Annotated in this window: 52 protein-coding genes and 1 tRNA gene (2 of these 53 only partly in view); 37 read left to right on the top strand and 16 right to left on the bottom strand. The window is 58.2% G+C overall.

The features are described from left to right. A protein-coding gene (locus tag ACR0AH_RS10410; RefSeq protein ID WP_170420808.1) for a pyruvate carboxylase crosses the window boundary here: on the bottom strand, positions 1–790 show its beginning. The gene continues 2,648 nt to the left of window position 1, outside the view; 790 of the gene's 3,438 nt are visible here — the first part of the coding sequence; its start codon is at positions 788–790; the stop codon falls past the left edge of the window. Between the two features lie 293 nt (positions 791–1,083). Here ACR0AH_RS10410 and ACR0AH_RS10405 point away from each other — a divergent pair, with 293 nt between their 5' ends. After that, entirely contained in the window at positions 1,084–3,480 is a 2,397-nt protein-coding gene (locus tag ACR0AH_RS10405) for an ATP-dependent helicase (protein WP_480591859.1), read from the top strand. 3 nt (positions 3,481–3,483) lie between these two features. On the opposite strand, the gene ACR0AH_RS10400 is transcribed toward ACR0AH_RS10405, so the two are convergent. Further along, entirely contained in the window at positions 3,484–3,774 is a 291-nt protein-coding gene (locus tag ACR0AH_RS10400; RefSeq protein ID WP_480591857.1) for a DUF1330 domain-containing protein, read from the bottom strand. A 374-nt stretch (positions 3,775–4,148) separates the two neighbouring features. Then, positions 4,149–4,373 carry a DUF1127 domain-containing protein gene (locus ACR0AH_RS10395; RefSeq protein ID WP_170392061.1) on the bottom strand — a complete coding sequence of 75 codons (225 nt, stop codon included), beginning with the start codon at positions 4,371–4,373 and terminating at the stop codon, positions 4,149–4,151. A gap of 936 nt (positions 4,374–5,309) precedes the next feature. On the opposite strand from ACR0AH_RS10395, the gene mraZ reads away from it, so the two are divergent. The 10 genes from mraZ to ACR0AH_RS10345 all read left to right on the top strand — a co-directional run bounded on the left by mraZ (position 5,310) and on the right by ACR0AH_RS10345 (position 15,346). Beyond that, positions 5,310–5,777, top strand: a complete 468-nt coding sequence (mraZ, locus tag ACR0AH_RS10390) for a division/cell wall cluster transcriptional repressor MraZ (protein WP_480439182.1) — start codon at positions 5,310–5,312, stop codon at positions 5,775–5,777. Positions 5,778–5,781: 4 nt separating this feature from the next. Next, positions 5,782–6,774 carry a 16S rRNA (cytosine(1402)-N(4))-methyltransferase RsmH gene (rsmH, locus tag ACR0AH_RS10385; RefSeq protein WP_480592039.1) on the top strand — a complete coding sequence of 331 codons (993 nt, stop codon included), beginning with the start codon at positions 5,782–5,784 and terminating at the stop codon, positions 6,772–6,774. Continuing rightward, positions 6,771–7,139 (top strand): cell division protein FtsL, encoded by a 369-nt coding sequence (ftsL, locus tag ACR0AH_RS10380; protein WP_480591854.1) that lies wholly within the window; start codon positions 6,771–6,773, stop codon positions 7,137–7,139. Before rsmH ends, ftsL begins: the two co-directional genes overlap by 4 nt. After that, positions 7,136–8,923 (top strand): peptidoglycan D,D-transpeptidase FtsI family protein, encoded by a 1,788-nt coding sequence (locus tag ACR0AH_RS10375; protein ID WP_170392055.1) that lies wholly within the window; start codon positions 7,136–7,138, stop codon positions 8,921–8,923. The genes ftsL and ACR0AH_RS10375 overlap by 4 nt, the downstream gene beginning before the upstream one ends. A gap of 22 nt (positions 8,924–8,945) precedes the next feature. Next, positions 8,946–10,427, top strand: coding sequence for a UDP-N-acetylmuramoyl-L-alanyl-D-glutamate--2,6-diaminopimelate ligase (locus tag ACR0AH_RS10370; RefSeq protein WP_480591851.1), 1,482 nt, complete (start codon positions 8,946–8,948; stop codon positions 10,425–10,427). Beyond that, positions 10,424–11,842, top strand: coding sequence for a UDP-N-acetylmuramoyl-tripeptide--D-alanyl-D-alanine ligase (locus ACR0AH_RS10365; RefSeq protein WP_480591848.1), 1,419 nt, complete (start codon positions 10,424–10,426; stop codon positions 11,840–11,842). Before ACR0AH_RS10370 ends, ACR0AH_RS10365 begins: the two co-directional genes overlap by 4 nt. Continuing rightward, positions 11,842–12,924: a phospho-N-acetylmuramoyl-pentapeptide-transferase gene (gene mraY, locus ACR0AH_RS10360; protein WP_170392049.1), complete on the top strand. Its 1,083-nt coding sequence runs from the start codon at positions 11,842–11,844 to the stop codon at positions 12,922–12,924. Before ACR0AH_RS10365 ends, mraY begins: the two co-directional genes overlap by 1 nt. Next, a complete protein-coding gene (locus tag ACR0AH_RS10355; protein ID WP_480591845.1) occupies positions 12,921–13,451 on the top strand; it encodes an AAA family ATPase in 531 nt (176 codons plus the stop codon). The genes mraY and ACR0AH_RS10355 overlap by 4 nt, the downstream gene beginning before the upstream one ends. A gap of 13 nt (positions 13,452–13,464) precedes the next feature. Then, positions 13,465–14,859: a UDP-N-acetylmuramoyl-L-alanine--D-glutamate ligase gene (gene murD / locus ACR0AH_RS10350; RefSeq protein ID WP_480592037.1), complete on the top strand. Its 1,395-nt coding sequence runs from the start codon at positions 13,465–13,467 to the stop codon at positions 14,857–14,859. A gap of 112 nt (positions 14,860–14,971) precedes the next feature. Next, on the top strand, positions 14,972–15,346 hold the full coding sequence (locus ACR0AH_RS10345) for a glycine zipper family protein (protein ID WP_255611713.1): 375 nt from the start codon (positions 14,972–14,974) through the stop codon (positions 15,344–15,346). Here ACR0AH_RS10345 and ACR0AH_RS10340 read toward each other — a convergent pair. Further along, positions 15,343–16,521 (bottom strand): BaiN/RdsA family NAD(P)/FAD-dependent oxidoreductase, encoded by a 1,179-nt coding sequence (locus ACR0AH_RS10340; RefSeq protein ID WP_170661987.1) that lies wholly within the window; start codon positions 16,519–16,521, stop codon positions 15,343–15,345. The two genes, ACR0AH_RS10345 and ACR0AH_RS10340, sit on opposite strands and share 4 nt — an antisense overlap. A 194-nt stretch (positions 16,522–16,715) precedes the next feature. Between ACR0AH_RS10340 and ACR0AH_RS10335 the strand changes: the two genes are divergently transcribed. From ACR0AH_RS10335 to ACR0AH_RS10255, 17 genes are all read left to right on the top strand, one after another. Beyond that, complete coding sequence (locus tag ACR0AH_RS10335; protein ID WP_170392042.1) at positions 16,716–17,051, top strand: cupin domain-containing protein; 336 nt, start codon at positions 16,716–16,718, stop codon at positions 17,049–17,051. 252 nt (positions 17,052–17,303) lie between these two features. Beyond that, the gene (ftsW, locus tag ACR0AH_RS10330) at positions 17,304–18,467 is read left to right on the top strand and encodes a putative lipid II flippase FtsW (protein ID WP_170392040.1); all 1,164 of its coding nucleotides are present in this window, start codon (positions 17,304–17,306) and stop codon (positions 18,465–18,467) included. Then, positions 18,467–19,564 (top strand): UDP-N-acetylglucosamine--N-acetylmuramyl-(pentapeptide) pyrophosphoryl-undecaprenol N-acetylglucosamine transferase, encoded by a 1,098-nt coding sequence (locus tag ACR0AH_RS10325; RefSeq protein ID WP_170420828.1) that lies wholly within the window; start codon positions 18,467–18,469, stop codon positions 19,562–19,564. Before ftsW ends, ACR0AH_RS10325 begins: the two co-directional genes overlap by 1 nt. After that, positions 19,561–20,967 (top strand): UDP-N-acetylmuramate--L-alanine ligase, encoded by a 1,407-nt coding sequence (gene murC, locus ACR0AH_RS10320; protein WP_170401377.1) that lies wholly within the window; start codon positions 19,561–19,563, stop codon positions 20,965–20,967. The genes ACR0AH_RS10325 and murC overlap by 4 nt, the downstream gene beginning before the upstream one ends. Positions 20,968–20,971: 4 nt before the next feature. Next, a complete protein-coding gene (locus tag ACR0AH_RS10315) occupies positions 20,972–21,220 on the top strand; it encodes a DUF2484 family protein (protein ID WP_170401374.1) in 249 nt (82 codons plus the stop codon). After that, on the top strand, positions 21,217–21,483 hold the full coding sequence (locus tag ACR0AH_RS10310; protein WP_170392032.1) for a DUF2484 family protein: 267 nt from the start codon (positions 21,217–21,219) through the stop codon (positions 21,481–21,483). The genes ACR0AH_RS10315 and ACR0AH_RS10310 overlap by 4 nt, the downstream gene beginning before the upstream one ends. 23 nt (positions 21,484–21,506) lie before the next feature. Further along, positions 21,507–21,800 carry a hypothetical protein gene (locus ACR0AH_RS10305; RefSeq protein ID WP_170401372.1) on the top strand — a complete coding sequence of 98 codons (294 nt, stop codon included), beginning with the start codon at positions 21,507–21,509 and terminating at the stop codon, positions 21,798–21,800. Next, positions 21,797–22,723 (top strand): UDP-N-acetylmuramate dehydrogenase, encoded by a 927-nt coding sequence (gene murB / locus ACR0AH_RS10300; protein WP_170512294.1) that lies wholly within the window; start codon positions 21,797–21,799, stop codon positions 22,721–22,723. The genes ACR0AH_RS10305 and murB overlap by 4 nt, the downstream gene beginning before the upstream one ends. Before the next feature lie 108 nt (positions 22,724–22,831). Beyond that, positions 22,832–23,749, top strand: coding sequence for a D-alanine--D-alanine ligase (locus ACR0AH_RS10295; RefSeq protein WP_480591841.1), 918 nt, complete (start codon positions 22,832–22,834; stop codon positions 23,747–23,749). Continuing rightward, positions 23,737–24,741, top strand: coding sequence for a cell division protein FtsQ/DivIB (locus ACR0AH_RS10290; RefSeq protein ID WP_480591838.1), 1,005 nt, complete (start codon positions 23,737–23,739; stop codon positions 24,739–24,741). The genes ACR0AH_RS10295 and ACR0AH_RS10290 overlap by 13 nt, the downstream gene beginning before the upstream one ends. Before the next feature lie 8 nt (positions 24,742–24,749). After that, positions 24,750–26,084, top strand: coding sequence for a cell division protein FtsA (gene ftsA, locus ACR0AH_RS10285; RefSeq protein ID WP_170392023.1), 1,335 nt, complete (start codon positions 24,750–24,752; stop codon positions 26,082–26,084). Further along, positions 26,071–26,490, top strand: a complete 420-nt coding sequence (locus tag ACR0AH_RS10280) for a hypothetical protein (RefSeq protein WP_480591835.1) — start codon at positions 26,071–26,073, stop codon at positions 26,488–26,490. Before ftsA ends, ACR0AH_RS10280 begins: the two co-directional genes overlap by 14 nt. A 348-nt stretch (positions 26,491–26,838) precedes the next feature. Beyond that, entirely contained in the window at positions 26,839–28,440 is a 1,602-nt protein-coding gene (gene ftsZ, locus ACR0AH_RS10275) for a cell division protein FtsZ (protein WP_170732910.1), read from the top strand. Between the two features lie 215 nt (positions 28,441–28,655). Further along, positions 28,656–29,576, top strand: a complete 921-nt coding sequence (gene lpxC, locus ACR0AH_RS10270; RefSeq protein ID WP_170401357.1) for a UDP-3-O-acyl-N-acetylglucosamine deacetylase — start codon at positions 28,656–28,658, stop codon at positions 29,574–29,576. Between the two features lie 126 nt (positions 29,577–29,702). Beyond that, positions 29,703–30,566 carry an outer membrane protein assembly factor BamD gene (locus tag ACR0AH_RS10265; RefSeq protein WP_170392015.1) on the top strand — a complete coding sequence of 288 codons (864 nt, stop codon included), beginning with the start codon at positions 29,703–29,705 and terminating at the stop codon, positions 30,564–30,566. 36 nt (positions 30,567–30,602) lie between these two features. After that, positions 30,603–32,252: a DNA repair protein RecN gene (recN, locus tag ACR0AH_RS10260; RefSeq protein ID WP_480591831.1), complete on the top strand. Its 1,650-nt coding sequence runs from the start codon at positions 30,603–30,605 to the stop codon at positions 32,250–32,252. A 92-nt stretch (positions 32,253–32,344) separates the two neighbouring features. Next, complete coding sequence (locus ACR0AH_RS10255) at positions 32,345–34,030, top strand: chloride channel protein (protein ID WP_480591828.1); 1,686 nt, start codon at positions 32,345–32,347, stop codon at positions 34,028–34,030. Here the strand turns inward: ACR0AH_RS10255 and ACR0AH_RS10250 are convergent, their stop codons facing one another. After that, positions 34,031–35,401 carry a DUF3179 domain-containing protein gene (locus tag ACR0AH_RS10250; RefSeq protein WP_480591825.1) on the bottom strand — a complete coding sequence of 457 codons (1,371 nt, stop codon included), beginning with the start codon at positions 35,399–35,401 and terminating at the stop codon, positions 34,031–34,033. Positions 35,402–35,591: 190 nt separating this feature from the next. Between ACR0AH_RS10250 and speB the strand changes: the two genes are divergently transcribed. After that, positions 35,592–36,563: an agmatinase gene (speB, locus tag ACR0AH_RS10245; RefSeq protein ID WP_170401351.1), complete on the top strand. Its 972-nt coding sequence runs from the start codon at positions 35,592–35,594 to the stop codon at positions 36,561–36,563. Between the two features lie 30 nt (positions 36,564–36,593). Here speB and ACR0AH_RS10240 read toward each other — a convergent pair whose 3' ends face one another. The 8 genes from ACR0AH_RS10240 to ACR0AH_RS10205 form a co-directional block, all read right to left on the bottom strand. Next, positions 36,594–37,814 (bottom strand): aminopeptidase P family protein, encoded by a 1,221-nt coding sequence (locus tag ACR0AH_RS10240; protein WP_223116772.1) that lies wholly within the window; start codon positions 37,812–37,814, stop codon positions 36,594–36,596. 160 nt (positions 37,815–37,974) lie between these two features. Continuing rightward, positions 37,975–39,186 (bottom strand): ABC transporter permease, encoded by a 1,212-nt coding sequence (locus ACR0AH_RS10235; RefSeq protein ID WP_170392003.1) that lies wholly within the window; start codon positions 39,184–39,186, stop codon positions 37,975–37,977. Positions 39,187–39,191: 5 nt separating this feature from the next. Then, positions 39,192–40,466, bottom strand: a complete 1,275-nt coding sequence (locus ACR0AH_RS10230; RefSeq protein ID WP_170392001.1) for an ABC transporter permease — start codon at positions 40,464–40,466, stop codon at positions 39,192–39,194. A gap of 69 nt (positions 40,467–40,535) precedes the next feature. Further along, on the bottom strand, positions 40,536–41,627 hold the full coding sequence (locus ACR0AH_RS10225) for an extracellular solute-binding protein (protein ID WP_170391999.1): 1,092 nt from the start codon (positions 41,625–41,627) through the stop codon (positions 40,536–40,538). Positions 41,628–41,728: 101 nt separating this feature from the next. After that, positions 41,729–42,829 (bottom strand): ABC transporter ATP-binding protein, encoded by a 1,101-nt coding sequence (locus ACR0AH_RS10220; RefSeq protein ID WP_480591822.1) that lies wholly within the window; start codon positions 42,827–42,829, stop codon positions 41,729–41,731. A 132-nt stretch (positions 42,830–42,961) separates the two neighbouring features. Further along, the gene (locus ACR0AH_RS10215; protein ID WP_170391994.1) at positions 42,962–43,675 is read right to left on the bottom strand and encodes an aspartate racemase/maleate isomerase family protein; all 714 of its coding nucleotides are present in this window, start codon (positions 43,673–43,675) and stop codon (positions 42,962–42,964) included. After that, complete coding sequence (locus tag ACR0AH_RS10210) at positions 43,672–44,817, bottom strand: M24 family metallopeptidase (protein ID WP_480591819.1); 1,146 nt, start codon at positions 44,815–44,817, stop codon at positions 43,672–43,674. The genes ACR0AH_RS10215 and ACR0AH_RS10210 overlap by 4 nt, the downstream gene beginning before the upstream one ends. Continuing rightward, positions 44,814–45,857, bottom strand: a complete 1,044-nt coding sequence (locus ACR0AH_RS10205) for a pyridoxal-phosphate dependent enzyme (RefSeq protein ID WP_170512273.1) — start codon at positions 45,855–45,857, stop codon at positions 44,814–44,816. The genes ACR0AH_RS10210 and ACR0AH_RS10205 overlap by 4 nt, the downstream gene beginning before the upstream one ends. Positions 45,858–46,060: 203 nt before the next feature. Between ACR0AH_RS10205 and ACR0AH_RS10200 the strand changes: the two genes are divergently transcribed. Continuing rightward, positions 46,061–46,146: transfer RNA gene (locus tag ACR0AH_RS10200), tRNA-Leu, on the top strand. Positions 46,147–46,154: 8 nt separating this feature from the next. Here ACR0AH_RS10200 and ACR0AH_RS10195 read toward each other — a convergent pair. Together ACR0AH_RS10195 and ACR0AH_RS10190 are read right to left on the bottom strand one after the other, a co-directional pair. Next, positions 46,155–46,652 carry a hypothetical protein gene (locus ACR0AH_RS10195; protein WP_170732903.1) on the bottom strand — a complete coding sequence of 166 codons (498 nt, stop codon included), beginning with the start codon at positions 46,650–46,652 and terminating at the stop codon, positions 46,155–46,157. Then, positions 46,645–47,406 (bottom strand): helix-turn-helix transcriptional regulator, encoded by a 762-nt coding sequence (locus ACR0AH_RS10190; RefSeq protein WP_170401338.1) that lies wholly within the window; start codon positions 47,404–47,406, stop codon positions 46,645–46,647. Before ACR0AH_RS10190 ends, ACR0AH_RS10195 begins: the two co-directional genes overlap by 8 nt. Positions 47,407–48,018: 612 nt before the next feature. Here ACR0AH_RS10190 and ACR0AH_RS10185 point away from each other — a divergent pair. The 6 genes from ACR0AH_RS10185 (at position 48,019) to ACR0AH_RS10160 (ending at position 56,725) form a co-directional block, all read left to right on the top strand. Then, positions 48,019–50,226, top strand: coding sequence for an MSCRAMM family adhesin (locus ACR0AH_RS10185; RefSeq protein WP_170401336.1), 2,208 nt, complete (start codon positions 48,019–48,021; stop codon positions 50,224–50,226). A gap of 128 nt (positions 50,227–50,354) precedes the next feature. Further along, complete coding sequence (locus ACR0AH_RS10180) at positions 50,355–52,301, top strand: type I secretion protein (RefSeq protein ID WP_480591816.1); 1,947 nt, start codon at positions 50,355–50,357, stop codon at positions 52,299–52,301. Positions 52,302–52,337: 36 nt separating this feature from the next. Continuing rightward, on the top strand, positions 52,338–54,647 hold the full coding sequence (locus ACR0AH_RS10175) for a type I secretion system permease/ATPase (RefSeq protein WP_480591813.1): 2,310 nt from the start codon (positions 52,338–52,340) through the stop codon (positions 54,645–54,647). Positions 54,648–54,650: 3 nt separating this feature from the next. Continuing rightward, the gene (locus ACR0AH_RS10170) at positions 54,651–55,991 is read left to right on the top strand and encodes an HlyD family type I secretion periplasmic adaptor subunit (RefSeq protein WP_170391969.1); all 1,341 of its coding nucleotides are present in this window, start codon (positions 54,651–54,653) and stop codon (positions 55,989–55,991) included. Between the two features lie 72 nt (positions 55,992–56,063). Next, on the top strand, positions 56,064–56,456 hold the full coding sequence (locus ACR0AH_RS10165) for a rhodanese-like domain-containing protein (protein ID WP_170391967.1): 393 nt from the start codon (positions 56,064–56,066) through the stop codon (positions 56,454–56,456). 83 nt (positions 56,457–56,539) lie between these two features. Then, entirely contained in the window at positions 56,540–56,725 is a 186-nt protein-coding gene (locus ACR0AH_RS10160; protein ID WP_480591810.1) for a hypothetical protein, read from the top strand. Here ACR0AH_RS10160 and ACR0AH_RS10155 read toward each other — a convergent pair whose 3' ends face one another. After that, positions 56,726–57,484 (bottom strand): alpha/beta fold hydrolase, encoded by a 759-nt coding sequence (locus ACR0AH_RS10155; protein ID WP_480591807.1) that lies wholly within the window; start codon positions 57,482–57,484, stop codon positions 56,726–56,728. It abuts the gene before it with no gap. A gap of 89 nt (positions 57,485–57,573) precedes the next feature. On the opposite strand from ACR0AH_RS10155, the gene ACR0AH_RS10150 reads away from it, so the two are divergent. Next, positions 57,574–57,671 carry the 5' portion of a hypothetical protein gene (locus ACR0AH_RS10150; protein WP_170391953.1) on the top strand. The gene runs 277 nt beyond the window's last position, so only the first 98 of its 375 coding nucleotides appear in the window; the start codon lies at positions 57,574–57,576; the stop codon falls past the right edge of the window.

Genomic DNA, 57,671 nt, shown 5'->3' with positions numbered 1-57,671 from the left:
GACGGCCCAGCTCGCAGATTTCGGCGCGCTGTTCTTCGGTCAGGTACGGGGCAGGCGCGCGTTCCACGACCTTCTGGTTGCGGCGCTGGACCGAACAATCGCGCTCATAGAGGTGGTAGATCTCACCGTGCTTATCGCCGAGAATCTGTACCTCAACATGGCGGGCACGGGTGATCATCTTTTCCAGATAGCCCTCACCGTTGCCAAAGGCGGCCTCGGCTTCGCGGCGGCCTTCCAGCACTTTCTCTTCCAGCTCATCCTCGGACAGGATCGGGCGCATCCCGCGTCCGCCACCGCCCCAAGACGCTTTCAGCATCAGCGGATAGCCGATCTCGGCTGCCTCGGCCTTGATGGCTGCCATGTCGTCGCCCAACACCTCGGTCGCCGGGATAACCGGAACGTCGGCGGCAATCGCCACTTTCCGAGCGCTGGCCTTGTCGCCAAGCGCGCGCATGGTCTCGGCCTTGGGTCCGATGAAGGTGATGCCGTTCTGAACGCAGGCATCCACGAAATCCGGGTTTTCGGACAGCAAACCGTAACCAGGGTGGATCGCATCTGCGCCGCTTTCTTTGGCCACCCGGATGATCTCGTCAATCGACAGATACGCCGCAACCGGTCCCAGATCTGCGCCAATGCGATAGGCCTCATCCGCCTTGAACCGGTGCAGGCCCAACTTGTCCTCCTCGGCGAAGACCGCGACGGTGCGCTTGCCCATCTCGTTGGCTGCCCGCATCACACGGATGGCAATCTCGCCGCGATTGGCAATCAGGATTTTCTTGAAGTCTGTCATTTCAGGTCCCGGTCTTAATGGCTGTGGCCTTGTGCATAGGCGGACAATACGGCCACGTACATATGTAGTTCTGGGTAGAACCGGCATGTTAACGCTCGCAAACGCCGCCCTTTTGCGCAAACTTATTGCACATGCTGCATTGCGGCATCAATCCCCCGTGGGAAAGAGCAAATAATGCCCGTTTCTCCGAATATCCTCGCTGCGCCCTTTGGAGGGATGATTCTATTTGATTTGAGCGAACAAGCCGTGAACAAACCCTTTCCCTCCGCGCTCATCCGACGTAGTTTATTGGCATGAGCAGTTTTGACGAAATGGACGCCTTCGAAGGCGCATCGCTGTCGGCGCGGGCGATGCCCGCCCGTTCCTCATCGCATCTTGAGTGGTTGAACGATGAGCAGCTTAAGGCGGTTAAGGCTTTGGATGGCCCGGTACTCGTTCTTGCTGGCGCAGGAACTGGCAAAACTAGAGCGCTTATCTCGAGAATTGCAGAACTTCTGCATACTAGGCGTGTGCGATCTAACGAAATACTAGCGGTAACCTTCACAAACAAAGCTGCGAAAGAAATGAAGGATCGGGTGCAGCAGTACCCAGTTGACGTAAAAAGCGGATTGCAATGGATGGGTACATTCCATGCGATCTGCGTCAAACTGTTGCGCCGCCACGCAGAACTGGTCGATCTGAAGTCGAACTTCACCATCTTGGACACCGACGATCAACTTCGACTGCTCAAGCAGTTGCTGAAGGTCAACAACATTGACGACAAGCGCTGGCCCGCTCGGATGCTGGCCGGGATCATCGATGACTGGAAAAACCGAGCCCTGACGCCCGATAAGGTGCCTGTCGCAGATGCCGGGGCCTATAATCACAAGGGTGTTGAGCTCTATGCCCAATACCAGACTCGCCTACGCGAGCTGAACGCGGTGGATTTCGGCGACCTGTTGCTGCACATGGTCACGATTTTCCAAACCCACCCGGACGTGCTGGAGCAATACCAGCGCTGGTTCCGTTACATCCTTGTGGACGAGTATCAGGATACCAACGTAGCCCAATATCTCTGGCTTCGTCTGCTTGCAGGGGGCCACAAGAACATCTGTTGCGTCGGCGATGACGATCAGTCGATCTATGGCTGGCGCGGGGCCGAGGTGGGCAACATTCTGCGGTTCGAAAAGGACTTCCCTGGCGCCTTCGTGGTCCGGCTGGAACAGAACTACCGCTCGACCCCGCATATTCTGGCCGCTGCGTCCAACGTCATTCGTGGCAATGAAAGCCGCTTGGGCAAAGAGCTTTGGACCGACCGCGAAGAGGGTGAAAAGGTCCGTCTGATCGGCCATTGGGATGGCGAGGAAGAAGCGCGTTGGATCGGGGAAGAGATCGACGCGATGCAAGGTGGCACGCGCGGTGTGCGGCCGATGAACCTTAATGAGATCGCGATCCTCGTACGCGCTTCGCACCAGATGCGGGCGTTTGAGGATCGGTTTTTGACCATTGGTCTGCCTTACAAGGTGATTGGCGGCCCTCGATTCTATGAGCGGATGGAGATTCGCGATGCCATGGCCTATTTCCGGCTGGTGGTCAGCCCCGAGGATGATCTGGCCTTCGAGCGGATCGTAAACACGCCCAAACGCGGCCTCGGCGACAAGGCGCAGCAGACGATTCAGATGACGGCGCGCGAGAATGGCGTGTCTTTGGTCGAGGGCGCGCGGATTGCAGTCGAGAACGGACTGATCAAGGGTAAGGGTGGCAAGGCGCTGCGCGAACTGATCGACGGATTGGCGCGATGGAATGCAATGACGCGTGGGCCTCGGATCGAGGTGGACGATGATACAGTGATTGATGACGGTGTTTCACCGATCCGATACGGCGCGCCCGAGCATACGCATATCGAGCTGGCGCAGATCGTCTTGGACGAATCCGGCTATACCGCGCATTGGCAGAACGAAAAGACGCCCGAGGCGCCTGGGCGATTGGAAAACCTCAAAGAACTGGTCAACCAACTGGACAATTTCGAGAACCTGCAGGGGTTTTTGGAACATGTCAGCCTGGTGATGGACAACGAGCAGGACAGCGACGGGGCCAAGGTCTCGATCATGACGCTGCACGCGGCCAAGGGGCTGGAGTTTCCCGCGGTTTTCCTTCCGGGGTGGGAGGATGGATTGTTCCCCTCTCAGCGTTCGATGGACGAATCCGGTCTCAAAGGCCTCGAAGAAGAACGAAGGCTGGCCTATGTCGGTATTACCCGCGCAGAAGAAGTCTGTACGATTTCCTTTGCAGCCAACCGACGGGTGTTCGGACAATGGCAGAATTCGATGCCGTCCCGGTTCATTGATGAGTTGCCCGAAGATCATGTGGAAGTGCTGACACCTCCGGGGCTCTATGGTGGTGGTCAGCAGGCAGCCGGGATCGAAACCCGCGCAGCCGAGGCGAATGTCTATAACTCTCCGGGCTGGAAGCGGATGCAGGCGCGGCAGGGGCAATATGGCATGTCTCAGCCAAAAGAAAGCCGGAATACTGTGATTGATGCGACAGCCGTGGCCAGCTTTACGCTGGGCGAGCGAGTGTTTCACCAGAAATTCGGCTATGGCGCAGTGATCGGCATCGAAGGTGATAAAGTCGAGGTCGATTTCGACAAGGCAGGGGTGAAGAAAGTGGTCTCGCGCTTTCTGACCAACAAGGATGACTTGCCGTTCTGAAGCTTACAACCCTTCGACCAGCACAAGATTCGCCGTCGCCGTTTTTTGCCTGATCTTGGCCAATTCGACATAGTCCGGATCGTCCTTCCACGCGTTTGCGGCAGCCATATTCGGAAACTCCATCAGGACGATCCCATCTTCTTCCCAACTGCCTTCGATCACTTCAACGGGTTTTGAGGATACGGTTAGAAGCCTTCCGCCATGCCGGTCAAAGATCGGCATGAATCCTTCGAGGTATTTCTGGTACCCATCCGGGTCATGAATGGAAATCTGGGCGATGAAATAAGCGGCCATGGGAGACTCCTGACAAAGCGTTCACGACCCCAGCCTACATCTTGTGCGCAAAAAACGAAAAACGGCGGTTCCCAGGGAGGAGGAGGGGAACCGCCGTTCTTTTCTACATCAGGGCAGGGAGGAGGAAGCCCCGATGTATCCGAACCCGGGTTTGATCCCGGTATGAGGAAGACGCGGCGACGTCAGGGAGGAGGAAGACGTCGCCGCGCGCTTTCAACATCGAGGCAGGGAGGAGGAGAGCCCCGATGTATCAGGTTCCGGCGGTCAGGGCCGGTATTAGGTGCGGCAACGTCAGGGAGGAGGAGAGACGCTGCCGCTGAAATACAGGTCCGAAAGGGAGGAAGACGGACCTGATCTCGGTGTTCTTGTTGCGCTTACCGCGCGATCTGCTCTTCGGTGGCCTGTTGGGCCAGCCGGCGGATCATCGAGCGGTGCAAGCCCAGATCAGCCAATTCCCGATCTGACAGTCCCGACAATTCGTTGACTGTCTGACGGTACAGGCGATAACGAGCAACCCGGGTTTTCACGGTCTCAACCAGCGTTGAGATTCCATTTGCCGGTGTGCCTTTCAGAGCTGTTTGTGTGCTTGCGACTGCCATCTTCATGATCCGTTCATTCTTACTGTTGCCGGTATCGTCCGGCGTTTGCTTGAGACTGAAGATAGGCAAATGCTGCGATTGCACAATGGTTCGCGTCGTCAATGCTGCTATGCAGCAAATGCATGGATTGGCAGGATAATCCGGTACGCCCCAATAATTGCCTTTAAAATACTGGTTTTCACGTGTGCTTGGCGTTTCGTGTGTCCAGACCCTGTGATGGTGACCGCTTATCTATTGAGCGGAATTGGCGTTTGTTTGGGCATGTTGTGTCAACTCAAGAGGGGCAATTCTTCTCACCGCAGGTCCGGCGCCTGGGGTGATGGTGCTATGGGAAAGCATGGGTCGACTATGGGAATGGCCTGTAAAGGGACCGCGATTCGTCCTCTTCGGCTGTCATTCATGGGTGTCTGCGCCAAATAATATGTAATTCTAAAAATTATTGGGAATTCATGGGAGGAATAATTTAGGCGTCAATTCTTACATATTTAGTGTCAGTAAGCATCAGGAGCACAATTTGTGGCATATTTGATCCGAGTTTCGATTGCGTTAGTCTTGATCTGAAGCCTGCATCAGGCCTCCATATGTAAATTTCCTATTGATTTCCATGAATTCCCATGGCATCCCTTGTGTACCCGATGAGGGCGAGGACAGTTGAGGGGCACCAAACGACCCCGAACCAAAAATACAAAAACAGGTTTCATACAGGCATCTCGCTTTCATCACTTAACAGATCCGGCGCGCGGGCGAGCAGACATCCCCCCCAGGTGGCGCGCGCAGCTGGACATCCCGCAAAGCGGGTCAATGCGGCGGGTTGATCAGTGGCAGCAGATCAACCCGCCGTTTTACTTCCGGGGGGAACGTGAATTTTGAGGTGGGGCGCAAGCGAAAGGGACAGTCGTCTTGGCGCGCAGGTTTAGAGGCGAAAGCCAGCATAAGGTGGATACGAAGGGCAGGGTCTCGATCCCGGCCTCGTTTCGTCGTGTGCTTGAGGCCTCGGACCCCAGCTGGCAACCCGGTGACAATCCTGAACTCGTGATTGTCTATGGCGACCACCGCCGCAAATACCTTGAATGTTACACCATGGAAGCGATCGACGAGGTGGATGCCAAGATCGATGCGCTGCCACGTGGCTCGATGCAGCGTCGGATGCTTCAGCGGATGTTCCATGGTCAGTCCTTCCCGACCAATGTGGACGAAACGGGTCGTTTGGTGCTGCCCGCAAAGCTGCGCAACAAGATCGACCTTGAGAACGAGGCGTTCTTTATCGCTGCCGGTGATACCTTCCAGATCTGGAAGCCCGAGACATACGAGGCCGAGGAACTGGCCACGACCGAGGAATGGCTTGACGATCTGCCGGATGATTTCGATCCGATGCAGTATCTCGATGGCATCGGGGATGGGTGACGGCATGGCCGGCGCTCAGACCTCATCGGACAAACCTCATATCCCCGTTCTTCTGCGCCCGTTGTTGGCCGCCGTGGCGCCGGTATCCGGTGCCTGGCTGGACGGCACATTCGGCGCAGGCGGCTATACTCGTGCGTTGCTGGAGGCCGGGGCCGAGAAAGTCATTGGCGTCGATCGCGACCCGCTGGCATTTGAAATGGCCGCTAACTGGGCTGGGGAATACGGTGACCGGCTGGTGATGCAGCAGGGCGTGTTCTCTCGCATGGATGAATATGCACAGGATCTGGACGGCGTGGTGCTGGATCTTGGTGTCTCATCCATGCAGTTGGATCAGGCTGAACGCGGTTTTTCCTTCATGAAAGACGGTCCGTTGGACATGCGGATGAGCCAAGATGGTGAAAGCGCAGCTGATCTGGTGAATACGGCAGCCGAGACGCAATTGGCCGACATCCTGTTCCATTTCGGTGAGGAACGCGCCAGTCGTCGTATAGCAAAGGCCATCGTCAAGGCGCGGGCCGAAGAACCGATCAGAACAACTCTGCGGCTGGTCGAGATTATCGAATCCTGCCTGCCGCGCCCCAAACCGGGCCAATCGCACCCGGCGACGCGCAGTTTTCAGGGGCTACGGATCGCGGTGAACGCAGAATACGAAGAACTGTTTCAGGGGCTTATGGCCGCCGAGCGCGCTTTGAAGCCGGGGGGGCAACTGGCCGTTGTGACTTTCCATTCCATAGAAGACCGGATGGTGAAGCGGTTCTTCCAATCGCGCGCGGGCAAAACCGGACGCGCCAACCGTTATGCGCCTGAGATGGAGCAGGAGAAGCCGCAATTCACACTCAAGACCCGCAAGGCCGTTGGGCCGGATGAGCAGGAACTTGAAGAAAACCCACGTGCACGCTCTGCAAAATTGCGTGTCGCGATAAGAACGGATGCCCCGGCAGGGGAAATTGAGGCCCGGGCCATCGGCATGCCGCAATTGGGGGGAAGGGCAAGATGAAGAGTATTCTGTATATGTTGACTGCACTATCCGTGTTCGGGCTGGCGCTTTGGGCTTATCAAGAGAACTACCGCACGCAGCAGGTGCTGAAGGAAACGCAGTCGCTGCAAGGCCAGATCGGTATGGCGCAGGCGCGACTCGCCGTGCTGAATGCTGAATGGGCCTATCTAAACCGGCCTGATCGTTTGCGTGAGCTGGCGGACTTGAATTTCGAACGTCTCAGCTTGCTGCCTCTGCGGGCTGAGCAGTTTGGTCGCGCCGATCAGATTTCCTATGGCGAGGACCCGGATCTGCCCATCGTCGACCCGCTTGAAATACAGGACGTCACTGACATTCAGGCACTGATCGAGGTGCAGGTTCCATGACCCGCACACCACTTCGCCCTCTGGCCCGTATCCTCGACGCCCGTGCAAAGGGTGAAAACCCCAAGGCGATTGAGCGAGAGAACATCCGCAAACGCCACGAAGACATGAAAGACCGCGCCCGCGCGCGCGCCGAGGGCCGCCTGTTGGTGTTGGGTCTTTTCTTCTTTTGCGCCTTTTCGGTCGTAGGCTTTCGTATGGGCGTTCTGGCGACATCCGAGGCGCAAGAACCATTGGCAAGTGCGCCGGGGGCCTCCATCGCCATGCAACGCGCCAATATCGTGGATCGCGAAGGCCGTATTCTGGCGACCAATCTGGACACCTATTCTGTCTATGCGCAGCCACCGCTGATGATTGACCCGATCGCCGCAGCCGAGCAACTGGTCGCTATTTTCCCTGATCTGGAAAAAGAGCGTTTGGTCAAAGACTTCACCGGTAAGCGAAAATTCCTGTGGATCAAGAAGCGCATCTCGCCCGAGCAGAAGCAGGCGGTGCATGACATCGGTGATCCCGGCATCCTGTTCGGCCCGCGCGAAATGCGGCTATATCCCAATGGCAGACTCGCGGCGCATATTCTGGGCGGCTCGGGCTTTGGCCGCGAAGGTGTCAGCGCAGCCGAGGTGATCGGCGTAGCTGGCGTCGAAAAACAGTTCGACGGCTATCTGCGCGACCCGGCCAACGGCAACAAGCCGCTGCAACTGTCGCTGGATCTGACCGTTCAAGCGGCGGTGGAACAGGTGCTTTATGGCGGCATGAAGATCATGAACGCCAAAGGAGCCTCGGCGGTTCTGATGAACGCCCATACGGGCGAGGTCGTCTCGGCCGCGTCGTTGCCGTCTTTTGACCCCAATGACCGTCCGCGCCCACCGACCTCGGGCTTCGATCCCTCGGACAGCCCGCTGTTCAATCGCTATGTACAGGGTGTCTATGAGCTGGGTTCGGTGTTCAAAATCTTCACCGCCGCGCAGGCGGTGCAGCTAGGTCTGGTGAACTCCAACACCATCATTGACACTTCCGGCCCAATGAAAATCGGGCGCTTCCCGATTGGCGAGTTTAACGGCAAGAATTATGGTGAGATCAGTGTCTCGGATGTAATCAAGTACAGCTCGAACCGAGGCACCGGGCGGCTGGCCTTGCAAATCGGGGCCGACCGGCAACAGGATTTTCTGAACGCGCTGGGCATGTTCGACCCAACCCCATTCGAGATTGTCGAGGCCAAGGGCGGGCAACCGCTCAAGCCCAAGAAATGGGGTGAGTTGAGCACCGTGACGATTTCTTATGGCCACGGCCTTTCGACCAGCCCCATGCATCTGGCCGCTGGTTACGCAGCGATTGCCAATGGCGGGTACTATGTCAGCCCCACGATCCTGCGCCGCAATGGCCCGCAATACGGCCCTCGCGTGATGTCCGAAAACACCGCCAAGCAGGCGCAAAATATGCTACGCAAAGTGGTCACGGATGGCACCGCCAGCTTTGGTGATGTCAAAGGGTACGACGTGGCGGGAAAAACCGGTACTGCCGATAAACCCAAGCCGCGTGGCGGGTACTATGAGGACAAGGTGATTGCCACCTTCGCCACCATCTTCCCGGCTTATGATCCGAAATATGTGCTAATCGTCACGCTGGATGAACCGTCCATCGTGGCCTATGGCGAAAAGCGCCGCACGGCGGGTTGGACTGCCGTTCCCGTTGCTGCCGAACTGATTGGACGGGTGGCGCCGCTATTGGGTCTCAGACCCCGGCTTGAGCCTGAGGCGCGCGCTGCTATAACGCTGACCTCAAATTAGGCTGTCCAGCGAAAGGTGGGTCATGGGCAATCGGTCAAAGAAACTCAGCGAACTGGCCCTGACCGCACGGGGAGGGGCCAATCCCGAAATCACCGGTCTGGCTGTTGACAGCCGCGAGGTCAAAGACGGTTTCCTCTTTGCAGCCCTTCCCGGCACCCGAGTCCATGGTGGAGACTTCATCCAATACGCCTTGCGCATGGGGGCCGCCGCGATCCTGACGGACGCGAAAGGGGCCGAGATCGCCACCGACGAACTGGCCGCATCCGATGCTGCGCTGATCGTCACGGAAGACCCCCGTCAGGCACTGGCAGGGGCCGCCGCCCTTTGGTTTGGCGCGCAACCGCAGACTATCGTGGCGGTCACCGGCACCAATGGAAAAACCTCGGTCGCCAGTTTCGTCCGCCAGATCTGGACCGAGCTTGGACTTGCCGCCGTCAACCTGGGCACCACCGGGGTCGAGGGCGCATGGACTGCGCCGCTGGCCCATACAACACCCGAGCCGGTCACTCTGCACCGCTGTCTCGCCGAAGCTGCCGAAAATGGCGTGACCCATGCGGCGATGGAGGCCTCCTCGCACGGGCTTGAACAGCGTCGCTTGGACGGGGTGCATCTGACCGCTGCCGGGTTCTCGAATTTCACGCAGGATCATCTGGACTATCACGACACGTTCGAGGCTTATTTCGCAGCCAAGGCGGGTCTGTTTGATCGTGTGCTGCCCGAAGACGGGGTCGCTGTGGTCAACCTTGGTGATCCCAAGGGTGCCGAGATGCGCAAGATCGCCGAGGCACGCGGCCAGAATATCATCACCGTAGGCCCTGAGGGTTCTGATCTTTGTCTTCTGAATCAACGCTTTGACGCGACCGGGCAGGATTTGCGCTTTTCATGGAAAGGCAAGGCCTATCAAACCCGCCTGAATCTGATCGGCGGCTTTCAGGCCGAGAACGTTTTGCTGGCTTGCGGATTGGTCATCGCGGCGGGCGAGGACCCCGACCGCGTGTTCGAAACCTTGCCGCACCTGATCACCGTGCGCGGACGGATGCAGCTGGCTGCCACCCGCGACAACGGCGCGGCGGTGTTTGTCGATTACGCGCATACGCCGGATGCCGTGGCCACTGCACTGAAGGCGATGCGCCCGCATGTCATGGGACGTCTGATCGCCATTGTTGGTGCAGGCGGTGACCGAGACGCCACTAAACGCCCATTGATGGGGCGGGCCGCTGCTGAAAACGCCGATCTGGTCTTTGTTACCGATGACAACCCACGCAGCGAAGACCCGGCCACCATCCGCGGTGCTGTCATGTTGGGCGCACCCGAAGCCACGGAAGTCGGCGACCGGGCCGAGGCCATCCTGCGCGGCATCGACGCGCTGCAACCGGGCGACGCTCTGCTGATTGCGGGCAAGGGACACGAAACCGGCCAGATCGTCGGAGATCAGGTCCTGCCCTTTGACGATGTGGAACAGGCCAGTATCAGCGTTGCCGCGCTGGACGGGAGGGTCGCATGAGGCTCTGGACCGCAGCCGAGGCCGCAGAGGCCACCAACGGGCGCGCCACCACCGATTGGCAGGTGAACGGCGTCTCCATCGACACGCGCACCCTGCAGCCGGGTGACCTGTTCGTTGCGTTGAAGGCTGCCCGCGACGGCCATGATTTCGTCGCCCAAGCGCTTGAAAAAGGCGCAGGCGCAGTGCTTGTGTCGCATATTCCCGAAGGCGTGCCCGAAGATGCACCGCTGTTGATCGTCGACGATGTGCAGACGGGTCTAGAGGCGTTGGGGCAGGCGGCTCGCGCCCGGACAGGTGCACGCGTGGTGGGGGTGACTGGCAGCGTGGGTAAAACCTCGACCAAGGAAATGCTGGCCAGCATTCTGGAGACGCAAGGCAAAACTCATGCCAGCGTCGCCAGCTACAATAACCATTGGGGCGTGCCTTTGACGCTGGCGCGAATGCCGCGCGACACCGAGTTCGCGGTGATCGAGATCGGCATGAATCATCCGGGCGAAATCGCTCCGCTGGCGCGTCAGGCGCAACCGCATGTGGGGCTGGTGACCACAGTAGCCGCCGTCCACCTCGAAGCCTTCGACTCCGTTGCGGGTATTGCTTTTGAAAAGGCTGCGATCTTCGACGGGCTGGCCGAGGGCGGCACCGCTATCGTCAACGCCGATATCGAACACGCGGGCATCTTGCGCGACTGCGCCGCTGCGCATGGTGCAAGGATCGTCGAATTTGGCCACAAGGCGCGGGACTATGCCCTGACCAACGTGCTCCAAGGCCCTGACTCGGTGCGGGGACACGGTATTGTCGGCGGCGCAGACATCACATTCGATGTCCAATCCGCGGGAACTCACTTTGCTATGAATGCGCTGGGCGCTCTGGCGGCCTGTGTCGCGTTGGGGGTCGATCTGGATCAGGCGATTGCCGGTCTGCGCGGCTGGTCTCCGGTCAAAGGGCGCGGTGTGCGCGAGGTGATCGCGCTGCCAGATGGCGGGCAGATTGAACTGCTCGATGACAGCTACAACGCCAATCCAACCTCGATGGAGGCCGCTCTCGACGTGCTGTCTACGTCGGCGGGCAAACGCAAGATCGCGTTTCTGGGCGACATGAAAGAGCTTGGTGCGCAAGAGCAGGCGATGCACGCCGCCATGGCCGAGGTGCCTGCGATGGCGCATGTCGATCATGTTCATTGCATCGGCCCTTTGATGCAAGCGCTGCATCAGGCTCTGCCCGAGGGCAAGCGCGGGTTGTGGACGGAAACCAGCGATGAGATGGCCGCCCATCTGCCGGAATTGATCCGTAGCGGCGATGTAGTGATGGCCAAGGGCTCTCTCAGCATGGCTCTGGCGCAGATCGTTGACGGTCTGCGGCAATTGGGGCATGGCAGCGCGCCAGAGAGCCGCCGTATTGTGAGAAAGGTTTTGTAATGCTCTATTGGTTAACCGCCCTGTCGGACGGAGGGGATTTCTGGAACCTCTTCCGCTATATCACCTTCCGGGCAGGGGGCGCCTTTCTGACTGCGCTAATCTTTGGGTTTCTGTTCGGAAAACCCTTGATCAACGTATTGCGCAAGCGGCAAGGCAAAGGTCAACCGATCCGCGATGACGGCCCCGAGGCGCATCTGTCCAAGGCTGGAACCCCTACCATGGGCGGGCTGCTGATCGTGGGCGCTCTGGTCACGTCGACCCTGATCTGGGCGCGCTGGGACAATCCATATGTCTGGATGGTACTGTTCGTGACGCTGGCCTATGCGGCCATCGGCTTTGCGGACGATTATGCCAAGGTCTCAAAGCAGAACACCAAGGGCGTTTCCGGTAAAATGCGGTTGGCGCTGGGGATCATCATCGCCGTGCTGGCGTCACTCTGGGCGACGCTGCACCATCCCAGCGATTTGCAAAACCAGCTGGCTCTGCCGGTGTTCAAGGATACGCTGATCAATCTTGGCCTTTTCTATATCCCTTTTGCGGTGATCGTCATTGTGGGTGCGGCCAACGCGGTGAACCTGACAGATGGTCTGGACGGGCTGGCGATCATGCCCGCGATGATCGCGGCCTCGACCCTTGGTGTGATTGCCTATGCGGTTGGGCGGGTCGACTTCACCGAGTATCTTGATGTTCACTATGTGCCTGGCACCGGTGAAATCTTCATCTTCACTTCAGCGCTGTTTGGTGCGGGGCTGGGATTCCTGTGGTACAACGCCCCTCCGGCGGCGGTTTTTATGGGTGATACCGGATCACTGGCTCTGGGCGGTGCGCTGGGCGCGATCGCCGTGGCTACCAAACACGAGTTGGTATTGGCAGTCGTGGGCGGGCTGTTCGTGGTTGAAGCTTTGAGTGTGATCATCCAGGTTCTTTATTTCAAACGGACCGGAAAGCGCGTGTTCCTGATGGCACCGATCCATCACCATTATGAGAAAAAGGGCTGGGCTGAACCCACCATCGTGATCCGGTTCTGGATCATTTCACTGATCTTAGCGATGATCGGGCTGGCGACGCTGAAAGTCAGATGAGCCCGCGTTGCGTCGTGCTTTCTGGATGCTCCGGTGGTGGTAAATCAACACTGCTGGAGGAGATGGCCCGTCGCGGATATTCAACAGTTTCCGAGCCGGGTCGTCGTGTCATTGCCGAGGAAAGACAAGGTGGTGGTCGCGCTCTGCCTTGGGTCAACTCCGAGGTATTCTGCCGCAGGATCATTGAACTTGCGATATCTGACTTCAGCAATGCCAAAGATGACCTTGTGCTATTTGATCGTTCGGCATTGGACGCGCTGATTTGGTTTGATCGAACCGGTATACCGTTGGAGACCAAAGTGCGTGAACAGATACTGCACTTGGGCTACGACCCATGCGTGTTTCTCTTTCCTCCTTGGCCTGAGATATTCGAACAGGATGATGACCGGCGGCACAACTTGGCCGCAGCTATTGCGGAATACGATGCTTTGTGCGACCGGTTACCAGACTATGGGTTCGTAATAGAAAACGTTCCAAAAGGGCCGGTCTCTTGGCGGGCGGACTGGCTGGAAGAGCGGCTCGGATAGAAGGTGTATGGCAATGATCCCGGTCAAAGGGTTTTCAGGGCAGAAAGTAGCGATTCTGGGGCTAGGTCGGTCGGGTCTGACCACCGCACGAGCGCTGCGCGCTGGCAGGGCTGAGCCGATCTGCTGGGATGACAACCCCGCCGCGCGTGAAGCGGCAGAGGTCGAGGGATTCTCGTGTGTCGATCTGCGCCGCCACGGGGCGTTTGACGATATTGCCGCACTAATTGTCTCGCCCGGCATCCCTCATCTCTACCCCGCGCCGAACCCGGTTGTGGCCGCTGCGTTGGAAGCCGGAGTTCCGGTCGACAATGATATAGGTCTGTTCTTTCGCTCTTTCGCAGGCCCTGAATGGAACAACTACGACATCCCACCGCGCGTCATCGCGGTGACGGGATCGAATGGCAAATCAACCACCGCTGCGTTGATCCAACATATCCTGACCGAGGCCGGGCGCGACTCGCAACTGGCGGGTAACATTGGGCGCGGCGTGCTGGACATCGACCCAGGTGGCGATGGATCGGTCGTGGTACTGGAGCTATCGAGCTACCAGACCGAACTGGCCCGCGCACTGACGCCGGATGTGGCGGTTTTCACCAATCTTTCACCTGATCACTTGGATCGACATGGTGGAATGGGTGGTTACTTTGCCGCCAAACGTCGCCTGTTCGCCGAAGGAGGCCCAGACCGCGCCGTGATCGGGATAGATGAGGCCGAGGGCGCGTTTCTGGCCGGGCAACTGGCCGAGGGGCCGTCGGATGACCGGGTGATCCGCGTCTCGGTGGCGCGCAAGCTGACCGGGTCGGGTTGGCAGGTCTTTGCCCGCAAGGGTTTCCTGTCGGAATACCGCAAGGGCCGTCAGGCCGGATCGATCGACCTGCGTGAGATCAAGGGCCTGCCCGGTGCGCATAATCACCAGAACGCCTGCGCCGCCTATGCCGCCTGCCGTTCGCTGGGCCTTGCTCCGCGCGTGATCGAAGACGCGCTGCACAGCTTCCCGGGTCTGCCGCACCGCAGTCAGATCATCGCCGAGGCGGACGGCGTGACCTATGTGAATGACTCGAAAGCCACCAACGTAGATAGCGCCCTCAAAGCCTTGAGCGCGTTCAAGAAGATACGTTGGATCTGTGGCGGGCTTGAGAAAGAAGGCGGGCTTGAGGCGCTGAACGGGGCAGGGGACCACGTAATCAAGGCCTACGTCATCGGGCGTGAGGCGGCGAGCTTTGCAATGCAGTTGCAGGCCGATGCGCAAGTCTGCACCACTATGGAAGCGGCGGTTATGCAGGCCATGGCCGATGCGCAGCCCGGTGAAACCGTTCTATTGGCACCTGCTGCGGCCAGTTTCGACCAGTATGACAACTTCGAACAACGTGGCGATGACTTCGTGGTTCAGGTTAAAAAACGCCTCTGAAAGCAATGCGTTTGCAATAGATCGCCGGTTCGGCGAAGCTGTGGGCCTATCTGCTTGACGCACTGCCTGCATTGGTTTTTGCCTTCAGGAAATTCAACACGAGGTCATGAATATGCCAAACCGTAAACTTCTTCTGGTCGTTCCAGCGCTGCTGGCTGCTGCGGCTTGCACCAATACCGGGGCCAACTATCAGCCCGTGATCGATGGCCCGGTAGGCCCTAACTACAACTCGGACCTGTATCAGTGCCAGCAACTTGCAGCCTCGCAGGCCAGCGTTGACGGATCGACCGCAGGTAATGCCGCAATCGGCGCTGCAGGTGCTGCAGCCGTCACCGGCATCGTTCAGGACAGCAGCGACAACCTGGGTCGCGCCGCCGTTGCCGGTGCGTTGGTTGGTGCAGGCGCTGACGTGATCAACAAGAACCAGAACAAGGAAGTCATCGTGCGCAACTGTATGCGCGGACGGGGTTACAACGTCGTAGGCTAACGGCTTGCGATGGCACTTCCGGCGGCGTGGCCCGAGGACCACGCCCATTGGAAGTTGTAACCGCCAAGCCAGCCGGTGACATCCACCGCTTCACCAATGACATAGAGGCCGGGGACATCCCTGGCCTCCATGGTTTTGGACGACAGCCCGTCAGTGTCGATCCCGCCCAGAGTGACCTCGGCGGTGCGATAGCCCTCGGTGCCCGACGGCGTAAGCCGCCAGTTGGACAATGCGGCGATCAGTTCCGACAGCGCCGTGTCGGACTGATCCGCAAGATTGCCCTTCATCGGGATATGGTGTGCGAGGTATTCCACCAGACGCGTGGGCAGGTGGCGTGCCAATTCGGTGGTCAGCGCCTTGCGCCCAACAGCCTGCCGCTGATCGCGAAGCAGATCGTATAAAGGCAAATCGGGGATCAGGTTGACCCATATTGCCTCACCCTCGCGCCAGTACGAAGACAATTGCAGTACCGAAGGACCGCTCAACCCGCGATGGGTGAACAACAAAGCCTCGTCGAAACTGCTGCGCTCGTTTGATAGTCGAGCGGGCAGGGAGACGCCGGACAGATCCTTGAACCGACCGTCCGAGAAGGTGAACGGCACCAGCGCCGCCCGTGTCTCGGTTATCTGCAGCCCGAATTGCTGCGCGATGTCATAGGCCAACCCCGTTGCGCCCATTTTGGGGATCGATTTGCCACCCGTGGCCAGAACCAGATTGCGACAGGTCAGAAGGATGTGCTTGCCATCGCGTTCGACATCCAAAGCGAAACCGCTTTCGGTTTTGCGCAAGTTGCGCAGCGACGTCTGCACCCAGAGCTCGGCCTCGGCCTTGGCCATTTCATTCAGCAGCATCTGGACGATCTGTTTCGAAGACCCGTCGCAGAACAATTGCCCAAGCGTTTTTTCATGCCATGCAATGCCATGGCGATCGACCAGCTCGATGAAGTCCCACTGTGTATATCGCGCCAGCGCTGATTTGCTGAAATGCGGATTCTGAGACAGGAAATTGCCCGGTCCCGCATACATATTGGTGAAATTGCATCGTCCACCACCCGAGATGCGGATCTTTTCTCCGGGAGCTTTTGCATGGTCGATCACCAGCGCCTGGCCACCGCAATGGGCTGCGCACATCATGCCGGCCGCGCCAGCACCGAGGATGATCGTCTCGAAATCCATATGCTGCGCATGGCGTGGATTGTGAGCGATGGCAAGAGCGCAGACCAAAAACGGTGTGGGTTTGGCCCACGGAATTTCTCAGCAGCACATGGGTTTGTGCCATATGGTATGTGGATTTTTACTCGTAGTGCATTCTGACATGCTAGGCTCTGTGCTAATGCTTGCCGGTTAGATCCATTTAAAGGGATAAAAATATGCGCTTTCCAAACTTCATTACAGACTTTCCAAGACTAGACGTGCCATTTCCCGAAGACGTCGTGCAGACGGCAGTCATTCGATCTGATGCTGGTTTGGTCGCCTTTTTTACTTTTCTTAAAGAAATGGAACTCCCACTACATTCACATGGTGCCCAATGGGGTACGGTGGTGGAAGGAGAAATTGAACTCACCATTGGCGGAGAGACGAAAGTTTATCTGCCCGGCGACAGCTATTCTATCCCAGCCGGAGTGGAGCATGGCGGGCGCATCAAGGCGGGTTCCCGAGTGATCGATGTGTTTGAAGAGCCTGACAGATACCCCATCAAAGACTGACGATTTACTTTTTGAACAATGACGTTGGGCGCGGTTGATATTTGGATGAACTCAAACCGAGCCTCAACGGGCCGTCGATCAGAACAGGCAGCATGCGCTGCTTGAATGCATGCGCGTTTGTCAACGGCGGCTCATCGTTCCGGAATTCCAGTTCTGCCTGTCATTCTGCTAGCCCAAATGTAAAAATCCCTGTAGACTCTCAGCCAGATCCCGAAAACGGGACGTTAACGAGGCAGATAGTGGCGGTATCTCATGACTGAGATGGTGTATGGCGCGGTCCAGGACCAGCGCGGAGAACCGATTCTTCCGAAGTGGTGGCGAACGATTGATCGCTGGACGATGTCCTGCGTTCTGATCCTGTTTGTCATCGGGCTTTTGCTTGGGCTGGCCTCGTCGCCGCCACTGGCGGGGCGTAACGGGTTCGATCCTTTCCACTATGTAGAACGTCAGGCGATCTTTGGCGGGCTGGCGCTGGTTGCGATGCTGCTGACCTCAATGATGTCGCCGACACTTGTGCGGCGGCTGGCGATTCTGGGCTTTCTGGCCTCGTTCGTGGCGCTGGCCTTCCTGCCGGTCTTCGGTACAGACTTTGGCAAAGGCGCGGTGCGCTGGTATTCGCTGGGTTTTGCCTCGTTGCAGCCATCCGAGTTCCTCAAGCCCGGTTTTGTCGTGGTGGCCGCATGGCTGTTGGCCGCATCACAGGAAATCAACGGCCCGCCGGGGCGGTTGTGGTCCTTTGCACTGTGTATGTCCATCGTGGCAATGCTGGTGATGCAGCCCGATTTCGGGCAGGCCTGCCTTATCCTTTTTGGTTGGGGTGTGATGTATTTTGTTGCCGGAGCCCCGATGCTGCTGCTGGTCGGCATGGCCGGAGCCGTGGTTCTGGGCGGCATGTTTGCCTATTCCAATTCCGAGCACTTTGCCCGTCGTATCGATGGTTTCCTTAATCAGGAACTCGATCCGACCACCCAGCTTGGGTATGCCACCAATGCCATCCGCGAAGGCGGTCTATTCGGCGTCGGCGTGGGTGAGGGGCAGGTCAAGTGGTCTCTGCCTGATGCGCATACGGATTTCATCATCGCGGTCGCGGCCGAAGAATACGGGCTGATTCTGGTGCTGATTATCATCGCGCTGTACTCGCTGATCGTTGTGCGTTCGCTGCTGCGGCTGATGCGCGAACGCGACATGTTCATCCGTCTGGCTGGCACTGGTCTGGCCTGCATGTTCGGCGTGCAGGCTATGATCAACATGGGCGTCGCCGTGCGTCTTCTGCCCGCCAAGGGCATGACGCTGCCGTTTGTCAGTTATGGCGGATCGTCCCTGATTGCTGGCGGCATCGCGGTTGGCATGTTGCTGGCCTTCACCCGAACCCGCCCGCAGGGCGAGCTGGGCGACATTCTGCGCGGACGAGGCTGATGGGCAAACCTTATCTACTAATCGCAGCAGGTGGCACCGGCGGCCACATGTTCCCCGCGCAGGCGTTGGCCGAGGCGATGCTACAGAAAGGCTGGCGTGTGCGCCTGTCCACCGACCCGCGCGGAGCGCGCTATACCGGTGCGTTCCCCGCAGACGTCGAGATTGTCGAGGCATCCTCGGCCACCTTCGCCCGAGGCGGATTAGCGGCCAAGATGTTGGTTGGACCCAAGATTGCTGCTGGAGTCACTAGCATGGCTGCGCAGATGATGCGTGACAAGCCGGATGTGTTGGTGGGCTTTGGCGGCTATCCGTCGATACCGGCGCTGGGCGCGGCCATCCTGCTGAAGCTGCCGCGTATGATCCATGAACAAAATGGCGTTCTGGGCCGGGTAAACCAACTGTTTGCCACGCGTGTGGCTCAAGTGGCCTGTGGTGTCTGGCCCACCGATCTGCCTGAAGGGTCCAAGGGCATACACACTGGTAACCCGGTTCGCGCCTCCGTTCTTGAACGCGCTGCTGCCCCCTATATCCCGCCTGGGGAGTACCCGATGTCCGTCCTGGTGATGGGCGGCTCACAGGGCGCACGTATCCTCAGTGACGTGGTGCCGGGGGCCATCGCTGCGCTGCCTGAATATCTGCGCGGGTACATCCGCGTCTCGCATCAGGCCCGCGATGAGGATGGTGAACGGGTCAAGGCCTTTTACGCCGATCACGGCATACGCGCCGATGTACAGCCTTTCTTTGATGACGTACCTCGCCGCATGTCCGACGCGCAGCTGGTTGTCAGCCGGTCGGGTGCCTCCAGTATTGCCGACATTTCCGTGATTGGCCGTCCGTCGATTTTGATCCCGCTTGCCACGGCTGCCGGAGATCATCAAACAGCCAACGCGCGTGGGTTGGTTCAGGCAGGTGGGGCGATCATGATCCCCGAAAACGCCCTTGACGTTCCCGCGCTGACACAGCAAATGACCACGGTTCTCACCAACCCCGAAGCCGCACAGCAAATGGCCCATGCCGCGCTATCGGTCGGGGCACCGGACGCCACCGAGCGTCTGGTCGCCCTTGTCGAGCAACTGGCGCAGAAGGAGACCTCATGAATCCAGCAACCAAACTGCCGCAGGACGTTGGACCGATCCACTTCGTGGGCATCGGTGGGATCGGGATGTCGGGTATCGCAGAGGTGCTTTTGAATCTTGGCTACCGTGTACAAGGTTCGGACCTGAAAACCTCGAAGATTACTGACCGGCTGGCTGGGCTGGGTGCTGAGATTTTCGAAGGCCAGCGTTCCGAGAACTTGCAGAACGCCGCCGTGGTCGTGGTCTCAACTGCGATCAAACCGGGGAACCCGGAACTGGACGAGGCACGCGCGCAGGGCCTGCCCGTCGTCCGTCGCGCCGACATGCTGGCGGAACTCATGCGCCTGCGCTCGAACATTGCCATCGCCGGAACTCACGGTAAGACCACAACAACCACTATGATGGCGGAACTGATGGTCGCGGGCGATTTCGACCCCACAGTCATCAATGGCGGCATCATCCACGCCTATGGCAGCAACGCCCGCATGGGGCAGGGCGAATGGATGGTGGTTGAAGCGGATGAGAGCGACGGCTCATTCAATCGCCTGCCTGCAACCATCGCCATCGTCACCAATATCGACCCCGAGCATATGGAGCACTGGGGCGATTTCGACCAACTTCGCGACGGGTTTTACGAGTTCGTCTCGAACCTGCCGTTTTATGGCTTGGCCGTCTGCTGCACAGATCATGCCGAGGTGCAGGCGCTTGTTGGCCGCATCTCCGACCGCCGCGTGCGCACCTATGGTTTCAACGCACAGGCCGATGTGCGGGCCGAAAACCTGACCTATAAGGGCGGCGTTGCCCATTTCGACATCCATTTGCGCCACGAAGACAAGGTGATTGAGGGCTGTACCCTGCCGATGCCCGGCGATCACAACGTCTCGAATGCGCTTTCCGCTGTGGCCGTGGCCCGTCATCTGGGCATGAAAGCTTCGGAAATTCGCGACGCGCTGGCCAATTTCGGCGGCGTCAATCGCCGCTTCACGAAGGTTGGAGAAATTGACGGCGTCACCATCATCGACGATTACGGCCACCATCCGGTCGAAATCGCCGCCGTTCTCAAGGCCGCACGTCAGGCCACCGAGGGCCGCGTTATCGCCGTCCACCAGCCTCACCGCTATTCCCGCCTGTCCGACCTGTTCGACGATTTCTGCACCTGCTTCAACGACGCCGACGTGGTCGCTATTGCCGAGGTCTTTGCCGCAGGCGAAGATCCGATCGAAGGTGCCAGCCGTGACGATCTTGTGCAGGGCCTGATCCGCCACGGCCACCGCCACGCGCGCGCGATCTTGAACGAAGAAGACCTCGCCCGCCTTGTCCGTGAACAGGCCCGCCCGGGCGATATGGTTGTTTGCCTCGGCGCAGGTACGATCAGTACCTGGGCCAACGGTTTGCCTGACCGGTTAATCGCCAAAGCGAGCTAACCTCGTGGCGTTGTCGCTCATACTCGCCTGCGTCTGGGTCTTCGCTTCCACTATTGTGGCGATGCTGCCGATGCACCTGCAATTCCCACCGGGTGTTGTACTGTTTGCCAGCGCGCCTGCTCTGATTCTGTGGCTGAGTTTAGACTATGGCTGGTTCGTCGGAGTCCTGGCTGCTGGCGGTTTTGTTTCGATGTACCGCAACCCGATCCGCTACTACTGGCGCAAGTGGACGGGTAAAGAGGTGTCGGAATGAACTGGTCGATTGCGCTTGCCGGTCTGTGGGGTGTTGTCGCCAACGTGTTGGCGATGTTGCCCAGCAAGGACAACCATTGGCGGCGCGCCTATTTCCTGATCGCCGTTGGCGTCCCCATCCTAGGCTATGTCACCTATGAAAATGGTCCATGGATCGGGCTGCTGGTTCTTGCGGCAGGTATGTCAGTTCTGCGTTGGCCGGTGATTTACCTCACCCGTTGGACAAAGGCGAAAATGCAGGGCATGAAGGCGGCGAACAAGTAACTGGCCATTTTCAGGAGGCCCCCATGGTCGACATCGCCACTTTCGCCTATTTGCCGCTGATTACCCTGATCCTCGGGACGCTTGCGGGTTTTGTCGCCGCGCGCTGGATCGGCCTCAAGGCACTGCTGTGGCTGATCGGGCTGACCTCGGCACTTGGTCTGGTACTGATCATAGTGCTGGCCGGTGTCGGGACAGGAGAAGAAGAACAGGCGTTCGGACCCTTCGTCTGGCTGACCGGTGCGGTCCTGCCCTTCCTGTTTGCGGTGATCATGGGTGGAGTAGGCGGGCGCAGCCTTGCATCGCGGGAAGGCGCATGAGCGAACTGCCCGACGTCCGTGGCCGCTTGTCCGCGGCGCGTTCTCTTTCCGAACTCACCTGGCTGCGCGTCGGCGGACCAGCGGATTATCTGTTTCAACCCGCCGATACCGAAGACCTTCAGTCGTTTCTGCGTGATCTGCCTGCGGATGTTCCCATCTTTCCTATGGGTGTCGGATCCAATCTGATCGTCCGTGATGGTGGTCTGCGGGCGGTGGTCATCCGATTGGGGCGCGGGTTCAATGGTATCTCGGTCGAAGGCAATACCGTCAGCGCGGGTGCCGCCGCGCTGGATGCGCATGTGGCGCGTAAATCAGCGGATGGAGGTGTGGACCTGACTTTCCTGCGCACGATACCCGGGTCGATCGGCGGGGCCGTGCGTATGAACGCGGGCTGTTACGGCAGCTATACGGCGGATGTGTTGCAAAAGGCTACCGTCGTCACCCGCGCCGGAGAGATCGTGGACCTGACCCCGCAAGACCTCAGCTTCCGCTATCGCCAGTCCGACCTGCCCGAAGGCGCGGTGCTGATCTCGGCGACGTTTCAAGGCCCCTCGGGCGATCCAGCTGAGCTGCATGCTCGCATGGAGGCGCAGCTAAAAAAGCGCGACGAAACTCAACCCACCAAGGACCGCAGCGCCGGGTCGACCTTCCGTAATCCAGCCGGGTTCTCGTCGACTGGGCGCGCGGACGATGTGCATGACCTCAAGGCGTGGAAAGTGATCGATGACGCGGGTATGCGCGGGGCCACGAAAGGTGGCGCGCAGATGAGTCCCAAACACTCGAATTTCATGATCAATACAGGCGACGCCACCGCCGCAGATCTCGAAGGTCTGGGCGAAGAGGTGCGAAAAAAGGTTTACGAAACAAGCGGCATCACGCTAGAGTGGGAAATCATGCGGGTCGGTGATCCGCTGGAAGAATAAAGCCCCGACCGTCAGACCATAACAGGCAAATTAGGACGACGGATCAAAGGCATAAACGCAGTACGGACCACCACATAAGGTCCGGGGACATTGAGGCGCACATTGGGTATGTCGAGCAGGACAAACCCCAGAGTGGCGGTATTGATGGGCGGCCCCTCGGCGGAACGCGAGGTGTCTCTCAGCTCTGGGCGCGAATGCGCAGCCGCTCTTGTGGGTGAAGGCTTTGAAGTGGTCGAACTGGACGCAGGTCCGGACCTTGCTGCTCGCCTTACCGATATCCAACCCGATGTGGTGTTCAACGCCCTGCATGGACGCTGGGGCGAGGATGGCTGTGTGCAGGGGCTACTGGAATGGATGCGCATTCCTTACACGCATTCCGGTGTGCTGGCTTCGGCCCTTGCAATGGACAAGCAACGCAGCAAAGAGGTCTACGCCGCCGAAGGATTACCCATCGTACCCAGCCTGATCGTTCCCAAGGTCGAGGTGGTCGAGGTCCATGTGATGGAGCCGCCCTATGTGGCCAAGCCCAACAACGAAGGTTCCAGCGTCGGCATCTATATCGTGCATGAAAATGCCAACGGCCCGCCGCAACTGGACGAGGCGATGCCTGATCAGGTGATGGTCGAGAAATACGTCGCGGGCCGGGAACTGACCGTGACCGTGATGGGCGATCGCGCCCTGACGGTGACCGAGATCATGACCGATGGCGGTTGGTACGATTATGATGCCAAGTACAAGCCCGGCGGCTCGTGGCATGTGCTGCCCGCTGACATTCCGCAGGACATCTTTGACCGCTGCATGGACTATGCGGTGAAGGCGCATAACGCGCTGGGTTGTCGCGGTGTGTCCCGTACCGATTACCGCTGGGATGACGGCAGGGGTGCCGACGGGTTGTTTCTGCTGGAAACCAACACCCAGCCTGGCATGACGCCGACTTCGCTGGTACCCGAACAGGCCGAGCATCTTGGCATCAGTTTCGGCCAGCTCTGCGCCTGGATGGTGGAGGACGCCTCATGCGACCGCTGACCGCCACCCGCGCGCCGGTGATTCACCGGACCAAACCGTTGACGGGGCCGGATGCCGATTTCACCGCCGCGCCAAGGCCCGAGCCCAAAACCGAACCTAAGCTGCATTTGCGCGGGGCGCGTCTTTTTGGCCGCGCGCGCAACGTGGACCCCGCGCCCTCGCGCCTCAGCTACCGCTTTCAGCGCTGGATGCTCACCCCCGGCATCCGGCGCGGGCTAAAAATTGGCCTGCCGGTTCTGACCGTCGTTGGTTTGGTGGGTGGCTTCTTTGCCGCCGAAGAACGTCGTGAGGCGGTCAGCACCTATATCGCCGACATCAAGACCTCGATCCAGGAGCGCCCCGAATTCATGGTCAACCTGATGGCCATCGACGGGGCAGGAACCGCACTGTCTGAGGATATCCGCGAGATCGTGCCGCTCGATTTCCCGCTCAGCTCGTGGGATCTGGATGTGGAGTTGATCCGCGACACCATCACCGGGCTTGACCCGGTGAAATCGGCAACCGTACGCATTCGCCCTGGCGGGATTCTTCAGGTTGATGTGGTCGAACGCCAGCCGGTCATCGTCTGGCGCACCCGAGACGGGATCGAGCTATTGGATGAAACCGGAGCCCATGTTGACCGTGTTTCAGCACGCGCCGATCACGCAGCCCTGCCACTGATCGCAGGGAAGGGCGCGAACAAACATGTCCCCGAGGCGCTGCAAATCCTGACCACAGCCCGCAGCCTGGGCGAGCGGGTCCGAGGCCTCGTCCGCGTGGGCGAGCGGCGTTGGGATCTGGTGCTGGATCGCAACCAGCGCATCATGCTGCCGACCGAACGCCCGGCCCGCGCACTGGAACGCGTGTTGGCGGTGAACGAGGTGCAGGACCTTCTGGAACGTGACGTGGCCGTGGTCGACATGCGACTGGGGCAGCGACCGACCATCCGAATGAACAAAACGGCCAGCGAAGACTGGTGGAACACAAAAGTAGATGTGAGTAGCGGGCAGTAACGACCATGATGACCGATCTTTATCAGTCCCAAAGGGCTATGCGGCAGATGCGCCGGCAGGCGATGCAACGCGGCGTCGTCGCCATTCTGGATGTGGGCAGCTCCAAAATCGCTTGCCTTGTATTGCGCTTCGACGGGACGGGGCGGTTGTCCGAGGATAACTCGATCGGCTCGATGGCCGGTCAGACCGGGTTCCGCGTCATTGGCGCTGCGACCACCCGCTCGCGCGGGGTGCAGTTCGGCGAAGTCACTGCGATGCAAGAAACCGAACGCGCCATCCGCACCGCACTGCAGGCGGCGCAGAAGATGGCCGATATCCGCGTGGATCACGTGATTGCATCCTTCTCAGGGGCGAACCCGCGCTCGTACGGGCTGGATGCACAGGTCGATCTGGAAGGGCAACTAGTTACCGAAGCCGAGGTCGGTCGTGTCCTGAACGCCTGCGATGTGCCCGATTACGGCGAAGGGCGCGAGGTACTGCATGCGCAACCGGTGAATTTCGCGCTCGACAACCGCTCGGGACTAATCGATCCGCGCGGTCAGCTGGGGCAAAGCCTCGCTGTGGATATGCACATGCTCACCGTCGATGCGGTGGCGATCCAGAACATCGTCCGCTGCATCAAACGCTGCGATCTGGAGCTGGCAGGGATTGCGAACTCGGCCTATGTCTCGGGCATTTCCGCATTGGTCGAGGACGAACAGGAGTTGGGCGCGGCCTGTATCGATCTGGGCGGCGGAACCACCAGCATCTCGATCTTCATGAAGAAACACATGATCTATGCCGATTGCGTGCGCATGGGCGGGGATCACGTGACCAGCGACATTTCGATGGGCCTCGGCGTGCCCGCAGCGGTGGCCGAACGGATCAAGACCTTTAACGGTGGCGTTCACGCGACCGGAGCCGATGATCGCGACCTGATCGACATCGGTGGCGATACTGGCGATTGGGAGCATGACCGCCGTACCGTCAGCCGTGCCGAGTTGATCGGCATCATGCGCCCCCGCGTCGAGGAGATTCTCGAAGAGGTGCGTACTCGTCTGGACGCTGCCGGTTTCGATCACCTGCCAAGCCAGCAGATCGTTCTGACTGGTGGTGGCAGCCAGATCATGGGGCTAGACGGGCTTGCCAGCCGGATTCTGGGTCAGCGTGTTCGTTTGGGCCGCCCGCTGCGCGTTCATGGCCTGCCGCAATCCGCGACCGGGCCCGGTTTTTCTTCGGCAGTGGGGCTTAGCCTGTTTGCGGCGCATCCTCAGGACGAATGGTGGGATTTTGAGATCCCGGTCGACACCTATGCCGCGCGCCCGTTCAAGCGCGCCGTGCGCTGGTTCCGTGACAATTGGTAATGCCCTGCGTGGTGCAGCCGTTGGCGCGGCCCTTGGGCCCGCTGCGGCCCCGGCTCAAACCCTGATTGCGCCAGAGGCGTTTCTGAGCGCCGTCGTTGGCAAAACGATCACCTTCCATGAAATCCGAAGCGGTATGTTGGTCGGAACTGAGGAATTTCTCAGCCCGACGCTCTCGGTCTGGCGGATGGAGGGGCGGGGCTGTGTCTATGGCCAGATCACCACGCCAAATGGCCAGATCTGTTTTCTGTACGATGATGCGCCCGATGGCCTGCCAGTCTGCTGGTGGCCCTACCTGTACAATGACCGGCTGATGGTGCGGCTGGCGCGCTTCGTCGGCAGCGAAACGCAAGAGGTCCGTAGCATCTCTGAAGATGGCCTGAACTGCCCAAGTGCCCCGGTAGGTTAAAGAAATCAGTTGCGGCAACTGCCAAATTGCCGCAAAATAAGGCTCAAGGCCCGGCAGAGGCCCAGCGGCAGGACATTGAGCAGTTTTCCGCGACCAAACGAGTGACTAAAAGTTTTCTCATCCCCTCAATGCGGGTGGGGTCTTTCCGTGTGTAGTGGCGCATGAGCCTTTCGCCGCAACATTTCGCGGTAACAGCGAAATGCCGCTGTTTGCTGCCTTATTTCCTCCATATTTTGTGGATTCGTGCGATTTTTCTGGTGACGTTTCCGAAATGACACAGTAAAATCGACTGTGGATAGGTCAGAAAAACCGCATTTTGCGGCAACATAAAAAACAGGCGGACAGAGCATGACATTAAATCTTTCGATGCCCGGGCACGACGAACTCAAGCCTCGGATTACCGTATTTGGCGTTGGCGGCGCTGGGGGCAATGCTGTCGACAACATGATTGAAAAACAGTTGGACGGCGTAGAATTTGTCGTCGCCAACACAGACGCACAGGCGCTGCAGCAAAGCCGTTCGTCGGCGCGGGTGCAGCTGGGCGTCAAAGTCACCGAAGGGTTAGGTGCAGGTGCGCGTCCGACCGTGGGTGCTGCAGCAGCTGAAGAAAGCATCGAACAGATCGTCGATCACCTAGCGGGTGCGCATATGTGCTTTATCACCGCCGGCATGGGTGGCGGCACAGGCACCGGCGCAGCCCCGATCATCGCGCAAGCAGCGCGGGAGCTGGGTGTCCTGACCGTTGGGGTTGTCACCAAACCCTTCCAGTTCGAAGGCGCCAAGCGTATGCGTCAGGCCGAAGACGGCGTTGATGCGCTGCAGAAAGTCGTCGACACGCTGATCATCATTCCGAACCAGAACCTGTTCCGTCTGGCCAACGAAAAGACAACGTTTACCGAGGCGTTCTCGATGGCCGACGATGTCCTGTATCAGGGCGTCAAAGGCGTAACCGACCTGATGGTGCGTCCGGGTCTGATCAACCTCGACTTCGCCGACGTTCGAGCCGTGATGGACGAGATGGGCAAGGCGATGATGGGCACAGGCGAAGCGACCGGTGAAGATCGCGCCATTCAGGCAGCCGAGAAGGCCATTGCCAACCCGCTGTTGGACGAAATCAGCCTCAAGGGTGCCAAGGGTGTGCTAATCAACATCACCGGTGCGCACGATCTGACCTTGTTCGAACTGGACGAGGCCGCCAACCGCATCCGCGAGGAAGTGGACCCGGAGGCCAATATCATTGTCGGTTCGACCCTGGACACCGAGATGGAAGGCGGAATGCGCGTTTCAGTCGTTGCCACCGGTATCGATGCCAGCGAGAAAACCGAAGATGTACCGGTCGCCCGCCGTTCGATGTCGGCTCCGCTGACACGCACGGTTTCGGCAGAAGACTCCACGCCTGAACAAATCGCTGCAGATGAGGCCCTGGCTGAGGACAACATTGCGCCCACGCTCTTCGAGTCCATCGAAGATGTCGAGTTCAACGATGGCTGGCAAGACGAACAACCCGCTGCCGAGCAGGAAGATGACGGGCTGCCTCCGCCCGCCTATCAGCCTCAGGTTGCACAGTTCGAACCGCAACCCGAAGTCGAAGAGACAGTCGATTCCTACGACGCACCGCGTGCCCAGACCCCCGGCACACCGTCTCCGGAAGCGATGCAGCGGTTGCAGGCCGCAGTTCAGAAAGTACCTTCGAACCGGCTGCGTCCGACGCCTGAGGCACCTCGCGAACCGGCCCCTCAGCCGCAGCAAGCGACCGAGGATCGCCCGCGTTTTGGCTTCAACCGATTGATTGACCGGATGACCGGCCATGCGGCCGATACGCCCGCTCAACCGGTGCGCCAACAGCCTGCGATGCGGTCGGTTGACGCAACGGCACCTGTTCAGGATGAAGCCGATCCTGATCAGGAGCGCATCGAAATTCCCGCCTTCCTACGGCGTCAGGCCAACTGATCGCGGTAACAAAATCATCCCGAAGGGCCGCCATCGCGCGGCCCTTTTTTGTGGAAACACAAGGTGTTGAGCTGGTGTAAGCAGGGATTTGCCGATGTGTCACATTCATGTTTCATTCGGTTGCAAAAGGTGAGTTGAGCCTCAACGCCCCCTTCCTTAGTTGAAGGGTGCAACACAGCCCCTGATAGGCTGGACACAACTCACCGAGGCTCACATTGCAACATACGCTCAAATCTTCAGTCACGTTTGTGGGCACTGGGCTGCATAGCGGCAAGCCTGCGACGATGGTTCTGAAGCCTGCAGCGGCAGGTCATGGAATCTGGTTCAAACGGACTGATATCGAGCTGGGCAATGCGTTGATCCCCGCAATCTATGACGTTGTTGAGCGGACGCCTCTTTGCACACGATTGGTTAACGATGCGAATGTGTCGGTATCGACTGTGGAACACATCATGGCGGCACTTGCCGGATGTGGTGTGCATAATGCACTGATTGAAATCGATGGTCCCGAAGTCCCGATCATGGATGGCTCATCCGTGGCCTTTGTTCAGGGCATAATGGCCAAAGGCGTTCGTCGTCAGGCTAGTCCGGTACTAGCTTATGAGGTGCTTAAGCCCGTCTCTGTTGAACGAGAGGGCGCAAAGGCATCGATTGCGCCTGCGGAAGGTCTGGAGATCGAGTTCCACATTGATTTCGAAGATGACGCCATTGGAAGCCAGACAAAGGTTTTGGACATGCGCAATGGATCGTTTGCGCGTGAACTCTGCGACAGTCGCACGTTTTGCCGCCGCACAGATGTCGAAGCGATGCGTGAAAACGGATTGGCCTTGGGCGGCACATTGGACAATGCCGTAGTCGTACAGGGCGACGAAGTCCTGACCCCGGGTGGCTTCCGTCACACGGATGAAGCGGTGCGCCACAAAATGCTGGACGCTCTGGGTGATCTCTATCTTGCAGGTGGTCCGATTCTGGGGCGCTTTGTCGGCGAGAAGTCGGGGCATTCGATGACCAACACATTGCTGCGCAAACTGTTCGAAACACCGGGCGCTGTGCGTCCGATCCTTTGCACCCCTGAACAAGCCGCGCGTCTGCCCGGCCAGGGCCTTGTGCGAAGCGAAATCCCGCAGGTTGCGTGATCTGATCAACTCTGACGACATTTGCGCCATGAGGGTGGATAAGGCGTTTTGCACTGGAATTTTATGTGCTAGACCGAGGCCCGATCAGGGGTAATTCCCGCTAAGTAGACGACAAGGATGGGCGGAATGGTTGGCAGCAAAGCGGCAGTCAGAATCGCAGGTGCGCTTCTTCTGGCAGCAACTTTGACGGCATGTGGCAATGCCGGAGGTCTGTTTGGTAACCGTGGGGCAGACCGCAGCCAAAACCTCGAAGGTTTCACGCCTGAACAGATTTACACCCGCGGTGAATACGAGCTGTCGCAGAATCGCTCGGACGACGCGGCTTGGTATTTCTCTGAAGTAGAGCGGCTTTATCCTTATTCCGATTGGGCGAAACGTGCGCTGATCATGCAGGCGTTCTCATTCCATTCGGACCAGAACTATGAAGAAAGCCGCGCCGCCGCGCAGCGCTATATCGATTTCTATCCCACTGACGAAGACGCGGCCTATGCCCAGTATCTTCTGGCGCTTAGCTACTATGATCAGATCGACGAAGTGGGCCGTGACCAGGGGCTGACCTTTCAGGCACTGCAGGCGCTGCGCACGGTGATCGAAGTCTACCCAGACAGTGAGTATGCCACATCTGCCGTACTGAAATTCGACCTTGCCTTTGACCATCTGGCTGGCAAAGAGATGGAGATCGGGCGCTATTATCTGCGTCAGGATCACTTCACTGCGGCGATCAACCGATTCCGCGTGGTGGTCGAGGATTTTCAGACCACATCTCATACCGCCGAGGCGCTCTATCGCCTGATCGAGGCGTATCTGGCGCTGGGACTGGTGGACGAGGCGCAGACCGCGGGTGCGATTCTGGGTTACAACTATCAGTCCTCGGAATGGTACGACGCGGGGTACACGTTGCTGACGTCGCGTGGTCTCGATCTAAAGAGCCGAGGTAACAATTGGCTCAGCACGATCTATCGCCAGACCGTCAAGGGTGAGTGGTTGTAACGGCCATGGCTAAAGGCTTGGGACGCTAAAGACCCGATGCTGCGCGCCCTTGATATCCGCGACATGCTGATCATCGACCAGCTGGAGCTGACGTTTCAGCCGGGCTTGAATGCTTTGACCGGTGAAACCGGCGCGGGCAAGTCGATCTTGCTGGATTCGCTGGGCTTTGTGCTGGGCTGGCGAGGGCGCGCCGAGCTGGTTCGTCAGGGGGCCGCACAGGGCGAAGTTGTGGCCGAGTTTGAACTGCCTGACGATCACCCTGCCCATTCGGTTCTGGCCGAGGCGGGTCTGCCCGGTGGCGAGGAGCTGATCCTGCGCCGCGTCAACACGGCCGAGGGACGTAAGACTGCATGGGTCAATGACCGCCGTTGTTCGGGCGAAGTGTTGCGGGCGCTGTCGGATACTTTGATCGAACTGCACGGCCAACATGATGACCGAGGCCTGCTGAACCCACGCGGGCATCGCGCAATGCTGGATGCCTATGCCGGGGCAGGGGATCAGTTGGCCGCCGTGCGTGCCGCATGGGGCCAGATGTCCATCGCCCGCAAAGCTCTGGCGCAGACTGAGGCAGCGCTGGAGGCTATGCGTGCCGAAGAAGAGTTCCTGCGTCATTCCGTTGCCGAGTTGGATCAGCTTGACCCGCAGCCGGGCGAGGACGCAGATCTCGACGCCCGCCGCCGCATGATGCAAGGGGCCGAACGGATTCGCGATGACGTGGCCCGTGCCTTTGCCTTGCTGGGCGGCGACGGGGCCGAGGGCGCGATGGCCGATGCCGTGCGCTGGCTGGAAGGCGTGTCGGACAATGCGGGTGGCCAGTTGGAAGGCCCCATTGCAGCGCTGGGTCGCGCCCTGATCGAACTGGGCGAGGCGCAGGATGGGGTCAACGCCTGTCTGCAAGCGCTCGATTTTAACCCAGCGGAACTGGAACAGGCCGAGGAACGCCTCTTTGCCATTCGCGCGCTGGCACGGAAACACGATGTGGCCCCCGATGATCTGGGCACCTTCGCCGATACCTTGCGCGACCGCCTGAACCGGCTGGATGCGGGTGACGCCGACCTCAGCAACAAACGCGCTGCTGTGGACGCGGCACAGGCTGCGTATGACAACGCGGCCACCGCGCTTGGCGAAACGCGCCGTAAGGCCGCCAGTGCGTTGGACACCGCAGTAATGGCTGAACTCGCGCCCCTGAAAATGGAACGCGCTGTGTTCCGGACCGAGATCACCGCGACCGACGCAGGCCCCGAAGGCATCGACGCGGTGGCCTTCACCGTCGCCACCAACCCGGGGGCGCCGTCAGGGCCGCTCAACAAAATCGCCTCGGGCGGCGAACTCAGCCGCTTTCTGCTGGCGCTTAAGGTCTGCCTAACGGGCGAAGACAGTGCCCGCACGATGATCTTTGACGAGATTGACCGCGGTGTCGGCGGTGCCACGGCGGACGCGGTGGGCCGCCGTCTGGCCGCACTCGCGCAGGGCGGGCAGGTGCTGGTCGTCACCCACTCGCCGCAAGTGGCCGCACGGGCGGCGCATCACTGGCGGGTGCAGAAACAGGTCACCGGCGATCAGACCCTGTCCACCGTGATCCCGCTGGCCGACCCCGACCGCGTCGACGAAATCGCCCGGATGGTCGCAGGCGACACCATTACGGATGAGGCACGTGCCGCTGCCCGTGCCCTGTTGGATGCATGACGCGCATTCTGTGAGCATCTTGTCGTGAACCGACTTTTCTAAGGCGCGCGCGTGGCTTACTAAGGGTCAGGCGACCACCCCAACGAGGGCCAATGACCCAATCGACCCGCACCGTGCTGCGCAATCAGCTCAATCAAGCCCTCTCAGCGCTGCGGGATGCATGGCGGGTAATGCTTCATCGTGGCCCCAGCCAGATTCAGTTCTGGTTTATCGCTCTGGTCATCGGGATCGCTGCAGGCTTCATGGCGCTGGGATTCCGGATGGCGATCTCGTCGTTGCAGGCTTATCTCTACAACACCGAAGATATCCTATTCCTGCACAGCCATGCTGAGAAGCTGCATTGGCTCTGGATTTTCCTTACACCTGTGGTCGGCGGGTTGGTCGTTGGGATCATCCTGAACAGGTATACCGATGATGGCCGTGTGCGTTCGGTAGCTGATGTGATCGAGGGTGCGGCCATCACTGATGGACGGGTCGAAAAGAAGGCCGGTATCGCATCTTTTTTAGCTTCGCTGATCACGCTCAGCTCAGGCGGATCCACGGGGCGGGAAGGACCTGTTGTGCATATGGCCGGGGTCATCTCGACTTGGGTCAGCGACCGTATCCACGCCGACGGCATCACTGGGCGCGACCTATTGGGTTGTGCTGTGGCCGCTGCTGTTTCGGCCAGTTTCAACGCCCCTATCGCCGGGGCCTTGTTTGCGCTTGAGGTCGTGTTGCGCCACTTCGCCGTTCATGCCTTTGCGCCCATTGTCATCGCCTCGGTCGCGGGGACCGTGATCAACCGGCTGGCTTATGGTGACGTGACCGAATTCACGCTGGATACGCCCGGGTCGTTGCAATTCTATGTCGAGCTGCCCGCCTTTCTGATCCTAGGCCTGATTTGCGGGCTGGTCTCGCTGCTGTTGATGCGATCGATCTTCTTCGCCGAGGATATCGGCACGCATATCCAAAACCGCTTGTCTCTGCCGCGCTGGCTGCGCCCCGGTGTTTCGGGCGCGATGCTCGGCCTGTTGGCGGTCTGGTTTCCGCACATCATCGGCGTGGGATACGAAACCACGATCCGTGCCTTGACCGGGGACCTCGTGCTGACGACCGCGATCCTGTTCGCGGTCATCAAAACCGTCGCAGTGGCGATTACCATGGGCGGTCGCATGGGTGGTGGTGTGTTTTCCCCTTCATTGATGATCGGAGCGCTGACCGGGTTGGCCTTCGGCCTGATCGCCACCGGATTGCTGCCAGATGTGTCAGGCACCCATACGCTCTATGCCTTTGCCGGGATGGGCGCGGTGGCTGCCGCGGTGCTGGGCGCACCAATCTCGACCACGCTCATCGTGTTTGAATTGACCGGAGACTGGCAGATCGGCCTCGCCGTGATGGTTTCGGTCTCGATGTCCACTGCGCTGGCCTCGCGCCTTGTGGACCGGTCCTTCTTCCTGACCCAGCTGGAACGACGCAATGTGCACCTTGCCGCCGGGCCGCAGGCCTACTTGCTGGCAATGCTGCGCGCAGGCGCAGTAATGCGCCCACTGGGGGACGCGCGTTCGATCTCCAAGGAAGACGCGCAGGCATTGATCGAACAAGGCCTATGCGTCAAGGCCAGCGCCACGCTTGAGGCCGCGATGCCTTATTTCGACCGCGATGACATCCCTTGCATCCCGGTGGTGATCATCGACAAGGACGGCTGTGAAAACCCCGTTGGCGCGCTCTATCACATCGACGCGCTGAAAGCTTACAACCGCGCGCTGGCCGCCACAGCGGCCGAGGAACATTCTTGATCAGCGTCCGTAAACGCTGGCTGCGTCGCCCAGATAATTGTCCCAGGCAAACCAATACGAGATATGTCCCGCGACGCGCGGCAACTCTGCGCCATCCGGGCCAATCAGTGCCTCTTCGGTGACGCGCCACGTGTTGCCAGTTTCGTCCAGCAGCCCGCCATCGGTGGTCGCGCGGAACTGGCGCGATCCACGCTCGTAGGCGCGTACGCTGCGCTTGTCCGGGTCGCCCATCAGCATCAGTGCCCGTCCGCCAATCGCATCGTTGATCACCGGCTTTCCCTTGAACGCGTCCAACGGCCACGCCCGCGCCGCGCCGAACTGGCGCACGGCGAACACGTAGTCCTTCTGGCGATGCCGACTTTGATCGACCAAGGCCGGGAACATCAGATCGGGTGAGGCAAAATAATCGCGATACACAACGCCCGAGCCATAGTTGCGCCGATGACCGGTGCTGAGCGACAGCACCTGCGTATCTGGATGCGACGCCTTCCAGCTGTCCCAGCGGGTGATCACCACAGGACGCTGCTTCAGCTCGATCCCACTGTTGACCAGCGGTCCGACCACGGGCTTACCTGTGTACTGGTTCCATAACGAATGCGTCTCACGGTCGAACATCAATTTGTTCGACCGATACAGGAACCCGGACGAGCCAAATACAAACGGCTTCCGCCGCCCCTCGACCTGCGTTTCAAACAAAATCCCCGATCCGCACAGCGTACAATAGGCCAGTGCTACCGGAACGCCTCCGATCACCTCGTTGAACATCTCGTGCCAGCCCATGATGCGCAGCGGATAAGCGCGTACATCGCCGTTGATCGAGACGCCAAAGACCAGATCGTCGTCTTTCATGTAGTCCGCCCGCGCCGCCGGGATCAGCTTGGGATTGTCCAGCGAAGGGATACCGTCCTTGAGCACACCACCCCAACTGATCTCTTCCAGCCGAATCTTCATCTTGTCGCGTTGCAAATATTCGGGTTTCAGGAACACATCGAAGTTCTGATCGATGCCCAAAAGAACTTCGCGTTTGAACGGTATCAAAGATGGATGAGGTACAATCTGAGCGTTCCGTTCTTGCCATAGCATCCATTCGAACCAGTCTGTGCCGTGGCGCGCGCCGCTCAACGCTTCCATGACTTTGGCAATGTCTCGCTCTCGCCTTCTACCATAGCGCATCGCCGTCAGAAGCGCGGGCACAACGTCTGGTTTGCCGCGCTCGGTCAGGAACGCCATCCCGGCTTCGAAATCGGTCCGACTGCCATACAAAGTTGAACGTACGGCATCGTAGACAGGGTCATCCTGCGCCCAAAGAGCGCGAGGGGCTACAGCGCTTGCCCCCAACAGGCCGACAAAGCTGCGACGTGGAATCGACATGGCATCCTCCGATCGGGTTCATATTCGATCTTGCCCGCAAAGCAGATCACATACACGCAACACTCGCGTGAGTGGCTCGAATTTCTGAAGCTGCACGCCGGGCATCTCGACATTGGTCCATCCTGAGCACAAGATGCTGCTGCGATTGATGTCATCGAACGTGACAGTGGCAATGAAAAAGGAAATACCCATGCAAGACCATGGTTATAAGGCGGGGCGACTAAACCTGCCTTTTGTCGGCATCTCAACCTTCGCCAAATCTCCATATGTTGAGAATTGGGATGAGATAGAGGCGGATATCGCCGTTCTCGGCGCGCCCTTCGATTTCGGGACCCAATGGCGACCGGGGGCGCGGTTTGGACCTCGGGCCGTGCGCGAAGCCTCGACCCTGTTCAGTTTCGGCCACGCCGGGGCTTATGATCACGAAGATGACGCAACCTATCTGGATGGCTCGGTGCGGATCGTTGATCTGGGGGATGCAGATATCATCCACACCAAGACCGACGAGAGTCATGCGAATATCGCCTTGGGGGTGGGCAAGATCCTGAAAGCAGGGGCCTTGCCGGTGACAATTGGCGGGGACCATTCGATCAACATCCCCTGTATCAATGCCTTCGCCGAGGATTGCGCGCAGAACGGCCCGATCCATGTGGTGCAGATCGACGCACATCTGGATTTCGTCGATGAACGCCACGGGGTGACCGCCGGGCACGGAAACCCGATGCGGCGGGCGATTGAGAAAGACTATGTCTCGGGCATGACGCAGTTGGGCATCCGCAATGTCTCATCCACTGCCAAAGAGGGCTACGAGGACGCCCGCGCGCGGGGCTCGGATATCCTGTCGGTGCGGCAGGTGCGCAAACTGGGGGCCGAGGCAGTGCTGGCGCGTATCCCGCAGGGGGCACGGTATTACGTAACGATAGATATCGACGCTTTTTGCCCTTCAATCGCAGCGGGCACAGGTACGCCCAGCCATGGCGGGTTTCTCTACTACGATGTACTGGAAATTCTACAGGGTCTGGCCAAACGCGGGGATGTTGTGGGCATCGATCTGGTCGAAGTCGCGCCTGCTTACGACCCGACGGAAAGTACCCAAATTCTGGCGGCGCAGCTATTGCTGAACTTTCTGGGCTTCATCTTTCACGAACGCGCCCAGCGGTAGAAGGTGGGGCATGTCGCCCCACCCGTTTTTTCATGCATCGATGATGTTGTGGCCGGGACCATAGGGGAAGCCGGTGATGTTCTCGGCCCCGTCTTCGCCAACCACAAGGATATCGTGCTCGCGATAGCCGCCCGCGCCGGGCTGGCCTTCGGGGATCCACAGCATCGGCTCGATCGAGACGACCATGCCGGGTTCCAGCACCGTGTCGATATCTTCGCGCAGCTCCAGACCGGCCTCGCGCCCGTAATAGTGGCTGAGGATGCCGAAGGAATGGCCATACCCGAACGAGCGGTATTGCAGCAGGCCCTCATCCGCGAAGAAGCGGTTGATCTCAGCCGTGATGCCGGAACAGGTCGCGCCGGGTTTGATCAGGCTCAGGCCCAGCTCATGCGCGGCAACGTTGGCCTTCCACAGGCGCAGGCTGTCTGCGTCGGGCTCGCCCAGGAACAGGGTGCGTTCCAGCGCGGTGTAATAGCCCGAGATCATCGGGAAGGTGTTCAGCGACAGGATATCGCCCTTTTGCAGCGCGCGTTTGGTGACAGGGTTATGGGCGCCATCGGTGTTAAGCGCCGACTGGAACCAGACCCATGTGTCGCGGTATTCGGCATCCGGGTAGGCGCGGGCGATTTCCTCTTCCATCGCATCGCGCCCGGCCATGGCGATCTCGATCTCGGTGGCGCCTTCACGGATCGCTGCGTGAATGGCGGCCCCACCCACGTCAGCGGTGCGCGCGCCGCCTTTGATCAGCTCGATCTCTTCTGCGGATTTCACCATGCGAGCGAACATCGTGTCCGGTGCGATATCGATCAGCTCCGGTCCGCCCAGCATGTCCAGCGCCGTGTTACGCGCCGCCAGTGTCATGTGGTCGCCTTCGATCCCGATCCGCTTTGCCCCGCCGATCAGGCTGGCCACGGCGCGCCAGTAATTGTCGCGCTTCCAGTCGGTATAGATGACGTTATCCTCGACCGAGCGGCGCCAGGGCTGGCCCGCGTCGATATTGGCCGAGACTGTGGTGCAGGCGTCCTGCGTGACGACGCAGCCATAGGGCCGACCGAAAGAGCAGTACAGAAAGCCGGAATAATAGGCGATGTTCTGCATCGAGGTCAGCAGGACGGCGGGGATGTCATGCTTGGCCATGATAGCGCGCAGGGCGCCAAGGCGGCGGTCGTATTCACCCTTGCTGAACGGCAGGGGCGCTTTGTCGCCATTGTGGCAGGTGAAGAATTCTGGGCGTTTTGTTGTGTCTGTCATGACTAGGTCTCTCATCTTTGCCGGGCGGCAAACCCGGCCACTTGTCCCGGCGTTCAGGACAGGCGGTCTCGGGGTCCGAGAGCCGAACATCCCAGTGCGTCCGCGACGCCATCGCGGCTGGGATGAACGGATAGATCGTTAGATCAGACCTGCGCTTGCGTCAAGCGGGGGAGAGACCCCGCAGACGCTCGGACCGGCGGCGCAGCAGCTCGACCGTGGTCAGCAGCGCGATGGAGATCACCACGAGGATCGTGGCCACCGCCAGAATGGTCGGGCTGATCTGTTCGCGCAGGCCGGTGAACATCTGCCATGGCAGGGTCTTCTGGCTGGCCGAGCCGACGAACAGCACCACAACCACCTCGTCAAACGAGGTGATGAAGGCAAACAAGCCGCCTGAGATCACACCCGGCAGGATCAAGGGCATCTGGATCTTGAAGAATGTCCGCACCGGACCCGCGCCCATATTCGCAGCCGCCCGCGTCAGCGAGCGGTCAAAGCCCACTAGCGTTGCGGTCACGGTGATGATGACGAATGGAATACCCAGAACGGCGTGAGCGAGGATCACTTTCACATAGCCCACAAAATTCTTGTTCATGCCCAGTGTTCCCTCCATGAAGCGGCCGATATCGCTGTAGAAGAAGAACATGCCTGTGGCTGAAATGATCAGCGGCACGATCATTGGCGAGATCAGGATGCCCATGATGGCGCGGCGGCCTGGAACGTGGCTCTGGCTGAGGCCAATGGCCGCCAGCGTGCCCAGCGAGACCGAGATGATCGTCGCAATCGGAGCAATGATGAGTGAGTTCTTGAAGCTGCGCTGCCATTCATTGTTGGTGAAGAAGTCGCGGTAATGCTTCAGCGAATACCCTTCCGGGTCCAGACGCAGCATTTCTGGCGTGAAGGTAAAAAAGTCCTGCGCGTTGAACGAAAGCGGCAGAACCACGAGGATCGGGGTAATCAGGAACACGAAGATCGCACCGCAGATCACCCGGAACAGGTAGTGATAGAACACTTGTTTAGCGGTCAGATAGGGCAACAGTTTTTGGCGATATCGACCTTCGTACAGCCAAAAGATAAACCAGACGAAGAACCATCCACCCAACAGGCCCAGTACGCCGCCCATTGGGCCAGAGAACAGAAAACCGACGATGCCAAAGCCAAGGATATTGATCCATCGGGCCAGTTTTTCGTTCTTGAGTATCGTGATGTAAACCCAGGCCACAGCGGCGATCAAGGCTGCACCGCCAATGATGCCGAGGAAGACTGAGCCATTGCCTGCGCCAACAAAGATACCGGCGAAGGCTCCTGCCAGCGCAACGCTTGGCAAGACCATGGACAAAGGTTTGCGGGATATCGGAGTAAGTGCGGCCATGTCGATTATCCCAGCTTCACGTTATCAATGCCGACAATCTTGTCGTAGCACCAGTAGAGCAGCAGTACGACGCCCAGAAGGATCGTTCCCAATGCCGCGGCCAGCCCCCAGTTCAGTGAGGACGAGATGTGATAGGCAATCCGGTTCGAAATAAAGACACCTTTGGTGCCGCCAACGATTTCAGGCGTGATGTAGTAGCCGATCGCCAGAATGAACACGAGGATTGAGCCCGCGCCAATGCCAGGAATGGATTGCGGGAAGTAGATGCGCCAGAATGTCGTCCAGTTGGTCGCGCCCATGGATTTTGCGGCGCGGGTGTACGAGGGTGGTATGGTTTGCATCACCGAATACATTGGCAGGATCATGAACGGCAGCAGGATATGCGTCATAGCTATGATCGTGCCAATCTGGTTGTTGATGATCACCAGCCTGGCGTCGTCGGCCACCAGTCCCAGCCAGACCAACGTTTCATTGATCACGCCCTGTTGCTGCAACATCACCTTCCACGCCGAGGTTCGCACCAACAATGACGTCCAGAAGGGCAACAACACGAGGATCATCAGCAGGTTCGACACCCGCATCGGAAGCGTCGCCAGCAAATAACTGACCGGATAGGCCAGCAGGATACAGGACGCGGTGATCACCAGCGACATGAACAAAGTGCGCCCGAATAGCTTGATCAGGATCTGTTTGTCCTCGGGCTGTGCCTGCGCGCCCTCGGGCGTACGGCGCATGTCCACAGCGTTCAGGAAATAGCCATTGGTGACAGCGGGCGAATGCGTCTTGATAACCGCCCATGTCTGCGGTTCACCCCAGCCGTCGTGAATCTCGATGACCTGGTCTTTGAACGGCCCATCGGTTTCGGGGTCCAGCTTACCCATTTTCCGACCCGAGCGGCGGAACATCGAAGACATGCCTGTCTCTTCGTAGTTCAGACGCGAACCCAGCCGGGTGTGTGTCTTGTTATCGACGGCCACGACCATGTCGCGGACAAAGGCGTCATAAACGGCCTCGTCGGGCAACTCGCCGCTGGTTTCATCCCAGCTTTGCAATGCTTCGACCGTCAGGGGCAGTGTCTCTTGTACGATGCTGTTTTCCACGGATCGGAACAGCATCGCCGCAATAGGCACGATGAACGAGAACATAACGAACAGCAGCAGTGGGGCGACCAGCATCAGGGCCCGCAGCTTTTGCCGTCGCAGAGACCGGGCCAGCGATTGCTTGAGTGGCGTGCCGTCCGCGGCCAGCATGGGACCAGTATTTTGGGTGGCGTCAGTCATCGGTACCCCTTGGGTATTTTTGGGGTCGGGGGCGATAGCCGCCCCCGACAATCTCAGGAAATCAGACGCTTATTGCGCCAGCCAAGCCTGGAATTTGGCGTCGATATCGTCGCGGTAATCCGCCCAGAACTCGTAGTTGTACAGGAACGTGTTCTTGGCGTTTTCCGGATCGGTCGGCATATGTGGTGCCATGTCGATGCCCAGATCGGCGTGCTGACCCACCAGCGGAGCCGACGAGGCACGGGCCGGGCCGTACGAGATGTACTTGGCCTGATCTGCCAGACGCTGAGTGTCGGTTGCGAACATGATGTAGTCCAGCGCGCGCTGTTGACGCTCTTCGCTCAGACCGGCGGGAATGATCCAGCCATCAAGATCGAATACCTGAGCATCCCACAGCATCGCTACCGGCTGCTTTTGTTCTTCGATCACGCTGAACAGGCGGCCGTTATAGGTCGAACCCATGACAACTTCACCATCGGCTAGCAATTGTGGCGTGTCGGCACCGGCAGACCACCAGACGACACTGTCCTTGATGGTATCCAATTTGGCCAAGGCCTGGTCCTGACCTTCAGCAGTGGCCAGAACGTCGTAGACGTCGTCTTTTGCAACGCCGTCACACAGCAGCGCCCATTCCATGTTGTTGATCGGGCGCTTTTCCAGCGAGCGCTTGCCGGGATAGGCTTCAAGATCGAATACTGCGCAGATGTCGGTTGGCGGAGTATCACCGACCAGATCTGTGCGATAACCGAAAGTGGTTGAATAGACGATCTGCGGGATAAAGCAGTCGCTGACCAGAAGGTCACCGAAATCTTCGGAGGCAGGCGTGCCATCGGGGGCAGGGGCCAGTTGAGTGTCGAAATCGATCTCAAGTGCTAGACCTTCGTCGCAGAGGCGGATTGCGTCCGCCGCAACCACATCAACCACGTCCCATGTGATGTTGCCCGCTTCGTTCATCGCGCGCAGTTTGGCGACGGCCTCGTTCGAGCTGTCATCGTTCAGGATGGTGACGCCGGTCTTCTCCGAATAGGGCTCGTGATAAGCCTTGAGCTGCGATTTGGAATAGGCGCCGCCCCACGAGACGATGGTCATCTCTTCGGCGGAAACGCCGCCAGCCGCTGTCGCAATAGCAGCTGCTGTCAGCAGTGTTTTGGTAGTTTTCATGTGTTACTCCCAGTACTTCCCGTTTGTTGTTTGGTCAGCTGACGCACGGGTTTTCGCCAGCTGGTCCCTCGGTAAACCACGTTTGTATCGCGCGGCTTGGTCTATGCGTCGAGCGCACGACAATCCTGTGCCAACCATCCGATTTCGATTTCCTGCCCCGGTTGCAGGCGAATGGCGTCGGGGGCATTCCGTGTTTTGACAATGAATTCGTCATTGCCCGCCACCGACATGCGGAAGCGGAACACGTCGCCCATATAGATGAATTCCTTGACCGTGGCTTTCAGCGTATGCGCATCGGCATGCAGACGGTCCTTGTTGAATTCCACACGCTCGGGCCGGATCGAGACCTTGGTGCGCTCACCCGGATTGTGCACGTTGATCGGAACTGCATCAATTTCCGAACCGTCATCCAGCTGTACAAGGCAAGTGTCACCGTCTATTGATTTAACAACGCCTTCTAGCGTATTGTTTTCACCTATAAATTGCGCGACGAAGCTGTTTTCGGGCTCTTCATAAAGTTGATCCGGCGGGGCCAATTGCTGAATGCGACCATCGTCAAACACTGCCACGCGGTCGGACATCGTCAGAGCTTCGGTCTGATCGTGGGTCACGTAAACGGTGGTGATGCCCAGTTCATGCGCCAGACGGGTGATTTCGAACTGCATATGCTCGCGTAGTTGTTTGTCCAACGCACCCAGCGGTTCGTCCATCAACACCAGTTCGGGCTCGAAAACCAGCGCACGTGCCAGTGCGATCCGTTGCTGCTGACCACCCGACAACTGCGCGGGGCGACGATTGCCGAAGGCACCCATCTGCACCATGTCCAGCGCGCGCTTGACCTTCTCCTCGCGCTCGGACTTACCCAGCTTGCGGACTTCCAGCGGGAACGAAAGGTTCTCGGCTACAGTCATATGCGGGAACAGAGCGTAGTTCTGGAACACCATCCCGATGCCACGTTTGTGCGGAGGGATATTATTGATGGGTTTTCCATCCAGAAGAATCTCGCCATGTGTGGCGGTTTCGAATCCGGCAAGCATCATCAGGCAGGTCGTCTTACCTGATCCGGACGGCCCGAGCATGGTCAGGAATTCGCCCTTTGGCATTGCCAGGTTGAGATCTTTGACGACGAGGTTCTCGCCATCATAAGACTTTTGAACGCGTTGAAATTCAACAAACGCGGCGTCGCTATTTTTGTCGGTCACAAGACCCCCTGTTGCGTCAAATGATTACCCGGTTGGTCCGGGCCTCATTGATCTTCTCGTGCATTGATGACGAGGCTAACAAATGGTCGCAAGCCCGTAAAGCAATTGGAGTCGCGTAAACGCCGCATTTGCCTAATTTTGCGACACGTTCAGTTGTTTCATATGCCAGGCCAAACTCTGGTTGCTTGACAGGACAGGCTTACCGATCTGCGCTTCGATCCTTGGGATAGCCGTCAGTGTCCGAAGGTTCGTACAACTAAGGAATACGGCGTCGACTGTTGAATCTCTTCCCAGTCGCACGGCGGCATCGACCACGGAATCGGTTGAGATCCGCACAACTTTGGCTTCTTCGGATTCGCCGAAAGTGCCAAACACATCCATCGAGATGCCTTGTTCTGCAAACGCGCGTCGCAACGGAGTGTTTACTTCTTCAATGTAAGGCGACAGCAGTGCAAATTTTGAGACGCCCAAATGTCTCGCGCAGGCAGAGGCTGCCCGCAACGGGTTGGTGACGGTCGATGTATTACAGGACTGCATGACCATCTGCTCAACCCGATCCGAGCCGATAACCGAACTGGCTGACGTACATCCATAGCCAACAACTCGATAGGGCCGCGCCTTTGGCAGCAAATCAGCCGCTGCAGGCAAGTCGGTCTCCATCTGCGCCAGCGTGTCGGTGTTAACCTCGGTCCCGCTGGGAATGCGGCTGACATAAAGCGGGCTTTTGTCATCGATAAAAAGGCTACGAAACTCAGGTTCGATTGTCTCGTCAGTCTGTAAAACGATCAGCCCCATTGGTACGGCCGAGGGATCGTCAGGATCCAGTGTGTACGGCAACGTGCTCATATCTCGGCGATCTCTGGTCCGGTGCGGGGGCTGAGGAATTCGGGCGCGCCTTCGGTTATCAGGATGTTTTCTTCGTGCACGAGAATTTTGCCATCGACCGCAATACCCGGTTCAAGCGTCAAAACCATTCCCGGTTGCAGTTCAGTATGATCATCGGGAATAAGCGAAGGCCATTCGGTCAACGACATTCCTAACCCGTGGCCCAGTCTCCCGGCATCGGTACCCGCGCTGCCATCGGTAAGTATTCTGTTCATCGTATGAAAAAGCTGAGAAGCCGGCACGCCGGGACGGGCTTGATCAAACGCTGCATCCGAAGCCTCGACCAGTCTAGCATGTGCATCGCGTACCGCCTTGGTCGCTGGGCCGACGGACCAATTGCGATCATAGTCGCAAAAATAGCCATCGTGGACGAGGCCGGTGTCGAGCATAAGCACATCGCCTATACGAAGCGGGGTCTGTGTCGCGGGTGAGATTACATCCGAGTACCCGCCTTGCTCGGCCCCTCCGGCCAGATAGGGCACCCAGTCGGCACCTTCTTCAAGGCAGAGTCTCTGAAAGTTTCGAAATATCTGATCCAACGGTGTCCCTGCTGAGGCAACCTCGGGCACTCGTGCAAAGGCGTGGGCACCAATCTGACAGGCAGTTCGAATCTTTGCGATCTCAGCGTCAGATTTCACCATGCGCAGCGCCCGTAGGATGCCATGGTCACCCGTAATTTGGCGCGCTCCAATTGCGGATTCGAGATGCCTTAGATCGGCCAGTGGCATCCTTACATGGGTCTCATGCCCGTCGGGGCAGCCGATTGAGGCGTTTTCAGGCGTCAACTCTCTCAGTGTATCGGCCAGCAGGGATACCCCATCATCTTCAAGGTCGGGTGCACTCCAGGTTCGAATGTCGTCGATCCATGTCTGTGCCATCAATGCAGCACCGATGGATGGGATTACTGCAACCGGCTTGCCAGAAATCGGAACGATCAGAAACCAAGGCCGCGTTGGGCTTTCCCAGAAACGGGTGAGATAACCGGTGAAATAGCGAAGCTGGGGCTCGGTCGTAAGCAACAGGGCCGATAGACCGGTTTCTTGCATCCGATGCTGGGCGCGCGCAACGCGGGTCGCGAATTCCTCTGGTGCGAAACCTCTCATGCAGGTTGCTCGCTCAAGATGCAGAGCACTTTGGAATTCGGTCCAATACCCAGTTCACTACGGATCGCGTCGTTCAGAACGGCCGCAATGCCAGCACCGCCCGAGGCGCTGGTTTCCAACCCGGCCTTCGCCATGGCCGGAAGCTGTGCTTCGACAGTGTCATCCTCGATTGTCACAAACAGATCGGCATCTCGGGCCAAGCCGTTCAAGGCGATCAGCGAGGGCTCTTTGCAATCCAGTCGCCCCATGATGCTGTCGGGCCCGTCAGCAAACACACAATGCCCCGCTTCGATACTGGCCTGCAGCGCCGGGGCAGAGGTTGGCTCGACAATAATGATCTGCGGAGCATCTCCCCAAACGACCCGCGCATAGGCAGCGACGGCTCCGGCCATGCCGCCAACGCCGGCTTGCAGAAGAACGTGCGTTGGTGCCTCAGTACATTGCTCGGCGGCTTCGACCGCCATTTGCAGATACCCTTCCATCAGCAAGTACGGTAGTTCAGTATACCCCTCCCAGGAACTGTCCGAGAGCAAAGTCCAGCCATTGTCCTGCGCCGCCTGACTGGCTGCTTCCATGCTGGCGGCGTAATCCGCACCCGCCCGGACCACTTGTGCGTTTTGAGCGCGCAGGCGATCTGCAAAGCTTTCTGGAACTGTTTCTGCGATGTAGACAACTGCATCAGCTCCGAAAGTGCGCGCGCCCGCGGCCATGCTCATCCCGTGATTGCCCGCGCTTGCTGTAACATAGGTGCGCCCTTTGAGCGTGTTACCATCTGGCGTGATCGAGATGTCATTCGCTTCGCAGGCGATCACATAAGCTGCACCCAGCGCTTTGAACGATCCCAGGCCCATACGGCTTCGCTCATCTTTAACCCAGAGATTCGCGACGGGTGCCAGCGCCGATGCATTCACAAGGGGCGTTTCGACAAAGTCAGGGCAGAAGAATCGATGCCGGCCCAACCCATCTGTCTCTACGGAGGGATAAGGGGCCTGATCCGAAAGCTTAGAACCACCTCGAAACGGGTTACTGACTAGTTTCATCGCTCGCTCCCTGATCTTGTGTTGCGCCGACGTGAACGAATTGGCCGAAGGCTGTCAAGCTCGGCCTTGATTCAGCAGGATTGTGTTCGTGTTCTGCATGCATCCCTGGATCTGATGAATGAGTATCTTTTCAATCGTTTTGGTTGGTTGTAAGTGTCTGCACACGACATCGGCGCGGTGAGACAAAACTTCGACGATGATGTGCGGGCGTGATGGAATGGTAGACATATCGGACTTAAAATCCGAAGGCCTTAGTGCCGTGTGGGTTCGAGTCCCACCGCCCGCACCAGTACCATCTCAGACAGGGAAACCCAGCTGGGTGATCAATTTCCAGATATCCCTGTTGGCATTCGAGAGCTGAGTGACAACATCCTCGATTTCTTTCATTGCTTTGTCGTCAACTGTGTCTTCACGACCAATTTTGATGTCGGTCTTGCGATCAGCAATGCGCATCAGGATGGTCTTTGGATTTCCGCTTTCCTGATCGAAAGAATAAATGCAGTGATTGTACTTGTTTCGAATAGAGGACAGGCGCGACAACCGCTGGGTGTGTTCGAGAATCGGATCGCGGATTTCAGGGGGGCGACCCTCCATCTTGGCGAGACGTTCGACCAGATCGATACGGGCACGTGTGGTGTTAAGCGTCAGGAATATGATGACCGCAACATCTTTATTGGCCCCGGTCAGACCTGCGATCAGGTGGATCAGCAGGCTTTCCGTGTTCGTCCACATATAGTTGAGCCGACCCACCAACAGAATGAGCCGGTCGAACCGGGTTTCGAATGCCTCATCCAACGGGCGCGTTGCGCGCTTCGTTCGGCGCGACCTCAAAGTAGAAATGCGCAGCTTCAGTCCGGTTGCTCACATCGATCTTGCCCGAGACATTGTGCATATGCAGTTTGACGGTGTGTTCGGTGATGCCCAGATTCGACGCAATGGTCTTGTTGCTCTTGCCTTGCGATACCAGCCTCAGGACTTGCTTTTCGCGGCGCGTCAGCTTTGAGTATCGCAACAGTTTGTCAGGCGACCGGGTTCTGGTTGCAGGCTGTTTTTCGATAGGTGTGCCTGGCGCACTTTGTGTTGCGGTCATGCTGTCGGCAAGAAAGCAGGGCAGGTGCAGCTCCTCGTGCATCAGAAGGCGCAGTATTGCGCGCCAAACATCCGGCGCCACGTTCATTGGCAAATACCCGACACTGCCGAAACGGGTACGATCCCAGCGTTCGAACAGAACCCGGGCCGGACTTTTCTTGCGATAGGCGAAGGCCAGACATCCTGTCTCGGCGAGCCGGGAGTAATCAGCGGGCCGCGCCAACAGATCTTCGAGCATCATCTGATCCACGACAATGATGCGCTCGGAGGGAACAGAGTTCCCACTCTCGGCAAGCAGGTCGTCAAGGCTTTCATATCTTGACGCACGAACGCCGAATTCGCTTTGAACACTTCTCAGGGTTTGGTTCGAGTAGAACAGTTCCTTGCCGATAAAAATGATCGACAGCTCTTCGGGATATTCAATCTGATCACGGGCGTCTTCTTGCAATGAAATATTCATTGATCTTCCCCCCACTAATACAAACGCCACCCTCTGAAACTTTAAATCGGGTACAGAACTGGATGGCGCGAAACAGTAACTTTGAACTCAAATAGTCCCTTATCATAGCTGAAAGTACGTGTTTCAGCAACCAAAGGCGGGTTCTGCAATACCGCTTACTAGAACCTTTGATCAGGTTCTTCGCATCTGGTTATAGCGTAACTCCATGAAATATCAGGGTTAATAATCCTATATGTTTGCGCATGATTGTTTCCGGGTAAAATCTGGCGCGAAATAAGCCGAATTTAAAAAAAATATATATTAAACAGTGATTTGCAGAAAATAATGCTTTCGGCCAGCTATGCATACCCCTTTATCGCTGCGACCATTCCTAGGCTTCTATTTGTGAAGTGAACTTGAACCTGACGTGTCTGCGGTCCGCGTATTTCAGCGAATTTCTCGTGGTCATGGAATCGGCTTAGCCGAGAAAGGGGGACAAACCAAACAGAAGACTTTCACTGCCGCGCGAGTGTCCAGTTTGACACCTTGTGCGCGAACTCTGTTTTCAACCGCGCCTGTAGCCGCTTTGTAGATGAATGGCGGTCCGGTGCTTAAGTAAAAGTGGAAAATTTTATGAGACGCCAACCCAACCAAACAACAACCGTGACCACAATTGATGACGTCCAAATCGATAATCTGGACGCCGATTTCGAAACAGATATAGCGGTAGACGAAGCCTATATCGAAGCTGACATCAACGCTCAGAAGCAAAAGCAAGATCAGGACGTTGAAAACTCTGCGAACAACTCTGATTCACAAGGACAAGATCAGTCACAGCGTTCTAAAAATGATAACGACAATGACAACGCGCAAGATCAGGATCAAAATCAGAAGCAGCAGCAGCAAAACACCAATGGTGGTGAAGACAATAATGATAATGACAACTCTAACAATAATGCGGTCAACATTGACTTCGGTGGCGGCGAATGGATTCCCCGCGATGACGATCAGGTAGACTTGGATCTGGGCGACAACGCCAGCGTTGGTGATGTAATCACCGCCGGTCGCGACTTGAATTATGATCCCGGTGATGATCTGAACCTTGATATTTCGCTGGATGGTCCTGGCAACGATATGTCGTCGATCAACAATCAGCTGGCAAGCTTGGAAGACAACGATCAGTTGGATAATGCCGAAGTTGGTAACTACGGAGAATTCAAGCAAAACGGTGATGCCAATGGTGGCGAAGCCAACGCTGCCGAAGGTATTAGTTCCAATGCAAATGGTGCAGCTTCCGGAAAAGGCGGAACCAGTTATGGCGGTGAAGCTGTAGGCGGCAAGACCATTGGTAGCGACGCTTACGGTGAAGGCGGAGACACTGGTGACGCTGATGCCCATGCCAAAGGTGGTAGCGGTGGCGATTCAGGTAATGCCGACAATGCAAGCACCGGCAAAGCTAAATCCAATTCGAACGCTGATGGTGAGAGCATTGGCGGGTACGGTGGTGACAGCACCAGCGACTCGAATGCTGACAACAACACCGACAGCGATAACACGACTGATGGCGAAGGCGGAGATGGCGGTTATGCCGATTCCGAAGGTGTAGGCAAAGGCTATGGTAAGGCGTACAGCGAGTCCGATGCTGATGCTGACGGTGGTGATGCTGACTCAGAGTCCAGCGCCAAAGGCAAGGGTGTAGCGGATAACGACGCAGATGCATCTGGTGCAGATGGTGGCGACGGCGACTCGAATGCGGATGGCAACGCTGATAACGACAGCGATAACAACACCGACGCCAACGACAATGACGGCGGTGACAACACAGCTGACGGAACAGGAACTGGTACTACCGATAGCGACGCTTCAGGCGACGGCGGCGATGGCTCGGGTGGATTCTCGCGCCTAGTCGAAGAAGCAATCGCGCGCCTCCAGCAGGAAATCTCTGAAAGCGGCCGTGGTGATGCAGATGCCGACACCGGTAATTCCAGAGCTGATTCTGGCAGTGGTTCATCCACCGGTGGAGACGGAGACGGCGGAGACAACAACGGAAGTTCAGCAGCTGATGCCGATGTTCAAGGTTTAGGTGATCAAGACGCTGAAGGCCCAAGTGTCGATCAGACATCTGGTGATGTTGACGGTTCGGCTGCCAACGCAAGTGATGCGGACGCTGATGGTGGCGATGGTGGTTCGAACGCTGCCAACGGTTCCGGTGATGGCACGGGTACAGGTACTTCAACGGCTGATGGTGATGGTGGTGCAGGTGGAACTGGTTCTGCTGCATCGGATTCAAACGCCAGTGCTGCTGGATCTGGCGCTTCCGAGGCCACAGGTGGTCTGGGTGGTGCATCAGATGTATTCTCAGAGACCGACACGGATGGTTCTGCTGATAGCCTCGCTGAGGCGATTGCCGGATACGGCGGTGCATCTGCATCGGACAATGACTCGGATTCGTCCGCAACGGGCAATGCCACTGGTACCGCATACAGCGGTGATGGCGGTGCAGGTGCTGCTGGTACTGCAGCAGGTGGAACTAGCGGCGCGTCAATGGTTGACGTCATGTCTGGTGACACAATGGGCGGCAACACGACAGGCGGAAGCGCAGCCGGTGCCTATTCGGGTGACGGCGGTGCCGGAGGCCATGGCGGTGATTGGGGTTCGAATAACGGTGGCGATGGCATCGTGACCGGTGAATCCTACGCCTCGGCCGCTGCCGTAGTCGATACGAACGCCTTCAACCAATCGATCGTACAGGGTGCCAATGTGCTAGGTAACTCAGTCGATACGACCATGGTTGGTGGTTCGATGACCTCGTCCTACGCAAGCGACGACACTGACGTCTAAGACAAAAAATCGGGGGCCGCATTATCGGCCCCCGATCAATGAAATCGCCGGGGCCGCGCAATGTGGCCTCGGCCCAGAAAATCCCGAACCGGAAATTTTAGCTGGCAAGGGGGTAAGGGATCATCGAAATGTTATTCGATAGTGTTACCGAAAAGATTGCACACTTTATTGGATCTTTTGATCTTACGATTGAAAAAGCCCGGTTGAGGGATCAGTACGAAGAGTTCACCGCCATGCGGCGCAAGGCTGAACTGGACGAACTGGAAGAACCTGCAAAGATCCGGATCAAGGCAGATCTGGAACTGGACCCGGGCAAATATGGTCCGCTTTCCTATCGGTTTGACACCCCCCCCGCCACTCCTGAACTTCCACCCCCAACCGACGGCCCTGGATTTGAAACGGTCGTTGTACTTGAACCACCACTCTCAGACGGTCCGCCGTTACCCGAAGCGACAACCGGCCTAGGTGCAACGTTTGTGATCGAGCAGCAGCTGGAGATTGTGACAGAGCTTATCGGGTCTGCTGTGACCTACACGTTCCAGACGATTTTCCTGCGCGACAATGACGTTGTCGGCGAGGGAGATTTCCGCGATGTCGAACAGCTGATCGCATTGGCCGAGGCGGCTGCGCAGGTCGCAGCATCGATGCACGCGTTTGCCGTGCCCTCGTTCTCGATCTCGGACTACTTGTCGATTGAGTATGTAGAATCTTTGGCCGAAGCGATGTTGGCGCCGATCAATGTCGAAGTTGAAGGTGCAGTTGTCTATCAGTTCCACGGCGAAGAAGCGATGGGCGTGATCGTCAATGGTGAGTATGTGGACGAAGCCCCGGAATGGGACGATCTTCTGCCCGCGCATCATAGACCGGACGAGGAAGAAGAAGACGACACGCCCGATATGATGCCCGCCGAATGGGATCAGGATGAGGAAGACGAATTTGCCGACGGTCACACGGTGATTGCAGGCGGCAACCTTGCGATCAACGAGATGAACGCAACCGTAGCCTGGATCGATGCGCCTTATATCGCGGTCGGTGGAAAAGCGATCGAACTGGCAATGGTAAGCCAGGTCGCCGTTGTATCTGACACAGACAAGGGCACGAATGGCGGCTCGGGCACCAATGTGGTGCACTCGTCGACGATCGAAGTCGAAGGCAAGTCAGCCCCTTGGCTTAAGACAGGTTCAAGTGAAGACGATGCCCCGGCATATGTGCATGTTGATTGGATTACGACCGACCTGATCGTTGCTAATTTTGTCAAGCAGGACATCGACGCAACGGATATCGATCATATTGATACCGAGATTAACGCGACGACCACGCTGTACGCATTGGGCGACAACGAGTTGATCGATATCACCAATATTCTTCAACTTGGCAGTTATTATGACCTGATCATGATCGAAGGCGACATGATATCGGTCGATGCGTTTATCCAGACAAACGTCTTGATGGATGACGACGTGGTGATGGGCGGATTGCCAGGACCCATTGATGGATCGGACGAGAACCTGGTCATGAACCAGGTCTCTCTCAAGAAAGAAGGCGAAGACACGCATCAGGCGATGAACGATTCCATGGCCAGCGCAATGACCTTGGGCGAGGACGATATGGCGGCGCTGGAAGAGGCGCTGATGAACGATCCGATGTTCGCGGGCATGGAGCAGATGCGAGTGCTCAAGATCGACGGATCGTTGGTGCAGGTCAACGTAGCCGAGCAATCGACGAGGCTTGCCGATCAGGATGACGTATATCTGAATGGTCCCCACGCGAACCAGACCGAGGTTCTGGCAGGCAGCAATGCGATGCTGAATGCCGCCAATGTAACCAAGGCCGGAGTAGACTCGGTTGTCATGGCCGAGGACGGGGCATTTTCTGACCTGTTGCTGCATCAGGCAAGCCTGCTCGACATACCCACGAATGAGGACATTGCAGAGATGACCAACGAGGCGATAGCCGCCTTGATGGAAGAGGCGGGAATGCCCGGTTACGAGAACGGCATTGGCCCGAATGGTAACGATCTCACGCCAAGCGAAATGGCGAATTCCTCTGATGGCCTGCAGACCATGCTGGCCTGATATTTCCTGATTAACGAGTGACCGGAAGGTTAGTTTATGTCGATCGTTTTTTCGTCGCGCCGCACCCGTTTTGCAAGTCCGTTGGACCGGCACGGAGGCGGAGGCCCATTGACCCTTGAACCCCGAGATCGGGTAGCAAAACCAAATGAAAGTAAACTTGCAAAAACAGCGTCCCGTCTGCGTTTGACAAGCGAAATGCAGTTGGCGGATTCTGAACCCGAACCGGATACCTTGGATGCAAGTGACACCTCGGTTGCAAAACCCGTGAAACGTTCGCGGCAACAATCAGAAGCGCCTCAGGCGACGACACAACCGGATGATCCGGGGCAGACCCAGGCAGAGCAGTTGGATCAAACATCACAACCGCGCGCTGACTCTCCCCTTCGGCGCGCGTCGTCGCGGCCTGCGCAAGATAAGGATCCTGCGGGTGGCGACACTGGGGTGGCCGATACCGAAGCCCCCGATTGTGAAACCGCCGACCAATCGACTGGGCGCATGACCCCCTCTGCGCCGTCGGATGGTACAGACCGCATGGGCACCACGATCGAGGCCAAGGCCAACCAACCCTTGCTGCGCCCGGGGACGGGTGGTGGCGATGGCAAGGGGCCACCCCAAACATTCCACAAACGCACGCCGCCTGAGGATTTCCAGAAGACGCTGCGCACCTCACTGCGCGCGATCTGGCGCAATCTGGCTTTCGTGCTGGTGCTGACCTGCGCGACCAACGTCCTGATCCTTGCGATCCCGATTTATCTGTTTCAGATCAGCGACCGGGTTCTGACCAGTCGCTCGCTGGATACGCTGATCATGCTGACGGCAATCGTTGCCGGAGCCGTAATATTTCAATCAGCCTTTGATGCCGTTCGGCGGTTCATGCTGATGCGCACAGCGGTCGAGGTGGCTGCCCGTCTTGGTGCCCCGGTTCTCAGCGCCGCCGCTCATGCCTCGCTGCACGGCAATGGGCGCGAATATCAGACTCTTGGGGATCTGCAACAGGTGCGGGGCTTTCTGGTCTCGGGCACTCTGATCTCATTTCTGGATGTTCCATTTGCGCCGCTATTCATACTGATGATTTTTCTAGTGCACCCGCAACTTGGCATGATTGTGGTGACGACCGCTGTGATCCTGATGATTATCGCGCTGATCAACCAGAAAATGACCGCCAAGCCCTTTGCAAAGGCCAACCAGGCGCAATCCCTGGCGAACCAGCATCTGGATTCAATGTCGCGCAACAGTCAGATCATCAACGCTTTAGCGATGATCCCCGAGGCAGTGCGCATCTGGGGGCGTGACACCGCACAATCGCTGACATGGCAGGTCAAGGCGCAGGATCGTAACGTGATCTTCGCGGCCATTTCACGTGCCGTCCGTCTTTTGACGCAGATCGGCATTCTGGGCTGGGGCGCCTTTCTGGCCCTTCAAGGTGAAATTACCGGCGGTATGGTCATCGCCGCCTCGATCATCGCTGGGCGGGCTTTTGCGCCGATCGAAGGCTCGATTGAGGGTTGGAATACTTTCCTGCTGACGCGCGGCGCTTTTGGGCGGATCAAGGCTCTGCTGTCGAACTCGGCCCTGCAATATGAAAAACTGCGCCTACCACGGCCTGAGGGGCGGTTGGATGTCGAACGCCTGCTATATGTCCCAGGCGGCACCAAGCGGGTGGTTCTGAACGGGATTACCTTTGCGCTGAACCCGGGTGAAACTCTGGCGATCATCGGGAATTCAGGCGCGGGGAAAACGACGCTTGGCAAAACGCTGGTGGGGTCGATCCTGCCGACCTCGGGCAGTGTGCGGCTGGACCTGATGGATATCCGCAACTGGGATCCCCGTCAGTTTGGCGAAAATATTGGCTATCTGCCGCAAGACGTACAGCTATTCCCCGGCAGCATCAAAGACAATATTGGCCGGATGCGTGCCGATGCCACGGATGAGCAGATCCACGATGCCGCCGTTTTGGCCGACGTGCATAACATGATCGCAACGCTGCCGCAGGGGTATGAGACTGTTGTGGCCGCCGACGGCTCACCTCTCTCAGGTGGCCAGAAGCAGCGTATTGCTTTGGCGCGTGCCTTCTTCGGCAACCCGCGTTTGGTTGTTCTGGATGAACCGAACTCGAACCTCGACGTGGCGGGTGACAAGGCGCTTGCGCGTGCGATTGAGCAAGCAAAGGAAAGCAAGATCACCGTTGTGGTGATTACGCAAAAGCCGACTCTGTTGAATGTTGTCGACAAGATCATGCTGCTGACCGATGGGCGCGTGGCGCTGTTCGGGCAGCGCGAACAGGTGCTGGAACAGCTCAACGGGCCGCGCCAGCAACCGCCCGAAATACAGGGCAAGGGGGATTAAGTGATGAACGACGTGGCACGCACCGATGAAGGCGGTCTTTGGTACTCTGAGGTTCCGCGCTCGATCACCAAATTCATCGTGATTGGCTTTATCATGCTTATTGTCTGTTTTGGCGGCTTTGGCGTCTGGTCCTTCCGTGCACCTCTGGCCGCTGCAGTCATCGCGCAAGGCAGCTTTGTCGCGACCGGTCGCAACAAGATCGTGCAGCATTTGGAAGGCGGTATCATCGAGAACATACTGGTCTCGGAAGGTGAATCTGTTCAAGCCGGACAGATCATGATGACTTTGGATCAGACCTCGGCCGAGGCGAGTGAACGCGAATTGTTCATTCGCAAACTTCGCCTTCAGGCCATGACCGAACGGTTGCTGGCTGAGCATAGCGAACAGGAAACCCTCGTGTTTTCGCCCGGATTGATCGAAGCATCGGACGACGTCGAGGTCATGACGATCCTCGACAATCAGAAACTCAGCTTTGATGTATCGCGCAAGACACTGCTGAACGATATTGCTTTGCTGCAGCGCAACATGGAGGCGTTGAAAATTCGTGCGTCAGGATTTGAAGCACAATTGGTCAGCATGGAAAGGCGATCAGAGATTCTCGAGGAAGAATACGAGACCAAATATTCGTTGTTTGAAAAAGGATTAGTGCGCAAAGGTGATCTGAATACGATCCGCCGGGTGCAGGCCGAAGCCGAAGGTCAACTGGCGCGTCTGCGCGCTGAAACGGCTGAGGTAAACCAGATGCTGCTGAAGTATGAAGAGCAGATTCTGCGCACCCGCTCAGCCTACCGCGAGGCTGCGCTGGACGAGTTGGGCGTGATTGAAGCCGATCTTGAAAGTGTGCGTGAAAAAGCCCGTCAGGCCCGTAGCGTTCTGGCCCGTGCCGTTGTGCGTGCACCGGTGACAGGCACAGTGGTGCGACTTCATCACCACACGCCGGGCGGGGTGATCGAAACTGGCGAACAGATTGCTGAGATTCTGCCCGCCGATGCGCCATTGATCATCGAAGCGCAGATCCCGCGTACCGAGATCGACAGCGTGGTCACCGGGCAGATCGCGACGGTGCGCCTAGTCGCGCTCAATCAACGGACAACCCCAGTGCTTGAGGGCGAGGTCTATTACGTCTCGGCTGACTCGCTTGTCGAGGATTCTGCCGGTATGCCGCAAGAGGTCTATCTGGCGCGCATTTCTCTGACCACGGAAGAGATGGGTCGCGTGCGGGGCTTCGTGCCGACACCCGGAATGCCCGCCGAGATCATGATCCAGACCGAGGAACGCACCTTTGCGGCCTATATCGCCAAGCCGGTGGTTGACAGTATGTCGCGTGCTTTCCGCGAACATTAAGGGTCTGAACGTCTACACCTTCAATTTTCTGCATGTTAGCCTTGCACGGATTCATTTCCTGGAGGGGCGCAAATGCCATTGACGGTCAAAGACATGATGCAAGCTGCAAACGCGGTGGTTGAGCGTATCGACGCCAGCCGGGCCAAAGAACTGATCGGGCAGGGTGCCTTGTTGTTGGATATTCGCGATGCGCCTGAACTGGAAAGGACAGGGCGCGCGGTCGGTGCGCATCATATCCCGCGCGGTATGCTGGAGTTTCGGGCCGACCCCGAGTTGCCTTCCCATGATGCAGAACTGCGCAGGGATCGGGTGATCATCCTGCATTGTGCGTCTGGCGGAAGGGCAGCGCTGGCTGGAAAACTGCTTAAGGAAATGGGATATTTACACGTCTACAATCTGGGTGGCTTTGCGGATTGGGTGAATGGCGGTGGTGAGGCGACCGGGCCCATGGATCGCGGGATGTAGCTACATATCTGACCCAAATCAAAGTCACACATATTCCGTTGCTGTAATGTAAAGGCCAGAAGCTTAAACACAGGATACTGGCCATGATACGCCTAGCAGCCACGCTTTATTCTTTGATCGCCACAGCCATCGCGGGTTCTGCCGTGATTGCGGTCCTAGCGGTTGGAATGGTGACCTGGATGGCCATCGTTTCCGCCGCAGCAGCAGGGGCGGTTGTTGCCGCGCCGGTGTCGTGGCTGGTGGCAAAACGCCTGTATCAAAGCGCTTGATTAAGCGTTCAAGAAGGTCCTGACTGCAGCTTCGAATTCGCGGGGTTTCTCGGCGTGCAGCCAGTGCCCCGCACCGGGAATTTTGGCGAAGCGAGCTGCAGGAAACAGGGTGCGAATCTGCTCTCGGTATTCGGGCTGCACATAATCTGATGCTGCGCCGGACAGGAACAGAGCGGGGCCGTCCCAATGGGTCGAAATCTCGGGGAAGCCCATGATCTTTGGCATTTCGCTGGCCAGTACATCTAGGTTCAGCCGCCAGCGGCTTCCCTCAACATCCAAAGACTGCGTAAAAAAGCTCTGCAGCGCCTTTTCGACGCCCAGATCGGCCAGCTGTGCTTCGGCATCTGAACGACGCTGAACGCGGGACATATCTACCGCCCGCATTGCCTCGATGAATTGAATCTGGCTGTGGCTGTATGCCACTGGTGCGATGTCTGCGACGACCAGCTTGCGCACCAGATCGCCATATTCCAGCGCCAGCACCATCGAAGCTTTTCCACCCATGGAATGCCCGACGATATCGGCGATGCCGCCAACGCTGTCGATGACCTTTGCCAGATCATGCGCCAAATCTAGGTAGCCATGCTGAGCATCCCAAAAGCTGTAGGCGTGATTGCGCATATCGACGGCAATCACCTGTCTTTCGTCCGACAGTCGCCGCGCAATGACTCCCCAGTTGCGCGCCGAACCATAGAGGCCATGCGCTATCAGCAGGGGCGGATGATCAGTCGGGTCGCCATGGATGATCGTATTCAGCATGCTTCTGTGATACGCGTCACCGCGCGGAACAACCAGCCCCATTGTCGCCGGTGTGACGCGCGGCTACATTGTCCCGTCAGGAGGCGCCAATGACGCAGGAAATCGATATCCAGACCCGGATCGCAGAGACCATTCGGTTGCTGCGTAAAAAGCTTGGCGTGAAAGACAAGACCCTGATTGCCTCGGT

The sequence above is a fragment of the Ruegeria sp. AM5 genome (genome assembly GCF_056540645.1).
Note: the sequence above shows the minus strand (reverse complement) of the source record. Positions and strands in the feature narration are given on the sequence as shown.

What these genes read in the sequence shown, in the direction of transcription:
- ACR0AH_RS10165 (WP_170391967.1), top strand. Translation starts at nt 56,064, where the DNA reads ATGCCATTGACGGTCAAAGACATGATGCAAGCTGCAAACGCGGTGGTT.
- ACR0AH_RS10325 (WP_170420828.1), top strand. Translation starts at nt 18,467, where the DNA reads ATGGGCAAACCTTATCTACTAATCGCAGCAGGTGGCACCGGCGGCCAC.
- ACR0AH_RS10370 (WP_480591851.1), top strand. Translation starts at nt 8,946, where the DNA reads ATGGGCAATCGGTCAAAGAAACTCAGCGAACTGGCCCTGACCGCACGG.
- ACR0AH_RS10295 (WP_480591841.1), top strand. Translation starts at nt 22,832, where the DNA reads ATGTCGAGCAGGACAAACCCCAGAGTGGCGGTATTGATGGGCGGCCCC.
- ACR0AH_RS10175 (WP_480591813.1), top strand. Translation starts at nt 52,338, where the DNA reads ATGTCGATCGTTTTTTCGTCGCGCCGCACCCGTTTTGCAAGTCCGTTG.
- murC (WP_170401377.1), top strand. Translation starts at nt 19,561, where the DNA reads ATGAATCCAGCAACCAAACTGCCGCAGGACGTTGGACCGATCCACTTC.
- ACR0AH_RS10395 (WP_170392061.1), bottom strand. Translation starts at nt 4,373, where the DNA reads ATGGCAGTCGCAAGCACACAAACAGCTCTGAAAGGCACACCGGCAAAT.
- ACR0AH_RS10210 (WP_480591819.1), bottom strand. Translation starts at nt 44,817, where the DNA reads ATGAGAGGTTTCGCACCAGAGGAATTCGCGACCCGCGTTGCGCGCGCC.
- ACR0AH_RS10290 (WP_480591838.1), top strand. Translation starts at nt 23,737, where the DNA reads ATGCGACCGCTGACCGCCACCCGCGCGCCGGTGATTCACCGGACCAAA.
- speB (WP_170401351.1), top strand. Translation starts at nt 35,592, where the DNA reads ATGCAAGACCATGGTTATAAGGCGGGGCGACTAAACCTGCCTTTTGTC.
- ACR0AH_RS10310 (WP_170392032.1), top strand. Translation starts at nt 21,217, where the DNA reads ATGAACTGGTCGATTGCGCTTGCCGGTCTGTGGGGTGTTGTCGCCAAC.
- ACR0AH_RS10215 (WP_170391994.1), bottom strand. Translation starts at nt 43,675, where the DNA reads ATGAGCACGTTGCCGTACACACTGGATCCTGACGATCCCTCGGCCGTA.
- murD (WP_480592037.1), top strand. Translation starts at nt 13,465, where the DNA reads ATGATCCCGGTCAAAGGGTTTTCAGGGCAGAAAGTAGCGATTCTGGGG.
- ACR0AH_RS10305 (WP_170401372.1), top strand. Translation starts at nt 21,507, where the DNA reads ATGGTCGACATCGCCACTTTCGCCTATTTGCCGCTGATTACCCTGATC.
- mraY (WP_170392049.1), top strand. Translation starts at nt 11,842, where the DNA reads ATGCTCTATTGGTTAACCGCCCTGTCGGACGGAGGGGATTTCTGGAAC.
- ftsZ (WP_170732910.1), top strand. Translation starts at nt 26,839, where the DNA reads ATGACATTAAATCTTTCGATGCCCGGGCACGACGAACTCAAGCCTCGG.
- ACR0AH_RS10345 (WP_255611713.1), top strand. Translation starts at nt 14,972, where the DNA reads ATGCCAAACCGTAAACTTCTTCTGGTCGTTCCAGCGCTGCTGGCTGCT.
- recN (WP_480591831.1), top strand. Translation starts at nt 30,603, where the DNA reads ATGCTGCGCGCCCTTGATATCCGCGACATGCTGATCATCGACCAGCTG.
- ACR0AH_RS10180 (WP_480591816.1), top strand. Translation starts at nt 50,355, where the DNA reads ATGTTATTCGATAGTGTTACCGAAAAGATTGCACACTTTATTGGATCT.
- ACR0AH_RS10230 (WP_170392001.1), bottom strand. Translation starts at nt 40,466, where the DNA reads ATGACTGACGCCACCCAAAATACTGGTCCCATGCTGGCCGCGGACGGC.
- ACR0AH_RS10155 (WP_480591807.1), bottom strand. Translation starts at nt 57,484, where the DNA reads ATGCTGAATACGATCATCCATGGCGACCCGACTGATCATCCGCCCCTG.
- ACR0AH_RS10240 (WP_223116772.1), bottom strand. Translation starts at nt 37,814, where the DNA reads ATGACAGACACAACAAAACGCCCAGAATTCTTCACCTGCCACAATGGC.
- ACR0AH_RS10335 (WP_170392042.1), top strand. Translation starts at nt 16,716, where the DNA reads ATGCGCTTTCCAAACTTCATTACAGACTTTCCAAGACTAGACGTGCCA.
- ACR0AH_RS10340 (WP_170661987.1), bottom strand. Translation starts at nt 16,521, where the DNA reads ATGGATTTCGAGACGATCATCCTCGGTGCTGGCGCGGCCGGCATGATG.
- ACR0AH_RS10190 (WP_170401338.1), bottom strand. Translation starts at nt 47,406, where the DNA reads ATGAATATTTCATTGCAAGAAGACGCCCGTGATCAGATTGAATATCCC.
- ACR0AH_RS10160 (WP_480591810.1), top strand. Translation starts at nt 56,540, where the DNA reads ATGATACGCCTAGCAGCCACGCTTTATTCTTTGATCGCCACAGCCATC.
- ACR0AH_RS10405 (WP_480591859.1), top strand. Translation starts at nt 1,084, where the DNA reads ATGAGCAGTTTTGACGAAATGGACGCCTTCGAAGGCGCATCGCTGTCG.
- ACR0AH_RS10250 (WP_480591825.1), bottom strand. Translation starts at nt 35,401, where the DNA reads ATGTCGATTCCACGTCGCAGCTTTGTCGGCCTGTTGGGGGCAAGCGCT.
- ACR0AH_RS10365 (WP_480591848.1), top strand. Translation starts at nt 10,424, where the DNA reads ATGAGGCTCTGGACCGCAGCCGAGGCCGCAGAGGCCACCAACGGGCGC.
- ACR0AH_RS10170 (WP_170391969.1), top strand. Translation starts at nt 54,651, where the DNA reads ATGAACGACGTGGCACGCACCGATGAAGGCGGTCTTTGGTACTCTGAG.
- ftsA (WP_170392023.1), top strand. Translation starts at nt 24,750, where the DNA reads ATGACCGATCTTTATCAGTCCCAAAGGGCTATGCGGCAGATGCGCCGG.
- ACR0AH_RS10355 (WP_480591845.1), top strand. Translation starts at nt 12,921, where the DNA reads ATGAGCCCGCGTTGCGTCGTGCTTTCTGGATGCTCCGGTGGTGGTAAA.
- ACR0AH_RS10400 (WP_480591857.1), bottom strand. Translation starts at nt 3,774, where the DNA reads ATGGCCGCTTATTTCATCGCCCAGATTTCCATTCATGACCCGGATGGG.
- ACR0AH_RS10205 (WP_170512273.1), bottom strand. Translation starts at nt 45,857, where the DNA reads ATGAAACTAGTCAGTAACCCGTTTCGAGGTGGTTCTAAGCTTTCGGAT.
- murB (WP_170512294.1), top strand. Translation starts at nt 21,797, where the DNA reads ATGAGCGAACTGCCCGACGTCCGTGGCCGCTTGTCCGCGGCGCGTTCT.
- ACR0AH_RS10255 (WP_480591828.1), top strand. Translation starts at nt 32,345, where the DNA reads ATGACCCAATCGACCCGCACCGTGCTGCGCAATCAGCTCAATCAAGCC.
- ACR0AH_RS10265 (WP_170392015.1), top strand. Translation starts at nt 29,703, where the DNA reads ATGGTTGGCAGCAAAGCGGCAGTCAGAATCGCAGGTGCGCTTCTTCTG.
- ftsL (WP_480591854.1), top strand. Translation starts at nt 6,771, where the DNA reads ATGAAGAGTATTCTGTATATGTTGACTGCACTATCCGTGTTCGGGCTG.
- ftsW (WP_170392040.1), top strand. Translation starts at nt 17,304, where the DNA reads ATGACTGAGATGGTGTATGGCGCGGTCCAGGACCAGCGCGGAGAACCG.
- ACR0AH_RS10375 (WP_170392055.1), top strand. Translation starts at nt 7,136, where the DNA reads ATGACCCGCACACCACTTCGCCCTCTGGCCCGTATCCTCGACGCCCGT.
- ACR0AH_RS10235 (WP_170392003.1), bottom strand. Translation starts at nt 39,186, where the DNA reads ATGGCCGCACTTACTCCGATATCCCGCAAACCTTTGTCCATGGTCTTG.
- rsmH (WP_480592039.1), top strand. Translation starts at nt 5,782, where the DNA reads ATGGCCGGCGCTCAGACCTCATCGGACAAACCTCATATCCCCGTTCTT.
- ACR0AH_RS10185 (WP_170401336.1), top strand. Translation starts at nt 48,019, where the DNA reads ATGAGACGCCAACCCAACCAAACAACAACCGTGACCACAATTGATGAC.
- ACR0AH_RS10225 (WP_170391999.1), bottom strand. Translation starts at nt 41,627, where the DNA reads ATGAAAACTACCAAAACACTGCTGACAGCAGCTGCTATTGCGACAGCG.